Here is a 43933-nt window from a genome sequence, read left to right as displayed (position 1 = left end):
ACAATCCATTGCGTCCTCAACCGCATGGACATTGATCGCCTCGATCCGCATGCTCACACGACGGACAGCAAGGCATTGTCAAGCTTAAAAAACTTTCGAATCGGGCTCTGAAAGCTGGCCGATCGTTGGAAGTATAGTTGATGGCGTCCGGCCCGGCTTGTCGTTTCATAACCACATGATAGCGTAATGCCTGGCCTGAAACCTGAGGGAAAGCAGAATAATGTCGACCAGGCAGGCGCTTTCCGTGAAAGAAAAGATGGCCTACGGCTGTGGTGATGCTGCCTCCAACATGATGTGGGGCATGACGTCATCCTACCTGATGTATTATTATACAGACATATATGGTCTGCCGCTGCTTGCCGTATCGTGGATACTGCTGGTGGCCCGTGTTGTGGATGCCTTCTGCGATCCGGCCATCGGCTATGTGGTTGACCGTATCGGCGGCCTGTTCGTGCCGCGCCTGATACGCTTCCTTGCCATTCCGTTCGGCATAACGGGCTTTCTGTGCTTTCTGGCCCTGCCGCTTTCGCCCACGGGGAAAGTTGTGTGGGCCGGAGCGACCTATATCGTGTTTGGTGCCATCTATTCCTGCATCAATACGCCCTATGGTGCGCTGGCCGTCATGATGAGCCGTTCCGCTACACAGCGCGTTAGCCTGAATGCGTTCCGTATGATGGGCTGTCAGGCCGGATCGCTGCTTGTGGCGCTGCTGACCATTCCCGCCATCACCTGGCTGGGTGGAGGCGAAAGCGCAGCGCAGCATCGGTATGGCATGGCCGTCTATGTGCTGGCTCTGTCGGTTCTGGGCAGCATCCTGTGGCTGTGCGTGGCGCGCGGCTGCACCGTCAGGCATCCGCCAGCACCCGTCCGGCAGGATCTTCTGGTCACGCTGCGCCACCTTCTGGGAAACCGGCGATGGGTGCTGAGCAACCTTCTCGCATTCTTCTATTTCGTGGGGCAGGCGGCCCTGTTCGGGTTTGCCCTGTATTATGCCCGGATCGTTCTTGGTGGCACGGAGCAACTGGGCGCCAATATCATTACCTTCATCACCGTCCTGTTATTTGCGGGCGTGCCCGCCTGCCTGCCGCTTGCCAGACGGCTGGGGACTGTCCGCAGCGGGATCATGTGCCTGATCGCACAAGGAGCAGCCTATCTGGCGATGGCTGTGGCGGGCGCGTCCATGACAGGCTTTTTCCTGTCCATAGCTCTTCTGGCACTGGCTCAGGGCGTGATGTCTCCGTTCTATTACACCTTGCTCGCGGAAGCCGTCGATGATGGCGATCCGAAGACTTCGACCGGATCGGCTGGTCTGGCCTATTCGATCAACACATGGGTCACGAAACTGGCGATGGGGCTGACCGGCTTCGTTCTGGCGCAGTTCCTGTCACAAGGCCATTACGTCGAGGGCGGGGTTACACAGCCACCGGATCTGTCGTTCTGGATTATGGCTGGATTTATCTGGCTACCGCTTGGGGCAGTATGCATGCAGGCCCTCTGCCTTCTGGCATGGCGCGACAGAGAGTGAATATTCTGCCTGGACTGTAATCGAATGGGTCATGCATCTTGCCGGATTTTCGATATTTCCCCCAAAATCCTGCAGATGTCCTGACCTGATTCTGGCTGACTAAGCCCGTCCGGTTATGTTTTCAGATCAACTATGACCGGACCTTCTGCTTCCCCGCCTCACGCTCAGGGCTTATTCCCTGAGATGGAAGAGGAAGCTTGCTGCGATGTGGAGTGCGGACAGGGAGGTATGATCGCAGCTCTTTGAGTTTTGCGACCATGTTTTCGATGAGGTGGCGCTTTTTATAAGGCGGACGGGTCGCCCTGCCCATCACACACGTTGAGTTCAGACCGTGTTTTGTCCGTCCGATATGGCGGGGAAAAGCCCTTTCTTGAGCAGGGAGGCTGCCGTTCTGTGTGCCTTGAGGCGGGTCGCATCAATCATCAGGCGCTTTGAACGGGCCGCCTGTTCTGTCAGCACGACGAAGATCCGGTCAAAGACACCCAGGCGGGTCCACCGGATAAAGCGATTATATAAAGTCCTGTGCAGGCCACAGGCTTTCGGAGCATCTTTCCACTGAAGCCCGTTGCGGATCACATAAACAATCCCGCTCAGAACCCGTCGGTCACCCACACGCGGAACCCCATGCGCCAGAGGAAAAAACGGCCTGATCCGCCCCATCTGACGCTCAGACAGCAAAAATAACTCACTCACAGGCCCACCCTCCATCGGTAAGCCTGTGAATCAGAACACCCCGCTCAGTTCAATAAATTAATACGGCCTGAGCCTAAATTTATTTGCCTTCAAACTCATGGCGGTGCTCACCCCACCAAGAAACGAGATAATCGAGAGCCATCGGGTTTATTTTTTGCTCTTGGCCGGTTAATCGAGTAAAATATCGTCCTGCATATTCTACATTCATTAAATTCTTGTTGTTTTTTATTACATTAACCATAAATTCCAATCGATCCACTTTATGAATATCTTCCCGCTTTGAAATGTACTCTATCAGAGCGGGTTGAATGCTGGAAGGTGTTTCTTGAAATAACGTGGAGAGTTTATCGAAAGAGAGAGAGGATGGATCAATATTATTGCTCCAAGGAACAGTAAAAGTATCATACATAGAACGGCTGTGTGATAAAAATATTTGATTCCACGCAGCATAAGCTCGAGAAGAAAATTTATTACTTTTATCGCCTGCAATTTTCTTTAATTGATCAAACATTTCCCTATCATTGTTCTGCGCACCGATAACTGCCATTGTGAAATCTTCATCTTCTTTTATGCTTTTTAAAAGGACCTGTGCCGAGTTGGTGGCCGCATCCAGGGCTATGAGCTTTTTTTCAGCTTCCATCACCTGTTTTACGACTGTTTCGGAAAGTTCTTTCGCTTTGGTAGCTTCGCTTGCCACCAAATTAATTGTGGCTGTTTGAACTTGCGCCTGTGTTCTTAATTTAGAAACATCGCCCGCATCAGCAACAGCTTGTTCTGTGGCCGCCTGAATGGTGCCAATTGGCGTTTTGAGCGTAGTAATCCTATCTTGGATTATCAGCGCTACGCCAAAAAAGCCTGCCAATCCTCCAGCGGTAAGTATCTTCCCGCCGATACCTTTACGAGACTCTATAGAGCCTCTCTTTATCAGCCACCAGACAGGAAACCCCACGCCAAATAACACAAGAAAAATTCCAAATACTTTAATTACAAAATCCACGATAAGTATTCTCTATGCAACGCCGTTTAATTTGATAAAAATCAATACAAGGCTAATGATTTTATGATGCTATGAGGGAAAGATAAAGTCAATTTTATATAGATATCTGTTGCCGGAAAAAATTTCGACTCCACCAAGTCATGCGTGGCGTAGACGCTTGCGGCAACCCGCGGCGTTTTTGCACTGCACTGTGGTGACTATGTACTGGAGCAAATCTGCTTGCTCATGAAGAACGAAACTAGGTTCAGGACTCATTCTTTAAGATAGAAGATGAAGGTTGCAGCGATATGGATTGTGGACATGAATGTGTGAGCGCAGCGGTCGTATCGTGTTGCGACACGTCGCCAGTCCTTGAGTTTTGCGAACATATTTTCGATGAGATGGCGCCTTTTATACAGATGCCAGTCGTAGGGTGGCTTTGATTTCCGGTTCTTTTTTGGCGGGATACAGGCGGTGATGTTCCGCTCCGCGAGAGACAGTCTGATTTTATTACTGTCGTATCCCCGGTCCCCGAGAACTTCTTCTGTCTCTTCCGGCAGATCTGCCAGCAGAACATCCGCACCGTTGAAGTCGCTGACCTGTCCTGCTTGTCAGATGAAGGCGGACAGGCCTGCCCTGACCGTCACACACGGCATGCAGCTTTGAGTTCAGGCCGTCTTTTGTCCGTCCGATATGGCGGGGAAAAGCCCTTTCTTGAGCAGGGAGGCTGCCGTTCTGTGTGCCTTGAGGCGGGTCGCATCAATCATCAGGCGCTTTGAACGGGCCGCCTGTTCTGTCAGCACGACGAAGATCCGGTCAAAGACACCCAGGCGGGTCCACCGGATAAAGCGATTATATAAAGTCCTGTGCAGGCCACAGGCTTTCGGAGCATCTTTCCACTGAAGCCCGTTGCGGATCACATAAACAATCCCGCTCAGAACCCGTCGGTCACCCACACGCGGAACCCCATGCGTCAGAGGAAAATACGGCCTGATCCGCTCCATCTGACGTTCAGACAGCAAAAATAACTCACTCACAGGCCCACCCTCCATCGGTAAGACTGAGAATCACAACACACCGCTCAGTTCAGGAAACTAACCGGTCCTGAGACCAGAGTTTGCAGATGCATCTTCAGACGTGTTACGCGCTTCGTGTCGGAAAAGGCATGACCTGGTTTGGTAAGCCCAGGTTCTTTCGGTAACGAAAGCTCTGATCTTTGGTCTCATGCGCCAGATCCCCACGACGAACAGCAGGCACTTTCGGGTGTCCGGCCGTTCGTCCGCGTGGGTTTCAGCTTTGGGAAACGCTCCGGTCGAACATCGACAAGGGAGCAGAGATATGCCGAACAGTCTTCCGGATAGTCTTGACGTCATCATTGCGGGCGCTGGCCCCGCTGGTCATTTTGCGGGCATCCCGTTCTTCCACGATCAGATCGACACAACGCGATGGCCGTATCGTCTGTCAGGCTCGATGGGCAGCCTCCCGACCGACATGGCGGCCCTTGAAGCCGTCCTGACACAGCGTGCAACGGCCATGGGCATTACGATCAGGCGTGGTTGTGCGGTCGGGGATTTCGAGCAATCCGGGACGGAAATCCGTGTTCGCACGGAGACCGGAACATATCGCGGGCGCTGGCTTGTGGGCTGCGACGGTGGTCGCAGCACAGTACGGAAAAACGCCGGTATCCGCTTCGGCGGAACGGAGCCGGAATTTACAGGATATTCGGCGCAGGCGGAACTGGCCGATCCGGCTCGTCTGAAACCCGGCCGTCATTACACACCAGCAGGCATGTACACATACGCGCCTTCTGGCATGATCGCGATGGTGGACTTTGATGACGGGGCGTTTCATCGCACACAGCCGATCGACCGCACGCATATCGAAGCGGTGCTGCGCAGACTCTCAGGCATCGATGTCACGATCACCGGCCTCACGCACGCCACCACATGGACCGACCGCGCCTGTCAGGCGATCGACTATCGGAAAGGCCGCGTGTTGCTGGCCGGAGATGCCGCACATGTTCACGCGCCGCTGGGTGACCAGGGACTGAACCCTGGTCTCGGCGATGCGATGAATCTCGGCTGGAAGCTTGCCGCCACGATCCGCGGCACCGCCCCGACCGGGCTTCTCGACAGCTACGCGCAGGAACGATACCCCGCCGGAGAGCAGATCCTCGACTGGTCACGCGCCCAGGTCGCGCTCATGCGGCCGACACGCAGCACGCGCGCGCTTCAGGCCATAATCCGCGATCTGATCGGAACACGTGACGACGCAACCTGTTTCGCCGGGCGCGTGTGGGGCATCGACCTCCGGTATGATTTCCAGGGCACGCATCCGCTGGCTGGCCGCAGCGTTCCTGATTTCGAACTGGCCGACGGCACAAGGCTGAACGAACATCTTCGGAGCGGACGAGGCCTGCTTCTGGATGCTGCCTGCTGCGCGTCACGACGGTCAGCAGCCGAACGGTGCTGCGGCCAGATTGATTATGTCGCAGGCGCCCTGAAAGATTTTCCCGATCTGAATGGGGTCCTGGTGCGCCCGGATGGCGTCATTGCCTGGGCCAGCGATGATATCCCCAACGACAATGAAGACTTAACATAGGCCGCATTGCGCTGGTTTGGGGACGCATGGGAAGAGCCTTCCTTTCCACTCAGTTTTATTCAACAGCCGGCGTCCGCTATCAGGTGGGGTTCTCAGCCGGAAACCGGACCATCCGTTCTGACGTGCCCCCTCCGCCAAAGCGGCCGTCCTCCATAACACCGATGTCCCCTCAAAAACCATTCCACCCCCGAACCAGACTTCTCCGGAACCTTCTGGAATCGTCACCGTCCCCAACTTCGGTCAACGCCCCCACACAAAACAAATTCCCCCACCAGCCCGACAGAGACAGGCCCAATCACAGATCGCCACACAAGGAGCCCGGCCCATATCACCCCGCAGCTACCCTCACCCCAATCCCATCCGCTCCACGCGACCCGGCCTCTGCCAGCCACCCCCGAAACAATCCGTGATCCACACTCAGACACCCCCACCCCTTCTGGAAAACTCCCCCTGATCTGAGCTAACCTGAACGCCACAAGAGGAGAGTCCGCATGACCGCCGCCCCACTGCGCCTCGGCGTCAACATCGACCACGTCGCCACCGTCCGGAATGCCCGCGGTGGCACAAACCCCGACCCCGTTGAAGCCGCTCTCCTCGCCCTCAAAGCCGGAGCCGACGGCATCACCGCCCACCTCCGCGAAGACCGCCGGCATATCCGCGACGAAGACCTCGCCCGCCTCCGCGCCGAAATCCGTGCCCCCCTCAACATGGAAATGGCCGCTACCGACGAAATGGTCGCCATCGCCCGTGACATCCGTCCCCATGCCTGCTGCATCGTCCCCGAGCGCCGCGAGGAAGTCACCACCGAAGGCGGCCTCGACGTCGCCGGCCAGGCCGACTGGCTCGGCCCCGTCGTCCGCGCCCTCAGCAGCAAAGGCATCCGCGTCTCCCTTTTCATCGACCCGGCCCCGCTCCAGATCGAGGCTGCCGCCGCCATCGAAGCTGCCGTCGTCGAACTCCACACAGGCGCTTATGCCGAAGGCATGGACGGCGAACTCGCCCGTCTGAAAGTTGCCGCTGCCCAGGCCGCCGCCCTCGGGCTGGAAGTCCACGCCGGCCACGGCCTCAGCTTCGGCAACGTCGCCCCCGTCGCCGCCATCCCCGAAATCGTCGAACTTAATATCGGTCATTTCCTCATCGGCCAGGCCATATTCGACGGCCTCGCCCCCACCATCCAGGAAATGCGCCGCCTCATGACCGCCGCCCGCAGCGCATAACAACGTCGTATCGACCTGCCGGGAAGAAAAACGGGAGCAACCCGCTTCGCACCCGGGACAGATAAGCTCTGCATGACGTGTTCAGGAGGATGCGTCCGGGTCTGGCGGAAACGCGCGAAAAGCCGATCTGCCGGATAGCATCGTCATATTTTCCCATCAGATCTCTCGCGCCCCTTGCATTTCAGAAAGCACGACGGCATACCCGCATCAGATCTGATAATGAGACCTATTCTCATTATCTCACGCTGTAACGGATCAGCCCGTATCTGCTCAGTCATAAGGATCTGCGTGAGACGCATCCCATTATCCCGACACTCTTCCACCGGTCACAGAAAGCATCATCCCGTGTCCCTGTTCCCGCCCGCTCTCACTCAGGCCGCCTCACGTACAATCCCGGCTCTGGCTCTGCTTCTGGCCTCATGCTGCCTGAACCACGCTTTCGCCGCGACAACCTCCACTGCGACGGGAGACATCAGCGACACTAAGCAGAAACCAGCTGCAACCGGCACAAAACCAGCGGCATCATCCGCCCCTGCCAGATCCATTCCCGGGGCAGGCGTGGAAGCCGGACAGGGTGAAGACATCATTATCAAAGCGGCCCGTCGAAACCGCATGGAAGTCACCAGTGGTGGTCAGCTCGGCGCGCTGGGCAATAAAAAGGGGCTGGATGTGCCCTTCAATATCCGCAGCTATAATTCCAGTCTGATACTCAACCAGCAGTCCCAGACCCTTGGTGAGGTTCTGGAAAATGACCCTTCCGTCCGGACCACCATGGGATACGGGAACTTCGCCGAAATGTTCGTCATCCGTGGCTTTCCGGTTGACGGTGACGACGTTGCCATCAACGGTCTCTACGGCATCACCCCGCGCCAGCTCGTCTCGCCGCAACTCTACGATCAGGTGCAGGTCCTCAACGGAGCCAGCGCATTCCTTAACGGCGCCGCCCCCGGTGGTTCAGCCATCGGCGGCAATATCAACCTGATGTTCAAACATGCGGAGGAGTCGCCGCTGAATCGTCTCACTGCCGATTACACCAGCAGCGGGCAGGGCGGCGGCGCGCTTGATGTCGGTCGTCGTTTCGGCGCTGATAAGGCTTACGGATTCCGCCTCAACGCCGCCGGCATGGACGGCGAAACGTCCATTGATCAGGAGCGGCGCCACGATATCGCCATTGGTGGCGACTTCGACTGGCACGACGACAAAACCCGCATCTCCCTCGATATGAATTATCAGAACCAGGCCGTCGACTGGGGCCGTGGAGGCGTCTTTCTCGCTTCTGACCTCACAGGCGTTCCGCGCCCTGCGGCTCCGTCTCACAATTTTAGTCAGAAATGGACCTATAACAACCTGAACTACCTGTTCGGTATGCTCAACATCGAACATGACTTCGGAAAGCACTTTACTGTTTATGGTGCTTTCGGTGCGCTCAGCGGTGAGGAAAAAGGTAACTACTCCACGCTCACCGTCACCAATGCTCAGACCGGAGATGGCACAGCAGGTGCCATGTACGTCCCCTTCAACCAGATGAATGAAAGCACCCGTGCCGGCGTCCGGGCTCATTTTGACACCGGCCCCGTTCATCATGAGGTCAACGCCGGCGGCTCAGCTTTGTGGGAGGAAGATTATACTGCTTACTCAATGGCCCTCACGTCACTGAGCACCAACCTCTACAAAACCCCGCAATATGCCGCGCCGGAAGAAACCTTCTCCGGCGGCAACCTGCGCAACCCGACACGCTCGAACTGGACTAAACTCTACAGCCTGTTTTTCTCCGATACGATGAGCTTCTGGCATGACCGCATCGCGCTGACCGCCGGCTTCCGGTATCAGAATATTCTGAACAATAGCTACAATTATTACTCAGACGGCCGCATGAACGATCACTACGACAAAGACGCCTTCACACCTGTCGTGGGCCTTGTCATCCATCCGACAAAACACACAGCGATCTATTTCAATCGCATCGAAGGTCTCTCGAAAGGCCCCGAGGCGACCGGGACCAATCTCGTCAATCTCGGCCAGATCTTCGCACCCTATCAGAGTGTGCAATACGAAATCGGCGCCAAATACGATATCGGCCGTTTCACCACGACCCTCGCCTTCTACCAGATCTCACAGCCCAACGCGTATAGCGAACCCTACGGAAATAGTGGCGAACAGATCTACCGGGAGAACGGCCTTCAGCGAAATCGTGGCATGGAACTGTCGGTCAACGGCGAAATCATCCCCGGACTCCGTTTCAATGGCGGTATGACCCTTATTGACGCCTCCCTTCGCAGCACGGACGGCGGAGTCGATAACGGACATACCGCCATTGGAATCCCTAATTACACGGTCAATGGCAATCTCGAATATGATCTGCCTTTCCTGAAAGGCGCGACCGTCACCGGTCGTGTCGTCAACACCGGCAAGCAGTGGGTCAATACTGCCAACACACAGCATCTCCCGGTCTGGACCCGCTTCGACCTTGCTGCGCGCTATACCTTCCCCGTCGCGCGCAAACCTCTTACCCTGCGCTTTGGCGTTGACAACCTCGCTAACTCCCGCTTCTGGACTTCATCTTTTAACGGTTATCTGCTCGAAGGGCTTCCCAGAACCTTCAAATTCTCTGCTACAGTGGATTTCTGAAAAACGCCTGAAGGAATCGCCATAATTTATCTTCTTCGATCTTATGTGAATCTACGGGACAGACCTTTGAAGCCGGGCAGGTTCGTAAGACACTCTTAACCTGCCCCTAACAAACCCTGGCTAAACTTTGTCCTCATGATGGGCCTCAAACCCGCGCACCTTATTCGCCTGCGCGTCTTCGCGACATTTCTGTCAGTGACACTCCCTGGCCTGACAACTCGTGTCATGGCAGCTCGTCCCACTATGGCCGCACCGATGAGCTGCGAACAGGCAGCAACCATTGTCGAGCATGCGCTCGACCTCCCTCAGGGTCTTCTCGCCATCATAGGCCGCGTCGAAAGCGGTAACCATCCACTCGCGGTCGATGTCAGTGGCACCCCCATTCAGTTCGCCCGCCTGGATCTCGCCGTGGACGCCGTAGAGACCATGCTCCATTCCGGCGCTTTCGGAGCGCGGCCTCACCTTGATGTCGGCTGCTTCCAGATTAATCTGGGCTGGCATCCGGATGCCTTTGCTTCGGTCGAGAGTAGTTTCGACCCTCTTATCAACGGCGTCGCCGCAGGCCAGCTTCTTCGCCGCCTGCACGTCATGACCGGTGACTGGCACAAAGCCGTCGCCCGTTATCACGCGGCTTCTCAGGAAGGTGCGCGCTACGCATCGCATGTCTTCCGAAATTATGAAGCTCTGCCCAAAATCCAGCAGTCGCCGATCCCTGTCGCGACTTTAGATCCTGTATCACAATCTGCACCGAAAACCGCATGGCGACGCTATGCAGGTCAGCTCTGGATTGCCACTGCAACCGGACACGGAATCACCGTTTTCGAACCATCATCGGGGCATTGGACTTCAGGTAGACGCACTGTCAGCCGGCCCCGCCGTGCCGCCTGACAGTGCGTCTGGAAACATAGCAGCCATCCGCCGCACATTATGGATGATCGCAACTCTGCGTTAGTCTGTTGAAATACAGTCCTGCCGAGCATGTCACCACATTGTTCTGCTGCATCGTACTCGGAGCGTAGCCATTTCCCACAGGATAAGCCTGCTGCGGATAGGCATTCTGGGGATAATAGGTCTGCGGGTAATAATTCTGCGCTGGCATCGGTTGAGAATAGCCCTGCGTATAGTTGCCATAGGGCTGCTCGTAGCCTCCGGAGCCCTGGTAATAGTCACCACTGTCATAGGACGAACCTACAGCCGCCCCGGCGGCCAGACCGAGCAGTGAACCAAAAGCAAAGGGTGCGCCCCAGCCCCAACCCCATCCCCAGCCGCCATAACCGCCCCAGTAAGGATAACCACCCCAGCCATAATAGCCGGGATAACCGCCCCATCCCCAGCCTGGACCGCCCCAACCCCATCCACGACCACCGCCCCATCCGCCACCCCGGAACCCGCCGCCACCAAATCTACCGCCTGGACCGCCACCCCGGAACCCGCCGCCACCAAATCCACCGCCTGGACCGCCACCCCGGAACCCGCCGCCACCAAATCCACCGCCTGGACCGCCACCCCGGAACCCGCCGCCGCCAAATCCACCACCTGGACCGCCGCCACCGTGACCGCCGCCTCCGCCACCACCGTGCGCAAAGGCAGGCCCGGCGACACCGACAGCCAGCATGACAGCCATAACAGTAGATAACAGTTTGAAACGATTCGTTTTCATGGCGCTTCTCCCGAAGCCGATTCCAGCGGCAGACCTGAAAAACTATCTGCGGCCAGGTGGATCATTATCCGGATGACGCGACAAGATGCCCGTTCGTCGTCACGGATCATCACATCACATCACAAACCCTATATGGTCATAGATCCGGTAATGATCACCCTGCAGATGATTCATCACTCGTTTATGACCAAATCATGCCTGGAAAAGGGCAGTTTGTCCCACCACGTAACAGTGCAAGCCAGACCGGAATGGCTGTCCCGCACAGTATGCAGGGCCACATCATAATACACAGCAATTTTAAAACGGAAATAACCGGGTTTGTCGCCCCTGGTCGGAGTGAGAGGATTCGAACCTCCGGCCCCTGCGACCCGAACACAGTGCTCTACCAGGCTGAGCTACACTCCGATGGGGTGGGCGGCTAATACCGCCCATCTCCGCTCGCCGCAAGAGGGCACGATGGAAAATCCATATTCCCCTTCAATATCTGTGTCCCGTCTCAGAGACGGGCAACTGATTCCGCCTTTTCGGCCGTGCTCCGCGCCGTAGCGCCAATCGTCGTCAGCGCGCACGATACATCCGGCACAACCTGAACCAGCGCGCGCGCCTCCGGAGATGCAAAGCCCTGAGCAACAGCTGCATCCAGCATCGCCAGAGCAGGAGCTGCCCAGTTAGCGACATTAACGATCAGAATCGGTTTGGCATGAAGCTGCAACTGCTTCCATGTGATGATCTCCATCATCTCATCGAACGTGCCGAATCCACCCGGAAGAATCGCAAATGCATCAGCATCGGCAAACATCTGCTGTTTGCGAGTGTGCATTGAGCAGGTGACGATCAGTTCGGTAATTCCCCGATGCATCACTTCCCGCGCTTCAAGAAATTCGGGAATAATGCCCGTTACTGTCCCACCTGCCTCAATTGCCGCATCGGCAACTGCTCCCATCAATCCCACATATCCGCCACCATAAATCAGATGAATCCCGGCCCGGGCCAGACCGCAGCCCATCGCCACCGCCGCTTCGCGATAGGCTGGCAGATTACCGAAACGAGAGCCGCAAAAAACGGCGACAGATGCAATGCAGGCAGACATTGATGAACGGCCTCCTTGAACAGAACACAGGCAAACTCTTCACGACCCGTAATGAGCACAAAATCCGCGTGACGACTTCCGGCCATGATACAGGGACACAACGTTCCGCCAACCCGTAACGTATGATGGAAGTAAGGCCTCATTCCGACATTTTCAAAGATTACTGGTAAAGTAAAATATATGGCCCTGCCAGGATCGAAATTTTCTTCCTTTTCGGGTGCGCAATAAAACGTTCACCAAAGTGCGCGGACCTTTGATGGATCAGGGAAAAGCCCCGAATAATCCCGCCGCTAAACGGGAGCTGAGTCTTTACCTGTGCTCGGGCTGGCAGGGGTGGCATCCGCTAATTTCATGAAAACCGTTTTCCATTTTTTCAGATGCTCTTGCGCTTTGGCTTCAGAGCGAAACTGAGTCCCACACCAACGATTGAAAACAATGCGGCAACCATAAACAGTGTGGAAAACCCCCAGATCGGAATAATCATACCCAGGCCTGGTCCTGAAATCCCGATTGCCAGATCCAGAAACACCGAGAATCCGCCCAGCGCTGCTCCCCGGTTGGCTGGCCCGAGGCGCCCTACCGCTTCGACCCCCAAAGCCGGAAACACCAGAGAAAATCCGATCCCTGTCAGCGCGGCGCCCAGATCGGCCAGTAATGGCGTCTGCCCCCAGGCCAGAATAAATAATCCCAGAGCTTCCATTCCCATCGAGATCGCCGCCACCGAAGCTCCGCCGATCCGCGCGATCATATGCGAACCAAAAAAACGCGTTATTACAAACAGAATACCAAACAGCGCTAGAGCTGTTGCTGCCCCGCTCCAATGTTCTGCGTCGAAATACAGCGCCAGACAGGATGCAATTGCCCCGAAACCAATTGATCCCGCAGCCAGAGCAACTCCGAATGGCATCACGGCCCGGATGACATTCATGAACGATGGCGCTTTCGTCTTTGGCGCGGACTTCGTTGTCTCATGACGAGCGGCAAACGGAACACAGACCAGCATGATCATGCTAGCGAGCAGTCCTACCCCTGTGAGACCACCCAGAGCCCCGCTATAAAAAAAGATCATCGTCGCGATGGGTGCTCCAAGCGCGATACCACCATAGGAACATACGCCGTTCCACGAAATCACCAGAGCTGTACGCTCCGCTCCAGCTCGATAGATGTTCCAGATGATGACCCCAACCGCCACCCAGCTCTCACTGAACCCCAGCAAAAAGCGTCCGGCCAACACAAGGAGCAGAGATAGCAACGGCATGGATATGGTCTGTGCTGCCGCGACCAGCAGCAGGCTTGAAAAGCCGCCAACCAGCAGTCCTGTAACGACAACACCGCGCGCCCCGGTTGTGTCGATCCGATTTCCCGCCCACGTCCGGGTCGCCAGTGTCGCCAGATACTGCGCTGACACCGCGAAACCCGCGAGAACCGTTCCATACCCCAGTGTACGATGCACAAACAGAGGAACCACCGCCATTTCCAGGCCGATGACAATGTAACAGACAAGGTTGAATAGAACGATCGGGAGAATGCGTAACGTGGCGGAAGAAGTTGTTTCAGATATCCGCCTGGATATCTCAGTCATTTGATGCAACTCCCGACGGCATTGAAGCCGAATATAATAGCGTGGTGTTCTGCGCCTGCCGGCCATGGCAGCATATGGAAGAAAACGAAATAAAAAGACGTTCCCTGCCTCTGGTCTCGGCGACTGTTACGTCTCCGCCTGAACCACGGGCCTCGGCAGCCTCTGCCAGGTATGGGAGTGTTTGAAAGTCTCACAATATGTTGCTTCAACACTTAACGTGAACAGGACGAAAGGAAACCATCCCACATGACAGATCAGAATCCACTTAGCTCTGAAATTTTTTCTAATATGTCTGATGATGGTGGTTACATCACTGTATCAACGCGCATTGCCTATGAAAATCCATGGACAAAGCTACGTGAAGACATCATCCGTCGTCCTAATGGCCAGGAAGGCCTCTATGGCATAGTGGAGCGTGGTGAATTTGCCGTTATTCTGCCTCTTGGAGAAAAGGACGGCGAAAAAACCGTCACTTTGATCCGTCAGTTCCGCTATCCCGTTCAACGCCGAATGTGGGAGTTACCTATGGGAATGTGGGAAACCCGCCCCGACGCCATCCCTGATGACGTCGCCGCCGGAGAATTACGGGAGGAGACCGGCCTTATCGCCGCCCGAATGCAGCATATCGGTGTCACCTATCAGGGTGCCGGATACTCAACTCAGCGGGGCCACGTTTATCTTGCGACAGGCCTCACTCAGGGGCCCGACGCTCTCGAAGCCACAGAAGAAGATATTACTTGCCATACTCTGCCTCTCACAGAGGTCAGACGAATGATCCGGGATAATGAAATCACTTGCATGGTGACCCTTGCTGTCTTCGCCATGGTCGAAGCAAAAAGCCTGATTTGAAACACGCATGATCTGCCAGAGATCTGCGTCCGCTAAATATCGTTTTATCCCTCAGTTAAATCGAGGCGGGCAGGAAACCAGAATATCTGGCGTCTGCCGCAACTATCTCTTTCCAGTATTTCCAGAATGTCAGACCTGTTCCAACTGAACGGCAGAGCAGATCTGAATTGACAGCACAAACCAGGGCATCGTGTCTGACTCTATGTCGGGGCAAACGGGACGGCCATGAGGCACGGTGGCACTGTGCCTCTGTCGGATCACAGGGGCGGCGGATGGCAGGCCGGTGAAAAGGGACGGGCGGACATGCAGGACAAAGCAACAAGTTCCCAGACAGAAAGGGCACCCTCTGGCAGTGAACTCCGTAAAAGACCACCACCCTCCGTCCTCGCCACTGACCCGGTCGATGAAGTCGAAGCGGAACGCGAGCAGCAGGTCCGCATGCATGAGGCCGTCCGGCGCACGAGGCTGAGCGTCTCACAGGTCTGCCTGCTCATCCTGACTATTCTCTCCGTTTTCTATACTCTGCGTATAGCCGCCGGGATTGTCCTTCCGATGGTTATGGCTGTCGTAACCAACCTGATGCTCGTTTCTCCCGTCAGGCTGGTCACGCACTGGTTCCGTCTGCCCAAAGCCATCGTCGCTTTGCTGCTTATTCTCACTATATTTGGCGTGTTCGCAGCCATTGGCATGGCCGTCTCAGTTCCCGCCGCGGGCTGGCTTGCCAGTCTCCCGCAGGATCTTGCCGCCGCTCAGGTTAAACTCTCCATCCTGCGCGGTCCCATGCAACTGATTGAGACAACCAATTACCGTGTTCAGAGTCTCCTTAGCGTCGCAGCTGGCGATCACGCTCCCCAGGCCGTCGCTCCGATCACTGCGGGACTGGCTCCTATTGGTTCTTCACTGCTGCTTGGCACACGGGCCTTCATGGGACAGCTTTTCACGTTCTTCATTATGCTGTTCTTTCTCCTTGCTCAGGGAGACAGCCTTCTGCGCCGTTTCGTTGAAATTATGCCCACTTTCAACGACAAACGTCGCGCCGTACAAATTGCATCCCGTATCGAACGGAATATTTCAATCTATCTTGCCACCATCACTATGATGAATGTACTCGTAGGCGTTGCGAATTTCATTCAGTGCTGGCTCGTTGGTGTTCCCAATCCGCTTCTCTGGGGCGTCGCCGCCTTCGCTCTTAACTATATCCCCATCATCGGTCCCTTTACGGGCATCGTACTCTATTTTTTCGTCGGATTGCTTGCCTTCCCTTCTGTCATGCACGCTTTTGCCGCTCCGACAATCTATCTGTGCATCCATCTGCTCGAAGGCGAAACCATTACTCCGATGCTGCTGGCCCGACGTTTTACGTTAAACCCCGTCCTCGTTATGGCTTCCCTGATGTTCTGGGACTGGATGTGGGGCATCACCGGAGCCTTCCTCTCTGTCCCCATGCTCGCAGTACTCAAAATCGTCTGTGACCACGTTGATAGCCTGACGCCCATTGGCCACATCATCGGTGGCCCCGGCCGTCTGCATCTCTCCCCAGACCATCGGCACCCGACTTGGCCAGCGCACGATCACGATCTTTGAGTCGAGTGAGGCTACTCAGGGGTTTCAGCAGTTTGGCGCGAAAGGTGACCCTGATTACATAGCGGATTGATGGAGAGCCTCCGGGTATCGCGCCATTTTTCTGGTTTCACGTTTTGCTGAAGGTGCTTGCAATCGATAGATTTTATCCTTCATAGTGCAGATAAGTTCTCAGGGCGGGGTGCAATTCCCCACCGGCGGTAAATCAGGCATTTGTGTCTGAAAGCCCGCGAGCGGTCTGTCTGAATAGACAGGTTTAGCAGATCCGGCGAAATTCCGGAGCCGACGGTATAGTCCGGATGAAAGAGAACAACGGATGGCTCAGACTCCCTGGAAAGGGAGTCTGAGGTTTTGTCCTTTGGTCTGCCCTGAATCGATGTGTCGTAGTGTCGAACCGGTGGGCAGCAGAATGGCGGAAAGCCTTCATTACAGTCTGATAGGGCAGGCTTTTCGTGCCGCGATTGCCGAAGCCTGTCGTTTTGTCGGTGCCACGGCTCCAAATCCGCCGGTTGGATGTGCCCTGCTAGATGAACAGGGGGCTATTCTGGCTGTTGCTGCTCATCATCGTGCAGGCCGACTGCATGCTGAAGCGCTGGCACTGGAACAGTGTGCGGGATATGGGCTGACGCATCGTATTCATTCCGCAGTTGTGACACTTGAGCCTTGTAATCACACAGGACGGACGCCGCCCTGTGCTGAGGCTCTTCTGGCAACGCCAGTCAGAACTGTCTGGATTGGCTGCCCGGATCCTAACCCGAATGTTGCTGGAGGAGGCGCGGAGCGGCTGAAGGTGTCCGGTCGGGATGTGCGCTGGATTGCCGACGCGGTAAACCTTGTGCCGGACGCGGGGCTGATTTTTAACGAGTGCCGCGGACTGATCGCCCCGTTTCAGAAGTGGAGCAACCAGGGACAGGCCTGGCTCACGATTAAACAGGCAACTGATGCAAGGGGATCAATGATTCCTCCGGTGGGGCAGAAGACATTTACGTCTTCCGCAGCTCTTGAAGTGGCTCATCGACTTCGTCGTAGCACGGACGCAATTGTTACCGGGGCAGGTACAATCCGGTCAGACCTGCCGGGATTTGATGTGCGGCACGTGCGGGATCATCCGGCGCGGCGGCGTTTGTTGATGATTTGTAGTCAGAATAGAGATCTTCCGGAAAGCTGGCTTGATGCCATGAGGCAGAGATTTGATGTCCTGTGCTGTTCCGATATTGGAAGTGTCCCCCGGATCCTTGCGGAAAACGGGGTGCTGTGGGCTCTTGTTGAGGCTGGTCCGTCTCTTCTTGCCGCAATCAGAGAAAGAGAGTTGTGGGATGACTGGCTTCATATTGAAGTGACGCCCGACGGTTCAGAGCGCGTGAGCGTGAGGCAACGACATGCGGCGACGCCGCTTTCGCTATTCCCGGAGTTGGCCGCAACGCAACAGCATGATCGTATCGTTGAGCAGGTAGAATAAGAAATATGTTTTCAGGAATCGTGGAGCATCAGGGTGGTATAGCGTCGGTTGAAACCGGGAATGCATCATGCATTCTTGAGGTTGATACCGGTATGACGGATGTCATGCCCGGGGAAAGCATCGCCGTGAATGGCGTATGCCTCACGGCCACTGAGATTAGTGACAGTGGTCGTGTTCGTTTTTTCATCAGCGCCGAGTCTCTGGATCGAACGGCCCTGGGTCGTCTCCGGAGTGGGGGGACAGTCAATCTCGAGCGGGCTGTCACGCTGGCGACCCGGCTGTCCGGGCATATTGTGCAGGGGCATGTCGACGGCGTCGCAAAACTTGTTTCTGTGGATCTCGCAGGAGACGCCCGACGGGTTGTGTTTAGTGTTCCCGCAGTATTGCGGCAATATATGGTCGAAAAAGGTTCGGTCACGCTTGATGGGATCAGTCTGACTCTTAACGAAGTTGGTTCTCCTGTTCCTGATGGATTCGGTACGGAGAGTTTCCGGATTGCGGTGATGATTATTCCCCACACATGGGATCACACGTCCATAGGCGTACTTTTGCCGGGCGATCCGGTGAATGTTGAAGTCGACGTAATAGCGAAATATGTGGAGAGCGTATGTCAGTATCGGTGAAACACGCGGTGCCCGCTTCGCTCAGGCGCGCGATTGAGGCAATACGGACCGGTCATATGGTCATTATGGTGGATGACGAAGACCGCGAGAATGAAGGCGATCTTGTGATGGCCGCCGAATTCATGACGCCGGAGGCAATGAACTTCATGGTGACACATGGCCGAGGGCTGGTATGTCTTCCTCTCACGTCTGAGCGTGTGGATCAGCTGAAACTCCCGATGATGACGAGAGTCAATACGGCGCCGAGAAGCACTGCTTTTACTGTCTCGATTGAAGCAAAAGAGGGAGTCACCACGGGTATCTCCGCGCATGACCGGGCGCGGACTGTCCTTGCGGCTGTCGCACCAGGCGCGAAGCCGGCTGATCTTGTGTCGCCTGGTCATATTTTTCCACTCCGTGCGGCTCCTGGTGGCGTGCTTGAACGCAATGGCCATACTGAAGGTTCTATTGATCTGGCGTTGCTGGCCGGGTGCCGCGCGGCAGCAGTGATTTGCGAGATTATGAGTAATGACGGGACCATGGCGCGGCGTCCTGAACTGGAGGTATTCGGGCAAAAGTATGGTCTGCCGATTGTGTCGATTTCTGAACTTTCTGACTGGATCAGCCAGAATGGCAATGGTGCAGTTGAACTGTCTGAGGCGGTTTCTGCGACCGGATTGCCGTCTGTGCTTCTGGAAGCCGTGGCTGGCACGCAGCCAGCTGTTACTGCGGAAGTGGCTGAGGCCGCGTTGCCAGGTGTGTTTGGTGGTAATGATCTGATGATCCATGCTTTTCGCGATGGAGATGGTGTTGAGCATGTGGCTTTAGTGAAGGGTAATCCATCAGAGAAGGGGAGCGTTCCTCTTGTGAGGCTTCATTCAGAGTGCCTGACAGGCGATGCGCTGGGGTCGCTGCGTTGTGATTGCGGGACACAACTTCAGACGGCGTTACGGAAAATCAGTCTGGTGGACAGTGGTGTGCTGATTTATCTGCGAGGACATGAGGGGCGTGGAATTGGTCTTGGTAATAAGATCCGCGCTTATGCGCTTCAGGACCAGGGGCTGGATACGATCGATGCTAATCATAGGCTGGGATTTGCGACAGATGCGCGGGACTGGTCCTCTGCGGCGTCGATTCTGAGAGATCTTGGAGTAGTCACTCTGGATCTTATGACGAACAATCCGGAAAAAGTTCGCGCACTTGAAAGCCGGGGATTTACAGTGCGTGAGCGTATTGCTCTGGATATTCCTTCCAATCCGTTCAACAGGGCTTATCTGGACGCCAAACGTCAGCGGATGGGTCATTCGCTGCGTGCTGAATCTGTTCGCGACTGAGTAAAACAGGCAGTTTTTTATAATACATCAACTATTGAAATGCGGATTTTCCGGAGAGGATTGTTATGAGTACCTGTTCACCAGCATCTATTCCTGACCTGAGCCTTTCACCGGCTCCTCGCCTTGCGCTGGTTGTAAGTCGTTTCAATGAAGATATTACAGGCGGTCTGCGTCAGGGGACTATCGAATGGTTGTCAGAACATGGGATAAGTATTGCAGAGGATGACTTTTTTCCGGCTCCGGGTGCGTTTGAACTGCCTTTGCTTGCGCAGACACTTGCCCGCAGTGATCGATACGAAGGCGTGATATGCTTAGGCTGTGTTATTAAGGGTGATACAGCCCATTTCGAGTTTATCAGTCTCGGTGCGACTATTGGCATTATGCAGGCCTCTCTGGCCACAGAAACACCCGTCGCATTTGGTATTCTCACGACGTATACCGAGGCGCAGGCTGTAGAGCGGTCTCGGGAAGACATCCATAACAAGGGACGGGAAGCGGCTGCGGCTTGTGTTGAATCCATAGCATTACTCCGCAGGATTAAAGGCTGAACGATAACTGTCAGAAGGTTTTCTTATTTCGCTCTTTTGCCGGATCTCTGAGTATGATGGATCAGTGGTTACCCTGAGGTGATAATCCCGGACAAGGAATGTGGGGCTGCATGAAACGATTGACCATCCTTGCGGCCGGTTTTGGCGTTGGTCTGACAGTGTGGATGCTGGTCCGGTTTGGGGTCGGTTCGATCCTGGGACTGATTGCCGCTGGTGGATGGGGCATCGTTCTGGCGATCGTTTTTCATGGTTTGCAGGTCTTTTTATCGGCTTCATCATGGTGGGTGATCGGTGGCAGGCAGGTGCAGGATGGAGCCGTCCTGAATCTGTGGGATTATTTTCTTCTCCGCTGCGTGCGTGAAGGGGTGAATAACCTGCTTCCTGTCGCGCAGGTTGGTGGTGAGGTGGTATCGGCACGTCTTCTTGCGCATCGCGGGATGGGTATGCGCCGGGCGGCGGCTGCGACGATCTGTGACCTGACAGTCGAACTGCTGACGCAGGTGATGTTCACTATCGTCGGGCTGGCAGTGCTTTTGTGTCTGGTCAAACGGTCGGCAACCACGGACGAACTTGTTGAAAGCGGGTTCGTTGTTCTGCTGATTGGTGTCGGAATTTTTGGAAGTCAGTGGTTCGGGGTGGTCTCCGTCATTGAAAAACTGCTGGTCAGACTTTCAGCGCATCTTGGATGGACTGGTGTTGACGGAATCCGTGGGCTGCATGAGGAGATCATGTTGCTTTACAGAACATCATCGCGGACAGTGATTGCCGGGGTGGCGCAGTTTGCCGGCTGGTCCCTCGGAGCGGTTGAAGTCTGTATTATCCTGCATTTTCTTGGGCATGATCGCTCGCTTGCGGCCGGGTACGTTATCGAAAGTGTTGGTCAGATTGCCAAATCAGCGGCGTTTGCTGTGCCGGGCGGTCTGGGCGTGTCGGAAGGAGGTTACGTTCTGGTGGGAAGTCTGTTTGGGATGCCTCCGACGGTCTCAATTGCTTTATCCCTTATCAAGCGGCTGCGGGAAATTGCATGGGGTTTGCCTTCACTCGTCACATGGCATTGGCTTGAGAGCAATTGGCGCCCGCATGTCGGGATCAGTTCAACTTCGGGTGCTCATCAGCAATAATTGCGTCTTGATTATACACGTTGTCTTCAGATCCGATGGCAGGAAACAGGTTTGTGGTGCAGTATTATGAAACCCTGACGACCAGTGGTGTCCGGTTGTTCCTGGCGCGGCATGATGCTCTGGTTGTTCGTCTTGGCGGCGAGTCTGGTCAGTGGGATGTGCAGGAAGTCAGTGATGGCAATCTGAATCTTGTTTTTCTTGTGCATGGTCCGGCAGGGTCGGTCTGTGTGAAACAGTCACTGCCACATGTTCGGGTCGATCCGAACTGGCAGATGCCTCTTGATCGTACTGAATTTGAAGCGGCCTGGCTGCGCAGAGTCGCGCAGATCGAGCCGGAACGGGTGCCGGTATTTCTGCTATTTGATTCTGATATGTTTGTGCTTGTCATGGAGTGTCTCGATAACTTTGTGACATTGCGTCAGGCCGTGGGAAACGGTGGTGATGCTGTGGAGCCTTCGCGTGTGATTGCGGAATTTGTCGCACGCACAGCATTTTTTTCGTCATTTCTGGCGCGAAAGCTGGAAGACGTGATGCCAGATCTTTCGTTCTTTGCGAAAAACACGACTTTGACGCGGATTACTTTTGATCTCGTGCTGTCAGATCCCTTTCGTCCGCATTGTCGTAACCACTGGCTGAAGGAACTGGACCGCGACGTTGCCGAGCTTCAGAATGACGAAGCGGTGCTGCTTGCCGTAGCGTATCTGCAACAGCGTTTTCTGGCATCCCCTCAGGCACTTTTACATGGTGATCTGCATAGCGGATCGATCATGGTTCGTGGCGACGATGTCCGTGTCATTGATGGGGAATTTTCTCTTTATGGGCCGATCGGCTTTGATTGTGGTCTGTATCTTGCCCATTTGGTTCTGGCATGGGCTGCTGCTCCATCGGCTCCGAGGAGGGCTCATATTGTCGATGCCATTGACATTTTCTGGGCAGAGTTTCGGAAGGCTTTTCTCGCTTTATGGCAGGCTGAGGTGCCCGGAGGGGATCTGTGCTCCCGGGCGACATTTTCTGTTTATCCGTCCCTGTTGCGTTTGGAGCAGGAACAATATCTCGATAGTGTCTTTTCTGACATGGTCGGGTTTGCTGCAGCAGAGATTATCCGGCGTATTATCGGATATGCACAGGTTACTGATTTCGACTGGTTGCAGACAACATCCGAAAAAGCAGAGAGGCAGCGGGATGCTCTTGTTTTTGCCGCAAACCTCCTGAGGAAGGCACCGCAATCGCCGGAAGAGGTTTCTGCGCGATTGCGTATCTGATCAGGTAATACATTTCAGGGTTGGAATAAAAAACTGTCTGCATCCGGGAAATTATATCTCGCTCACAGGAGTCAGGTGCGCTGAAGCGCGAATTTCACCTATGAGGATATCGTTCCAGTTCCGAAGTTCTTTTCGGGTAAGGTCGTTCAGGACTGGATTTGTTGCAAAATCACTGCCTCCGAAACGACGGAGGAGAGCGGCCATGGCGGCTTCAGCGCCACGCAGAGCTCCGTCCTGGCACTTGATTGCGATGCCCAGCCCTGTCTGTGGCAGACTTGCGATCAGCACACCTTCTGCGCCGATTTTAGTAAAAGCTTTTGTGCCGAGTTCCTGCATGACGCGCGTGTCGAAACCGCCTGTGCCACTGATCATGAAGGGCGCTGCGGCAACGGCTTTGCGCAGGCGGCTGGCACTGGTGGCGCGGTCGGAGGAAAGAGTTTTTCCTGTTCCGAATCTGGCGAAGGCGAGAGCCAGGGCCCGGAGCGGGATAGCGTAGGTCGGGATGGAGCAGCCATCGATGCCGCGGTTGGCGGCAGTATGCGGAATGCCAGTTATTTCGGCCAGAGTCCGGGTGACGCGCTGCATGATCGGGTGTTCGGGGGAGATATAGCCTGTCGGGTCGATGTTTTCGGCACAGGCAGTGCAGATGAAACCAGCGTGTTTGCCTGAGCAGTTGTTATGGAGTGCGCAGGGGGCGATGCCAGTGGCAGCGAGAGCGCGGGTTGCCGCGGCGTTTGTTGGCCAGTGGACTCCGCATTCCAGAGAAGCCTCGTCGCGACCCGCACGTTCGAGCATCTGGCGTGCGGTTGCGGCATGTTCGGGCTCGCCACGGTGGGAGGCGCAGGCGAGCGCGAGTTCCTGGTCGGTGAGGTTGTAATGATCAGCAGCGCCTGATTCCACGAGGGAAAGTGCCTGGAGAGCCTTGGTTGTTGAGCGGGGATAGACAGGGGTTTCGATGTCACCGAGAGACAGGAGGATGCTTCCACTGTCGTCGACGACAGCGACTGAGCCGAAATGGATGGATTCAACGCGTCCTCCTCGCAGGACTTCGGCGAGAGGGACGGCTGTTCTGATTGCAGATGGTGTTTCAGTCACTCAGCCTGTCTCCTGTGAGCAGATAATGTCTTTTGCCTGGCTGCTGCGGTGCATCCGGATCGGTTTCAATGACGCTTCTGACGAGGCTGCGTCTGAGGCGGAAGATGGTCGGTTCACCTGCTTCCATGTCATCGTCTGGTCCGTCTTCGTCGAAATGAGCCAGCCATGAGGTGACAGCGCCGGCTTCGCGCAGAATGGGAGGTTCGTCGGCGTTCGGGATAAGACCGTTTGCATGAGCTTCGCGGGCTCCCCCGGTGTCGTCAGTGCAGTAATATAGCCAGTGGTCGAGTGTGTTGCTGCTTGCTGTAGCAATAAATTGCCTGATCCGGACCGGGGAGAGGACAAAGTAAACGGGCTCGGTGGTTTTGTGCTCCGGTAAGTTCGGTTCAGGCGGACCGGCGGGCAGTATGGGGGCTGAGGGGGGAGCTGAAAACAGATCGGGGTGGTCAGGTTGGGATATCGGGCCTCCGGGGAGGAGCGGCTTCCCTGCTGATCGCGGCTCTGCCGGTCTGATTTCTGTTTCGATGAGATCAAACACGCCTTGCAAGGGGCTCCGGTGCCGGGCCATCAGCGGGATGTCCGCCGGCTTTCTTTACTCTGATCCGGGCCTGCTGCTGGCGGTGTTGCGCTGCAGGAAGCGCAGACGCCCTCGATTTCGATAGTGGATTGTCGCACTCTGAAGCCGACATTTTGTGAAGCTTCGAGAATGGCTGAGAGAATAGTCGGCTCTTCCAGTTCGGTGACATGAGAGCACAGGCCGCAGATCAGGAACTGGGTTGCGTGGATGCCGTTGCTGTCATGGCTGTGATCATGATCGAGTGTGTGCGTGCAGGGCACGAAAGAGGATAAACGCTCAATTTTGTGGATCAGCCCGGTTTCGAGAAGAAAATCGAGAGTTCGGTAAACGGTCGGCGGTGCGGCGCCCGGGTGACTGGTTTGCAGACGATCAAGCAGGTCGTAGGCACCAAGTGGCTGATCCGAGGTGAGCATGATGCCGAGAATCTGGCGGCGCAGTGCCGTAAGTTTGACGTTTTTTGCGGCACACAGGCGGTCGGCACGGTCGAGGAGTCTCTCCGTGCGGTCGGAAAAACGGTCCAGGGCTGGAATGGGCGTTTTCGTCATGCTGTCTGGTATTGTAGGGCATGTTGGAAGCGCTGCCCATCCCTGCCGTCCGGATGGCTGTTTTGAGTTGATATAATATAACATTCTCTCTACAGGCTCGTGCCCATGTGGCTGTCCCGGTTTGTGGTCCGATCCCTGTTTTTTTGTGTTGTCATGCAGGCGCCTGTCGTTGCGCGTGCAGAGGGCGTGATGCCGGTGGTTGCCGCGGAGAATGTCTGGGGCGACGTGGCTGCGCAGATCGGTGGTCGGGATGTTTCTGTAACCAGTATTATCAGTTCGCCGGACATTGATCCTCATCTTTTTGAGCCGACGCCAGGGACGGCGAGGGCGATTGCCGGGGCGGCGATCGTCATTGCCAATGGTGCCGGGTTTGATCCGTGGGTGGACCGGCTGGTTCTGGCGCGTCCTCAGGATCAGGGCACGCGGTTTATTCGTGTAGCTGACGTGGTGGGCTGGCGCGACGGCGACAATCAGCATTTGTGGTTCGATCCGGACAATGTGGCGAAGGTTGCGGTTGCTTTCGCGGCGGCGTTGCATGGCGCCGGATCCGGGTCTGGTGTCGATGAACGCGTTTCCTCGCTGGGTCATGATGTGGTGGCGCTGGATGAGCGGATAGCGACGATGCGGCGCCGGTTTGCCGGGATGCGGGTTTCCGCGACGGAGCCACTTCTGGGCCATCTGGCTTCGGCCCTGGGACTGGTGATGGAGGATGATGCTTTCCAGCTTGCTGTGATGAATGATGTCGAGCCTGGACCTGCGGAGGTGGCGCGGTTTGAGAGTGGTCTGCGTGGGGGGCGGCTGCGGGTTCTCATTTATAACGAGCAGACGGTGACACCGTCTGCATCGCGGCTTCTGGGGATTGCTCATCAGGTTGGGGTGCCCTGCGTTGCTGTTACGGAGACTTTGCCGCCCGGACTGCACTGGCAGGGATGGATGACGCATATCCTTGATTCGCTTGAAAAGGCACTGGAACAGCCAGTTGGGGCTGGCAGAGCGCAGTGATAAAAGCACCGGGGAGGCGCGGGAGTGCGGTTTGCTGTCGTGGAGTGACGCTTGATGTGGGCAGCCACGCGATTTTGTCGGATATCAGTCTGACCGTTGAGGCCGGAAGTTTTGTAGGGCTGTTTGGTCCGAACGGGGCGGGGAAGACGACATTTCTGCGGGCGTTGCTTGGTCTGGTACAGGTTGAGAGTGGCGACATCATGCTGTTTGGCGATGCTGTGACACGGGGAAGCCGCAGCATCGGGTATATGCCGCAGAGCCGGACGCCGAACGGGGCGACGCTGACCGGACGTGATTTGCTCGCGTCCGGATTTGATGGCGGAAAATGGGGCGTGCCGTGGGTTTCGCGTGCCGGTTATGCAGAAATCGAGGCGGTGCTGGAAGCGGTGGATGCCGTGTCGCTGGCGGACCGGCGGCTTGGGTCGCTCTCGGGCGGGGAGCGGCAGCGGTTGCTGATTGCGCAGGCGTTGCTGGGGTCGCCGCGTCTGCTGTTGCTGGATGAGCCGCTGGCCAGTCTGGATCCGGCGCGGATGCGGGAGATGGCGCTTCTGCTGCGGGATGTGGCGCGGAAGCGGGAGATGACGGTGATCTGCTCGGCGCATGACATCAATCCGTTGATGGGGGTGATGGATACCGTGCTGTGTCTGGCGCGTGGTCAGGCGCGGATCGGGCCGGTGGATGAGGTGGTGACGAGTGAGGTGTTGTCGGCCTTGTACGGGGCGCCGGTGGAGGTGTGTCATGCACCGTCGGGCCGGGTTCTGGTGAGTGCGGACGGGCTCTGATGCTGGCTTATGACTTCATGCGCATGGCGTTCGCAGCTTCGGCCTGTGTGGCATTGCTGGCTGGCCCGGTGGGCTGGTTTCTGGTGCTTCGGGGGCAGAGTTTCGCGGGGCATGCGCTGTCTCATATTGCCTTTGCCGGAGCGGCAGGGGCGGCGCTGGCCGGGATCTCGCCGCTGGCGGGGCTGCTTGGAGCAGCGGTTGTGGCTGGCGGGGCGATGGGGCTGACAGGTCGCGACACGGGAGAGCGGGATGTGGCGATCGGGATGGTGTTGTCGCTGGCCATGGGTTTCGGGGTGTTGTTTCTGCATTTGCTGACGCGGTCTGCGGCTACGGCGACGGCGCTGCTGTTTGGTAATGTGCTGGGGGTGAGCGGGGGGATGCTGGCCTCGCTGGCGGCTTCGGCGGTGGCGGGGCTGGTGGTTCTGGGGCTGTTGTCGCGGCCGCTGCTGTTTGCCAGTTTGCAGCCGGAACTGGCGGAGGCGCGGGGTGTCAGTCTGCGGCTGGTCTCGACGCTGTTTCTGATGCTTGTGGGGGCGGCGACAGCGGAGTGTGCCCAGATTACCGGCGTGCTGCTCGTCTTTACGCTGATGGTGGGACCAGGGGCGGCGGCGCAGCGGATGGGGCTGGCGCCGCCAGTCGGCATTCTGTGTGCGACCGGGCTGGCGCTGGGCGAGGCCTGGGGTGGGCTGACGCTGTCATGGTGGACGGACTGGCCGGTTTCTTTCTGGATTGCCGTGCTTAGCGTGGTGGTCTTTTTACTGGCGGGGCTGCGCCGCTTGTGACAGTGCAGTTCTGACATGAGGTTTGTGACGGGGTGGTTTGTTGCCTGTCCGGCGAAAACCGGGTGAGAATGATCTGTGATGTCTGGCGACTGGCTGAGAAGGATGGGACAGTGAGACGCAAATTGCTGTGGCGTGGATGTGGTGCGGCGCTTCTGGTCTGTCTGATGGCCGGGCCGGTTCTGGCTCAGCCGCCGGGTGGTGGCGGAGACGGCGGTGGCGGTGGTGGCGAAGGGGGCGACGACGACAAATCGGGGCCGGACATGCATGCGATGGCATCGCGCATCAATGCGACGCGGGTGCGGAAGGATTACAGCTATATCAGCCGTCCGGCGGGAGATCGGATTCAGGAACAGCCTGATCTGGACCGGCTGCTGTTCTGGTCGAAGGACGGCAAGCCTGACGGGTATGCGCAGCGGCGTGGAGACAGTGTGATCTATTACGACTCTGCCGGTCGTGCGTCCCGGGTGCAGCATCTGGCTCCTGGCCAGGGTGACTGATTTCGGGGACTTCTGTTCGGCTGGTTTTCCGGAACGGGCAGGGGGTTCGGTGGCGGGTGTAATGGGGGCTGTTGTGACATTCCTGGCACGTTTATTTATTTCGGAATGAGTGTGTTGCGGGCTGGCTCCTGGTGATGCTGCGGAGGTGACGGGCATTGTGGCCTCTGGTGTGGTGGGTCTGACAGGGTTTCTGACGCAAACGAGAAAGCAGAGATGTCCCCGCCCTGGTGCGGGGATTTTTGTTTGTTGCCGGGCGTATGAAACTGTTTGGGATGTTGCCGGGACGTTTGGATACGGGGGTGAAAAGTCCGGAGTTTTATGGACTTTTTTGTTTCGGATCTGAATCGGTGATGGCGAGGCTGACGGGCTGTCCGGTGCGGATGCCCGGGCGGTGTGGGTGACGCTTTATGGATGCGGGCCGGAGTGTGTTGCCTGAAAGTGTCTGACATGGTGCTTACAGAATGGTTGTTGTCGCTTTGCGAGGCGGTCAGGGGGAAACGAAAATGTTGCTTCATATTCCGGATGTGCTGACGAAAGAGGAACTGGCGCGCTGTTGTTCTGTTCTGGAGGCTGCATCCTGGGGCGATGGAAAGGTGACGGCGGGACAGCAATCGGCTCGGGCGAAGAATAATCTTCAGTTGCCTCTGAATCATCCTGAGCATCGGGAACTGGCGGAACTTATTTTGCGGGCATTGGGGCGGAATGTGTTGTTTAACAGCGCAGTGATTCCGCTGCGTGTCGTGCCGCCGCTTTTCAATCGTTATGATGTGGGCATGGAGTTTCGGGCTCATGTGGACAATGCGGTGCGTCCGGTCCCGGACTCCGGCGGATTGCGGATCAGGACGGATGTGTCATCGACACTGTTTCTGACCGATCCTGACGAATATGATGGTGGGGAACTGGTGATTTACGATGAGTCCGGGACGCGGGAGGTGAAACTGCCCGCGGGAGACATGATTGTTTATGACACGACGGTCCTGCATTCTGTGCAGCCGGTAACGCGGGGGAGCCGCTGGGCGTCTTTTTTCTGGACGCAGTCGATGGTGCGTGAGGACAGTCAGCGGCGTCTTCTGTTCGATTTTGATCAGAGGATTATGGATTTGCGGTCACGGCTGCCGGATGATGATGTGGCAGTCTTGGGGCTGGTGAATGTTTATCATAACCTGATGCGGCAGTGGTGCGATCTTTAAGGGGTTTTCGGGCAGGTGTTTCCTGCTCTGACGCTGTTTCGGGCTGATGCGTCTGTCATCGGGACCGGAAAGACGGGATGTATCGTGAAGGCTGGTATGCTGACGGTTCAGACCGGAAATGGTTACGGGGTATCAGGGTGACGGAAAAAACGAATTCTGAACGGATTTTTCAGACTGGCAGGAGGTCAGTCTGCGCGATGTTTGCCGGGGTACTGGCTGGTTTTGAAAAAGCGAGCGCCAGAGGGCCTGCGTCTGAGGCTGTTGCTGTTGTCACACCGCCGGATGTTGTGAGTGCGCCGCCCCGGATGTGGGGGGACGGGGCGCCGGTGGGATATGCGCCTGATCCGGATATTATTGTCGAAGATCCGTCTTTTCGTGATCTGCTCTATGGGAATGCGTTGTTGACGCAGGCCTGGCGGGGGGATGTGAAATGGCTGGAGGGGCCGGCCTGGTGTGTTGAGGGGCGGTTTCTGCTGGTCAGTGATGTGATTGGCAGTGTGCAGTATCGGTATTCCGACAATGAGCGCACGATGGCGGTGTTTCGGAAGGAAAGTTATCATTCAAACGGGAATACGTTTGATGCGGACGGTCGGCTGATAAGCTGCGAGCACGGATTGAGGCGGGTCATCCGGTGGGAACATGACGGGCGGTGCCAGGTGCTGGCGGATGCCTGTGAGGGGAAGCATCTGAATTCTCCGAATGATGTGGTGGTTCATCCTGATGGGGGCGTGTGGTTTACCGATCCGCCATTTGGCGACCGGTTGTGGGAAGGGCATCCTGATGCGCCGGCTGGTCCCGGCGGCGGGACGGTGCGGTGGGATCTGGATGCCGAAGTTCTGACGGAGATGGGGGGCAGGGTTTCGCAGCCGGGGCGGGTTTATCGGGTTGATCCGAAAACGGGTGAGGTCGCGGCGGTTCTTTCCGAAGGGCAGCTGTTCGGGCCGAACGGTCTTTGTTTTTCGCCTGACGGGAAGACGCTTTATGTGGTGTCGAGCGGGCGGAAGGGGGGCGGGGCGAATGAGGCTTTTCCCATTTATGCATTTGATGTTTCGGCCGGGATGTTGTCGGGGCAGCGTGTGTTCTGTGACATGATGGTGGGTGGTCGGGCGCTGATCGCTGACGGGGTTCGGGCGGATGTGGCGGGGAATATCTGGGTGGGGACGAGTGGTCCGGTCGGGCTTTGCGGGGTGCTGGTTTTTAATCCGGCGGGAAAACGGATCGGGCGGTTGCGTCTGCCGCGCGGGATTTCCAATCTGACGTTTGGCGGGACGCAGCGGGACCGGTTGTTTATGTGTGCTCAGGATGCGATTTTTACGCTGGATGTCGCGACGCAGGGCGCGGGATTTTCCTGAGGCCAGTTGGTCTGACAAACGTGGATCAAAGGGTCTGCGACCCTTTACGGGTTCGGGCAGAGCCCAGGCTTTTGGTGTGAAACATTCCCGATTTTCTGTGGTTGTCCTGCTTCAGGGCGTTGCCCTGGGACCCGGCAGAGGCTCTGTTATCGTTCCGTGTTGATCTGTGATTTTTCAAAGGGTTAGCAGAATCCGGGCTCTGCCCGGATGCTCTCATCGACAGGTCAGTCTTCACAACCTCTGGTATTACCTGCCGGAACTTTATTCCGGAATCGGAGATGGTGATCGAAGCTCTGCCGGAAGGCCGGGATGTTGTGCTCCGGGGCAATAATTTCGATACAACTCTGACGGCAGACGCGGTTCCGGGTCTTTCGCCCTGCATCATCAGCTTTACTGAAGCTGGTTTGCGGGAGAATGCGGAGAAATTCGTGCACATGGATATGGTGAGTCAGCCGTTCAGACCTTTGGGATCTGCGGTTATTGGGTGACTCCGGAAGGTGCCCGGACTTTCATCAGGACCTGTGTTCCGATCAGGGAGGTGAGTTATGTCCACTTTGGGATCAACCGGGAGGTTTCGAATGGTGGGATCGATCATATTATGTCCTGTCATTGCAGGGACATGGACTCTTGTGTGAGTTTTCCTCATCTGTGCATCACGAAGAACGATAAGGCAGTTTCAGCGATTTCGCCTGTTCGCTGATGTGCGTGGTGTCAGGGCGGAGGAGAGTCTGTCGCTTGCCTGGGCAGAGTTGAGATGATAATGCGATTGTCTCGCAATAACATCTGGCAGGCTGTTTCATGTTTTCCGCCCTGCGTCGTTCCGCGCGGCCTCGGGTCGGGCGGGGGCCGCTTCCTGAGCATATTGAGGCGATCCGGATCGGGGCGCTGAAGGGTGATCCTCTGGCGCAGGTTCAGTGGGGTCAGGCGCTGCTTGATTGTGAGTATATGGCCAGCGATCCGAAGGCGGCGATGGGCTGGTTTTCCATTGCGGCGGATGCGGGGTTCGGGCCGGCGCATAATATGCTGGGGCGGTGTCATCATTTCGGGCGGGGGTGCGGGAAGGACCTGGCGCTGGCGGCGGTGCATTACGGGCGGGCTGCCGCGCTTGGGGATGAGTGGGGGCGGTATAATCTTGGCATTCTGACGTTACGCGGGCTGGGGATGCCGGCGGACCGGGCGCGGGCTTTTGCGCTGTTCAGCGAGGCGGCGGGGAAGGGTCATGCGAAATCCATGAACATTCTGGGCCGGTTTCTTGAGGAGGGCTGGGAGACGGAGCGGAACCCGGCGGCGGCGCTGGAATGGTATCGGCGCTCGGCTGAGGGTGGGGATTATCGCGGGCAGCATAATTATGCGACGGCGCTGGCGGAAGCGGGGCTGGTTGACGAGGCTCTGGGCTGGTGGCGGAAAGCGGTTGTGGATGCGACGTCTGACATTCTGCTGGCGATGGACCGGTCGCTGGAGCAACTGGGGGCGGACGGAGATGATGTGTTGCGGGCGCGGGTCCGGGAGCGGCTGATGGAAATGGGGATTGATGTGCCGGGTGATGCGGCTGGCGGGGACTCACGGACCGCTGGCTGATGACCGGGGTTTGCCGGTCGGGGCTGTGGGGGGGGGGGGGGGATACAGTCTTATGCGAGCTTTCTCCCCTGTGCATCACGAAGAACGACAAGACTGTTTCGACGATTTCGCCCGTTTACTGAGTGCTGACCGGGGGCTCAGGGCTGACGAGGTCAGGCCCTGAGATGATGGAGGCTGTAAGGGCCTGTTTCGGGGGAGTGTCAGAGGTTCAGGGTGCGTTTGAGGGCGGCGCAGTAGGAATCCATGAAGCGTTCTGAGAGTTCGGCCCCGGGCACGAACATATCGAACACATGGTAGGCGCCGGGGACGACGGAGACTTCGGTCGGGACGCTGGCGGCCATCAGACGGGTGGCATAGTCCAGATCCTCGCACAGGAAGAGATCCATTGAGCCGACGCCGATGAAGGTGGGGGGCAGGCCTGTGAGGTCTGTCGCGCGGGCGGCGGAGGCGTAAGCGGGTGTTTTATCGCCGCCGGCGGCGTCACCAAGATAGGCCTGCCAGGCGAATTTGTTCGCGGAACGGGTCCAGACATATTCACCGAAAGCCGGGGGCGGATTCTGCTTTGTCGCTGTGCGGTCATCAAGCATCGGGTAGATCAGCACCTGATACGCGAGTTTGTATTCGCCTTTGTCGCGGGCCATCAGAGAGAGAGCGGCGCTGAGGCCGCCGCCGGCGCTTTCACCGGCGACCACGACCTTGTCGCGGTTGATGCCGAGGCGGGCGGCGTTGTCATGGACCCATTTCAGCACGGCGTAACAGTCTTCGATGGCGCCGGGATATTTCACTTCCGGGGCCAGGCGATAATCGACCGAGAAGATGTGCATGCCGAGGCGGCTGGCGAGGATCTGGCATTTGGGATCATCGACTTCCGGGTGTCCGGAGACGAGACCGCCGCCGTGGATATAGACCATGGCGGGCGCATCGGGGGTGGTTTTGCGAGGGCTCCAGGACAGAACGCGGACATCAGGGGCGTTGTTGAGGCCTGGAATATAGTTTTCCGTGCTCTCGACGTCAGGTGAGGGCCTGCCCTCTATGAGGCGGACGGCGGTGAGGAAAATTTCACGCACTTCTGGGAGTGAGCGCTCCGAGAGGCCATCGAAAGACGGCATTTTCGCCAGAACGGGAAGAAATTCCGGATTTACGACATTCTTTGGCATAATCGTGTGATTTCCATTTTGTGGATTTTGCGGACCGGAGACTGATCCGTCTGGGCGATCATCGGTGTGGTGGATTTGGGAGGCTATGATGTATGTCACTGAACAGACAGACATAGTGAATGTAATTTATTCATCGTGTATAATATATGCCTTATAAATATCATCTGTTATTCGAATAAAATTCAGTTTTGTAACGATTTTACCTGCTGTAATTCTGGTTTTTTAATGGATTTTCTGGTGTGGTGTATCCTTTTTTACGGGGAGATTGTGGTTTGCCGGGGATCAGCCGAAGCGGAACCCGGAGATGGATTTTCCCGGGGCGTGGCCATGGAAATCCACGATGCCCGGTTCACCGGTCGCGGCACCTGCGGCGACCATGAGCGGCAGGAGATGATCCTCATGCGGGTGTGCATCGCGCGCCGATCGTTGACGCCCGTTCCACCAGAGCGGCGTCACGACGGGCCGGATCAGGCATGACCGCCCGCAGTCAGGCGTCGAACGCTTCAGCGTCAGGGTCCGATGCGCGTCCGAAAAAGCCATTCATGTTGTGGTAGCTCTGGCCACTGCTGATGATCAGCACGCCTTCGCGGCGCAGCGGGGTCAGGCCACGATCAGGAGCCAGATGAAATGCCGGATCAGGGTTCGTTGCATGACAGTTGCACAACAGGCACGTCCGCGTCGGGCATCATGACTTTGAAAGGGCTGGCGGAATCCGGGCTCTGCCCGGACCCGGCAGGGACCGCGGGCCCCTGCACTCCTCTTGATTAATAATAAAATGGTTTCCAAAGGCTCTGTTGTCGTTAAGTGTTGGTTCCTTCCCAGGGCTTTGCCCTGGAACTGACCAAAGGTCACAGACCTTTGGAAATATGCTTATTTATCAACAGATTGGGGTGAAGGGGTCCGCGACCCCTTCCGGGTTCGGGCAGAGCCCGATCTTTTTCTAACCCTTTGAAAAATCACAGATCAACACTTAACGACAACAGAGCCTTTGCAAAGGTCTGTGACCTTTGTCCGGGTTTGGGGCGGGGATCAGATGCTGCTGATCACGCCGCCATCGACGCGGACGGCGGCGCCGGTTGTGGCGGAGGCCTGGGGTGAGCAGAGATAGACGACCATATTTGCGACTTCTTCCACCGTTGCGGCGCGGCGGATGATGGAGGAGGGGCGGTGTTCCATGACGAACTCCGCCGCGACTTCCGTGATTGGTTTACCGGATTTTTCCTGAGCTGGTTTCAGCATCTGTTCGAGGCCTTCGGAGAGGGTCGGGCCGGGGAGGACGGAGTTTACGGTGACTCCGGTTCCGACCAGAGTTTCGGCGAGACCGCGGGCGATGGAGACCTGGGCGGTTTTGCTGAAGCCGTAATGGACCATCTCGACGGGAATGTTGAAGGCGGATTCAGATGAGATGAAGACGATGCGGCCCTGGTTCCTTGTTTTCATAGCCGGGGCGTAGGCGCGGGAGAGGCGGACACCGGACATGATGTTGATTTCGAAGAAGCGGGTCCAGTCTTCGTCGGGAATGTCGAAGAATTCTTTGGGTTCGAAAATGCCGAGATTATTGATGAGAATGTCACAGGTCGGGTGGGCTTTGATGAGGGCCGCGCATCCTTCGGCGGTGCCGAGATCGCCGGTGTAGCCGATGGCGGGGGCGGTGCCTGCGTCTGAGACGGCCTGGACGGCGCGTTCGACGGCATCGGCGCGGCGACCGTTGACCACGACCCGGGCACCGGCTGCGGCGAGGCCTTTCGCGATGGCGAGGCCGATGCCGCCGGTGGAGCCGGTGACGATGGCTGTGCGTCCTTTGAGATCGATCAGCATGTGTTTTCTCCAGTGAGGGTCCGGGTGGGTGGGGAGGGTACACGAAACGGGAGGATGTGACAGGGGGTTGGCCGGGTGCGTGCCCCGGGTGTCGTGTCCGGAGTGTCGTGTGTGGATGTTGTCGGCTGGTGTCAGGGCGGACGCTGTCAGGACCTGGCGGGGACTGCGGTTTTGTGCGTCCCGGTTTCGTTGCGTGAGAGGGTTTGCGGAGGTGTGCGCCATCTGGTGAGGCCGGGGCAGCCGGGCGGGGTGGCAGCGGCTCCGACATGGCCGGCGGCGCCGGGGACGAACTTACAGGATGGTTTCCTTCTGAGGCCGTGGGCTGGGATGATGGCAGGGGCTGGTTTCGCGGGCCGGCCGGTGTGCTTTTCCGGCGCGGTTTTTGTATCAGGGGTCTGGTGCCGGAAAGGGGTGTGCGGGGATGCGTGTCGGGGTGCGGGTGGTGGAGTTGGGCTGGGTTGAGCCCGGTGCTGCTTTGTCTGCGTTTGCGGGTGAGCCGTGGATAGCGTTTGCGGATAGTGGTGGGGATGCGGCCGGGGAGCGGGCGCGGTGGTCGTTTTTGTGTCCGTGGCCGGTAGAGACGCTGCTGTGTCGGGATGGCGGGGTATGGCGAAACGGGGAGGTGGTTTCGGGGGATGTGCGGGAGCATCTCCGGGAGATGCGGGCGCGGATTTGTGGTGATGACATCTCGGGATTGCCGTTTTCGGGTGGGGTGATCGGACTGGCGTCCTATGAGGCGGGGATGCGGCTGGAGGGTGTTGTATCGCGGCATCGGGCCGCGGGTGACCTGACCGCGCCTGAGCTTGTGGCGGCCTCTTATGAGGAGGCCTTGGTGTTTGACCGGCTGGAGCGGAGGGTCTGGTGGGTGAGCGGGCGGGGGAGGGGGGCGCCGGATTTGCGGGTGGTGGCCGGGGGTTTCGGCGCGGTTCCGTGGTTGTCGTTTCGGGCGGATATGGGGCGGGACGCGTGGCTTGAGGCGGTTCGGGAGGTTGTTCGGTTTATTGGCGCGGGGGATATTTTTCAGGCCAATCTGACGATGCGGTGGCAGGCGGAGGTGCCGGTCGGGTTTGATGACATGGCGGCTTATCTGGCGTTGCGGGAGGGGTCTCCGGCGCCGTTCGGGGCGTATTTGCGGACGCCGGGGTTTTCGCTGCTGAGTGCGTCGGTGGAGCGGTTTGTGTCGATGGCGGCGGACGGGGGAATTGAGACGCGGCCGATCAAGGGGACGGCGCCGTCGGGTGCGAGTGAGGCGGAGGCTGCGGGGTTTGCGGCAGCGCTGGCAGCTGATGAGAAAGAGAATGCTGAGAACCTGATGATTACGGATCTGATGCGCAACGACATTGGTCGGGTGTGTGAGATCGGGTCGGTGTCTGTGCCGCAATTATGCGGGGTGGAGCGGTTCAGGCATCTGCATCATCTGGTGTCGTGTGTGCGGGGGCGTTTGCGGGGTGGTCTGGATGCGGTGGATCTGTTGCGGGCGACGTTGCCGCCTGGGTCGGTGACGGGGGCTCCGAAGCGGCGGGCGATGGAGATTATTGACGCGCTCGAGGGATCGGCGCGGGGGGCGTATTGCGGGAGTGTGTTCCGGATCGGGCGGGACGGGGCGCTGGACAGTTCCGTTGTGATTCGCAGCATTTCACTGGTGGGGAGGCGGCTTTTGGTCGGGGCTGGCGGCGGGATTACCTGGTTATCTGATCCTGAGCGGGAGTATGAGGAGATGATGCTGAAGGTGGCGCCGTTGCTGGATGTGTTTTCCGGCGGGTGTTGACAGGTCGGACAGTCTGCCTGTGATGATCTTTGGGGGGCGGCCTGTTTGTCGGCTGACTGGTGTGCCGGATTTTGAGTTCCGGAGACGGAGGGCGACATGAGTCTCGTATGGCTGAACGGGCGGCTGCTGCCGGTTTCGGAAGCGCGGATTGATCCTTCGGACCGGGGGTTTCTTCTGGGGGACGGGCTGTTTGAGACGATGTGGCTGGTGGACGGGGTTGTGCCCCGGCTGGAGCGGCATCTGTCGCGGCTGGCGGACGGGTGTTCGGTTCTGATGCTGTCCTGTCCGGAGCCGGGGGTTTTGCGCGGTGCGATTGCGGATCTTGTGGATGCTCTCAGGGTTCGGAACGGGTCGCTACGGCTGACAGTGACGCGGGGGTGCGGGCCGCGCGGGGTGATGCCGCCCGGGGATGTTCGTCCGACGGTGTTGCTGACCTGGGCGCCGCCTGTATCGGGCGGGGCTGCGCGGACGATCCGGCTGGGGGTGAGCCGGTATGTGCGGGACGGGGCGTCGCCGCTGGCGCGGGTGAAGTCGCTGAATTATCTGCCTTCGGTGATGACGCGGATGGAGGCGGCGGCGGCGGGGTTTGACGATGCGCTGCTGCCGGGCGTCGGAGGCGTTGTGGCGGAGGCGAGTGCGGCGAATGTGGTGTTTCTGCTGGACGGGATGGTGGTGACGCCGCCGGTTGCGGACGGGGCGTTACCGGGGACGTCACGGGGGCGGTTGCTGGAGACGGGGTTTTGTTTTGAGGGATCGGTGCCTCTGGGGCGGCTGAAGGATGTGCGGGCGGCGTGGCTGGTTTCGGCGTTGTCGGTGGTTCCGGTCGGGGCGATCGGGGGGCGGGCGCTGGCGGGTGATGCGGGTCTGGAGATGGTAATACGGGCCTTGCTGTTTGGGTGATGCGGGTTTTAGTGTGATGATGGATTCGGTGTGGCAACATTCTGGAGCCGGGCGTTTGTGTCGGGTTATGGTGGCTGAAGAGAGTGACTGAATGAAAAAGTGTTTGCCGGGACTGGCTTTTGTTGTCTGTCTGTTTTCTGTCGGTGTGGTTCGGGCGGAGGAGAGTAATGTGGCGAAAGTCTTTCGTATTACGCCGGTCAGACCTGTAGCCGAACTGATGCGGGAGGCATTGCATGCTGAGGCGCCTGTGCCGGCGCCGGGCATGAGGGCGCCTGATCTGGTTGATCTTTCCGGGATTGCATCGGGTTTTCGTTTTGATGTTCGGTATGCCACGTCACGGAATTTTCTTGGGACGCCGGTTTATTCCTCGTCTCATGCTTTTATGGAGCGTCCGGCGGCGGAAGCTTTGGTGCGTGTTCTGGCGGTGCTTCGGTTGCAGGGATATGGGCTGCTGATTTTTGATGCTTACAGACCGTGGTATGTGACGAAGCTGTTCTGGGATGCGACGCCTCCGGACAAGCATAATTTTGTTGCGAACCCGGAGCCTGGCTCGATGCATAACCGGGGGTGTGCGGTTGATCTGACGTTGTATGACCTTCGCACCGGTCAGCCGGTTTCGATGCCGAGCGGGTATGATGAGATGACGGAACGGGCTTTTTCCGACTATCCGGGTGGAACGGCTGAGGAGCGGGCTTCGCGCGAAATTTTACGGAAAGCCATGGTGCAGGAAGGGTTTTTTCCGCTTCATGATGAGTGGTGGCATTTCGATTATAAGGACTGGAGTTTGTATCCGGTTCAGAATGTCCGGTTTGAGGATATTGGAAAATCCAGGCGCTGAGATGGGTCGGGTGATTGTTTTTCTGAAGAGATGAGGCTGGAGAGGCCGATATCGGGGTGAGATCCGCCGCCTGCGAGGCCGGGTTTCATGCTCCACTGATCGGGCGGCCCCTGCACCCCGGTTTGCTGATCATAAAACGGTTTGCAAAGGCGGGCCTTTGCCGGGTTCCAGGGCAGAGCCCTGCCACTCCCGCACCAGCCAGTCTCACACAGGTCAAAGGCCAGACCCTCTGGTATAATGTGTTGGCTCCTTCCCAGGGCTTTGCCCTGGAACCCACCAAAGGTCGCAGACCTTTGGAAACCATTTTATTGTCAACAGATCGGGGTGAAGGGGTCCGCGACTCCTTCCGGGTTCGGGCGGAGCCCGTGCTGCTACCGGACCTTTGAAAAATCACATGTGAAAACGTCATGATAACAGATCCCCTGTTTCAAAAAGCGGGAGTTGGGCAGAGGGCTGGGTGTTCCTGGAACATGTCTTTCAGATCACAGGTATGTTTCGTTTTCAGGGCTCTGCTCCGCTCCCCGGCAGGAGGGGCGGTTTATGGCCTGGTCCGGGGCGTCAGAGGGAGATTTCCGGAAGGTGGGGGAGGAGTTTGTCGGGGGTGATGGGGAAGTTGCGGATGCGGATGCCGGTGGCGTTGAAGATGGCGTTGCCGATGGCGGCCGGGGCGCCGCAGATGCCGACTTCGCCGATGCCTTTGATGTGCAGGGGGTTTGAGACGGGTTCATCTTCGGGGAGGAAGGTGGCGTCAATATGCGGGGCGTCGGCGTGGCTGGCGACGTGGTAATTTGCGAGATCACGGGCTGTGAACTGGCCGGATCGCGGATCGACGGGGTTGGCTTCGAACAGGGCAGCTGAAATTCCCCAGATCATGCCGCCGATGGCCTGGGAGCGGGCGGTGCGGGCGTTGAGGATGCGGCCGCAGGCGAAGACGCCGGTCATGCGGCGGACGCGGGTTTCGCCAGTGACAGCGCTGACGGCAACTTCGGCGAAATGGGCGCCGAAGGAAGCCTGTGACCAGTCTTTCGCCTCGTTGCCGGGTTTGATGCTGCCCTGGGTGGTGAGGCCGTCGCGGGGGACGAGTTGAGTGAGGGGGATGGTTTTTGTGCCGTTCGTGAGGCTGGCGTTTGAGAAGGAGAGTGTGCTGAGCGGGATGTTTGCGAGGGGACCATTCTCGGTGGTGGCGGTCCGGGCGAGGCGCAGGCGGAGGGTTTCGCAGGCGTTGTAGAGGGCGGAGCCGGCGCTTTCGGCCCCGAAGGAGCCGCCGGAGCCTGCGGCGGGCGGGAAATCGGTGTCGCCGATGGTGACGGTGATGCGATCGGGTGGGATGCCTGTGGCTTCGGAGGCAATCCGGGCGAGGATGGTGATGGTGCCGGTTCCCGGGTCGGTCATGGCCATGCGGACAGTGAGATGTCCTGTCTGGCTCAGGATGATTTCGGCCTGGGAGGGACGGACGAGGTTGTAGCGCATCGCTGACGCCATGCCGGTGCCGATGAGCCATTCGCCTTCGCGGTGCTGGCCAGGTGTGGGGTTGCGGGCGGACCAGTTGAAGCGGGTGGCGCCGGTGCGGAGACATTCGGCGAGTTTGCGGCTGCTGAAGGGGCGTTTCGCGGTCGGGTCGGTTTGTGTGTCGTTGGCGAGGCGGAGGGCGACGGGGTCCATTCCGAGAGTGTGGGCGATTTCGTCGAGACCACATTCGAGGGCGATCATGCCGACGGCGTCGCCGGGGGCGCGCATGGAGTCCGAGCGGGGGAGGTCGAGCTTGTTGAGCAGCGCTGAGGTGGTGATGGCATCGGCACCGTAGAGGCCGCGTGTGATGGTTGTTGTGTCTTCCACGAAGTTGTCGAAGGAGGCGCAGTGGGAGAGGGCGTCGTGGGCGATGGCGCGGAGGTGACCGTCACGCGCCGCGCCGATGCGGATGCGCTGGCGTGTGGCGGTGCGGTGGGTGGTGGCGGTGAACATCTGCTGCCGGGTCATGGCGACGCGGACGGGGCATTTCAGCATGCGGGCGGCGATGGCGGCGAGGAGGGCGTCATCGAACCAGGGGAGTTTGCCGCCGAAGCCACCGCCGACATAGAGGCCGACGATGCGGACCTGTTCGGGTTTCAGTTGCAGGGTGCTGGCGATGCCTTTCTGCGCGGAGTTGAGGATCTGGTTCGAGGTCCACAGGGTGACGTGTTCGCCGTTTGCGTCCCACAGGGCGGTGGTTGCGTGGGGTTCCATCTGGGCGTGGCTCTGGTGGGGGGTTTCGTAGGTGACGTCGAGTTTCGCGGCTGATGCCGCATAGCTGTTTCTGAAATCCCCGATACTGGTGCGGGTGGGTTTGAAGCCGTTCAGGGTTGGCGGGATGATGGCGGTTTTTTCGTCGAGTGTGACGGCGGGTGTTTCGGGTTCGTATGTCGCGCTGATGGTTTGCGCGGCGGCGCGGGCGGTTTCGAGCGTATCGGCGACGACGAGGGCGACGGGCTGTCCGAAGAAGCGGATGCGGTCATCGTGCAGGGCGGGCTGGGAGCGGGCGAAGCGGTCTCTGGCGACGAGAGGCCCCCAGTCGTTCTGGGGCGGGGCGTTGTCGCGGGTGAGGACGAGGCGGACGCCGGGGCTGGTTCGGGCCGCGGTTGTGTCGAGGCTGACGAGGCGGCCTTTCGCGATGGTGGAGAGCACCATGAAGCCGACAAGGGGGTGTGTCGGGCTGCCGATGCGGCGGGCAGTGTGTTCGTTGGCGTAGGGGGCGGTTCCGGTGACTTTGAGGGGGCCTTCGACGCGGTCGATGCCGGGGCCGAAGGGGGTGTCGAGCGGGGCTTTGGGGAGGGTGTCGGTCATCGGGCGGGACTCGCTGTCGGGGTTTGTGAGGAAGGCTCGGGGGCCGCCGGAGTGTGGGGGCTCCGGGTGTCATTATGTTTTACAAACCGGAGGGCGGGGGCCTCTGGTCCCTGCCGGGTTTGTGTGGAGCCCGGGGGATGGTTTGCCGGTGGGGTTGTCTGTCTGATGCGGCCGGGACGCTGCCCAGAGCCCGCCGGAGTTCCGGACACCGGACCGGAGTTGCATGGCTCAGGTTGCTCCGGACGGATCCATGGGGATGGGATTGCGGGCGGTGTGGGCGATGACGTGGGTGAGGGTCCGGCGGGCGAGGGGGATTTTGAAGTCGTTTTCGCCGTGGCCGCTGGCGCCGGCGAGGGTGAGGTCGGCGGCGCGGTTCAGGGCGTCGCGGGTGAGAGGCTGGTCGGCGAGGGCGGCTTCGGCGGCGGGGATGCGCCACGGTTTTGTGGCGATGCCGCCAAGGGCGAAGCGTGCGGAGCGGATATGGGGTGAGGCGTCGGGTGTCGGGTCGGCGTCGATGATCGCGGCGACAGAGACCAGCGCGAAGGCATAGGAGGCGCGGTCCCGGACCTTTCGGTAAACCTGGCGTCCGGGAGGCGGTGGCGGAAGGGTGAGGCCGGTGATGATGTCGCCGCGTTCGAGCCGTGTTTCGTGATCAGGGGTGTTGCCGGGCAGGAGATGGAAGTCGGCGATGGGGATGGTTCGGGTGGTGCCTGCGGCAGTGGTGACGTGGATGGTGGCGTCGAGCACGCGCAGGGCGACGGCCATGTCGGAGGGGTTGACGGCGATGCAGGAGGGGCTGCCGCCGAGGATGGCGTTCATGCGGTTGGGGCCATGCAGGGCGTCGCATCCGGCGCCGGGAGTGCGTTTGTTGCAGCGGGCGGCGGGGTCATAGAACGGGATGCAGCGGGTGCGTTGCAGGAGGTTGCCGCCGGTGGTGGCCATGTTGCGGATCTGGGGAGAGGCGCCGGAGAGGATGGCGCGGGAGAGCACCGGATAGTGCTGGCGGATGAGGGGGTGGGCGGCGAGATCGGCATTGGGGACGAGGGCGCCGATATGGACGGTGCCGTCGCTGGTTCGGGTCACGGTGTTCAGGTCAGGGAGGCGGGTGATGTCGATGATCTGGTCGGGGTTTATGAGCTCGGGTTTGGCGAGGTCGAGCAGATTTGTGCCGCCGGCGATTGGCATGGCCCCGGCCGGGGTGGCGCGTTTCGCGGCTTCGGCGACGGTGCTGGCGCGGGTGTAGGTGAAGGTTTTCATGCGGACTGTTCCGCGACGGTGCGGATGGCGTCGGCGATGTTGGGGTAGGCGCTGCAGCGGCAGAGATTGCCGGACATGCGCTCGCGCAGTTCGTCGTCGGTGAGTCCGGGGTGCGGATTGTCCGGGCTGGTGTGGAGGCTGGGGCTGCCGTTACGCCATTCGGCAAGCATGCCGGCGGCGGAGCAGATCTGGCCGGGGGTGCAGTAGCCGCACTGGAAGCCGTCGTGGTGAAGAAAGGCGGCCTGGAGCGGGTGGAGGTTGCCGGGCTGGCCGAGGCCTTCGATGGTGGTGATGCTGTCGCCTTCATGTCGGAGGGCGAGGGTGAGGCAGGAGAGGGTCCGGCGGCCGTTGACGAGGACGGTGCAGGCGCCGCACTGGCCGTGATCGCAGCCTTTTTTCGCACCGGTGAGTTCGAGGCGTTCGCGCAGCAGGTCGAGCAGGGTGGTGCGGTTGTCGACGGCGAGGCTGTAGCGGGTGGTGTTGATCGTCAGGCTGACGGCGGTGGTGGGGACGCCTGGTGGCGGGGGTGGTGTGGGGCCGGTTTCCGGGTGGGTGACGGGCCGGGTTTCGGCGCGGGTGCAGGCCAGCACGGTGGTGGCGGCACTGCCCTGGAGGATGGTGCGGCGGGGGATTCCGGAAGCGGTGCTGGTCATGGTTCGGGCGGGCCTTTCCGGGCGTGACGCGACGGGGGTGTAACGGGGGTTTTCGTCAGGAGCGTTGCCGGGGATGCATCCGGTGACGGGCTTCGGTTTGTTACGTGTGTGAGAGGAGCGGGTTGCCGTGTGGGCGGGCGGCTCACGCGGGTGTGAAGTTTTGTTTCTTTGTTCTGTATTCTTGTGAATATGGTGTTGCGGATGAGTCTGTGTTCGATCCGGGTGGGTGTGTGGAGAGGCTGACAACGATGTGACGGATGCCGGGGAGAGATCGTGCGTTGCTGGTGGTCGGTTTTCTGGCGGTGATTGTGTTGTCGTTTCTTTTGAGTGTGAGCCAGGTGTTTTCCGGCTGTTGAAGTTCATGGTGTATTATCCGGCGTATCGACGTGTCATGAAGGAGACTGGTTCGCCGGGGCATTGGCACGGGCGCTGGAATGTGACGCCGCAGGGTGGCTGTGGGCTGCCTGATGGACTTCTTTTCTCTTAGTGTCTGACCGAAAATGAGTTGAGTGATTTCAGCGGGTTATGATTCATGGGTTTGCGATAACCTGATGAGATCAAGATGGCCTGGACTGAAATCACCCGAGCGCAGTA

At 58.4% G+C, this 43933-nt stretch carries 38 protein-coding genes, 1 tRNA gene, 3 pseudogenes and 1 riboswitch; of the genes and pseudogenes, 25 read left to right on the top strand and 17 right to left on the bottom strand.

All coding sequences use genetic code 11. The features are described from left to right. Both GOB85_RS13390 and GOB85_RS13385 read left to right on the top strand, forming a co-directional pair. A pseudogene (locus GOB85_RS13390) lies at positions 1–88 on the top strand (IS5/IS1182 family transposase); the annotation flags it as partial. 132 nt (positions 89–220) lie between these two features. Beyond that, on the top strand, positions 221–1525 hold the full coding sequence (locus GOB85_RS13385) for an MFS transporter (protein WP_173577956.1): 1305 nt from the start codon (positions 221–223) through the stop codon (positions 1523–1525). Between the two features lie 319 nt (positions 1526–1844). Here GOB85_RS13385 and GOB85_RS13380 read toward each other — a convergent pair. The 3 genes and pseudogenes from GOB85_RS13380 to GOB85_RS13370 all read right to left on the bottom strand — a co-directional run. Further along, positions 1845–2218 (bottom strand): annotated as a pseudogene (locus GOB85_RS13380) (transposase); the annotation flags it as partial. Between the two features lie 79 nt (positions 2219–2297). Further along, on the bottom strand, positions 2298–3215 hold the full coding sequence (locus GOB85_RS13375) for a hypothetical protein (RefSeq protein ID WP_173577957.1): 918 nt from the start codon (positions 3213–3215) through the stop codon (positions 2298–2300). Positions 3216–3466: 251 nt separating this feature from the next. After that, positions 3467–4231 (bottom strand): annotated as a pseudogene (locus GOB85_RS13370) (IS5 family transposase). Between the two features lie 301 nt (positions 4232–4532). Between GOB85_RS13370 and GOB85_RS13365 the strand changes: the two are divergent. From GOB85_RS13365 to GOB85_RS13350, 4 genes are all read left to right on the top strand, one after another. Next, positions 4533–5795, top strand: a complete 1263-nt coding sequence (locus GOB85_RS13365; protein ID WP_242011502.1) for an FAD-dependent monooxygenase — start codon at positions 4533–4535, stop codon at positions 5793–5795. 491 nt (positions 5796–6286) lie between these two features. Continuing rightward, entirely contained in the window at positions 6287–7012 is a 726-nt protein-coding gene (locus tag GOB85_RS13360; RefSeq protein ID WP_173577959.1) for a pyridoxine 5'-phosphate synthase, read from the top strand. A 345-nt stretch (positions 7013–7357) separates the two neighbouring features. Beyond that, the gene (locus GOB85_RS13355) at positions 7358–9640 is read left to right on the top strand and encodes a TonB-dependent receptor (RefSeq protein WP_338421733.1); all 2283 of its coding nucleotides are present in this window, start codon (positions 7358–7360) and stop codon (positions 9638–9640) included. 135 nt (positions 9641–9775) lie between these two features. Continuing rightward, positions 9776–10528, top strand: coding sequence for a transglycosylase SLT domain-containing protein (locus GOB85_RS13350; protein ID WP_242011501.1), 753 nt, complete (start codon positions 9776–9778; stop codon positions 10526–10528). A gap of 37 nt (positions 10529–10565) precedes the next feature. Here the strand turns inward: GOB85_RS13350 and GOB85_RS13345 are convergent, their stop codons facing one another. From GOB85_RS13345 to GOB85_RS13330, 4 genes are all read right to left on the bottom strand, one after another. Further along, positions 10566–11300 (bottom strand): hypothetical protein, encoded by a 735-nt coding sequence (locus GOB85_RS13345; RefSeq protein ID WP_173577960.1) that lies wholly within the window; start codon positions 11298–11300, stop codon positions 10566–10568. A 328-nt stretch (positions 11301–11628) separates the two neighbouring features. Next, a tRNA-Pro gene (locus tag GOB85_RS13340) sits at positions 11629–11705 on the bottom strand. 91 nt (positions 11706–11796) lie between these two features. Beyond that, complete coding sequence (locus tag GOB85_RS13335) at positions 11797–12390, bottom strand: LOG family protein (protein WP_173577961.1); 594 nt, start codon at positions 12388–12390, stop codon at positions 11797–11799. 373 nt (positions 12391–12763) lie between these two features. Further along, complete coding sequence (locus tag GOB85_RS13330; protein ID WP_173577962.1) at positions 12764–13972, bottom strand: MFS transporter; 1209 nt, start codon at positions 13970–13972, stop codon at positions 12764–12766. 246 nt (positions 13973–14218) lie between these two features. On the opposite strand from GOB85_RS13330, the gene GOB85_RS13325 reads away from it, so the two are divergent. The 8 genes from GOB85_RS13325 to mtnK all read left to right on the top strand — a co-directional run bounded on the left by GOB85_RS13325 (position 14219) and on the right by mtnK (position 22728). Continuing rightward, positions 14219–14821, top strand: coding sequence for an NUDIX domain-containing protein (locus GOB85_RS13325; RefSeq protein WP_173577963.1), 603 nt, complete (start codon positions 14219–14221; stop codon positions 14819–14821). Between the two features lie 303 nt (positions 14822–15124). Further along, positions 15125–16405 carry an AI-2E family transporter gene (locus GOB85_RS13320; protein ID WP_173577964.1) on the top strand — a complete coding sequence of 427 codons (1281 nt, stop codon included), beginning with the start codon at positions 15125–15127 and terminating at the stop codon, positions 16403–16405. Between the two features lie 160 nt (positions 16406–16565). Further along, a riboswitch (FMN riboswitch) is annotated at positions 16566–16717 on the top strand. A 94-nt stretch (positions 16718–16811) separates the two neighbouring features. After that, positions 16812–17861: a bifunctional diaminohydroxyphosphoribosylaminopyrimidine deaminase/5-amino-6-(5-phosphoribosylamino)uracil reductase RibD gene (locus GOB85_RS13315; RefSeq protein ID WP_173577965.1), complete on the top strand. Its 1050-nt coding sequence runs from the start codon at positions 16812–16814 to the stop codon at positions 17859–17861. Between the two features lie 5 nt (positions 17862–17866). Beyond that, a complete protein-coding gene (locus GOB85_RS13310) occupies positions 17867–18484 on the top strand; it encodes a riboflavin synthase (protein ID WP_173577966.1) in 618 nt (205 codons plus the stop codon). Then, positions 18469–19797, top strand: a complete 1329-nt coding sequence (ribB, locus tag GOB85_RS13305) for a 3,4-dihydroxy-2-butanone-4-phosphate synthase (protein WP_173577967.1) — start codon at positions 18469–18471, stop codon at positions 19795–19797. The genes GOB85_RS13310 and ribB overlap by 16 nt, the downstream gene beginning before the upstream one ends. 65 nt (positions 19798–19862) lie before the next feature. Then, positions 19863–20345, top strand: coding sequence for a 6,7-dimethyl-8-ribityllumazine synthase (gene ribH, locus GOB85_RS13300; RefSeq protein WP_173577968.1), 483 nt, complete (start codon positions 19863–19865; stop codon positions 20343–20345). Between the two features lie 110 nt (positions 20346–20455). Beyond that, positions 20456–21466: a flippase-like domain-containing protein gene (locus GOB85_RS13295; RefSeq protein WP_173577969.1), complete on the top strand. Its 1011-nt coding sequence runs from the start codon at positions 20456–20458 to the stop codon at positions 21464–21466. Positions 21467–21519: 53 nt separating this feature from the next. Continuing rightward, on the top strand, positions 21520–22728 hold the full coding sequence (gene mtnK, locus GOB85_RS13290) for an S-methyl-5-thioribose kinase (protein ID WP_173577970.1): 1209 nt from the start codon (positions 21520–21522) through the stop codon (positions 22726–22728). Positions 22729–22779: 51 nt separating this feature from the next. Here mtnK and GOB85_RS13285 read toward each other — a convergent pair whose 3' ends face one another. Genes GOB85_RS13285 through GOB85_RS13275 form a run of 3 tightly spaced genes read right to left on the bottom strand, consistent with a single transcriptional unit; the run spans position 22780 to position 24945 of the window. After that, entirely contained in the window at positions 22780–23823 is a 1044-nt protein-coding gene (locus GOB85_RS13285; protein ID WP_338421735.1) for an asparaginase, read from the bottom strand. Then, positions 23816–24361: a hypothetical protein gene (locus GOB85_RS13280; RefSeq protein ID WP_173577971.1), complete on the bottom strand. Its 546-nt coding sequence runs from the start codon at positions 24359–24361 to the stop codon at positions 23816–23818. Before GOB85_RS13280 ends, GOB85_RS13285 begins: the two co-directional genes overlap by 8 nt. Before the next feature lie 29 nt (positions 24362–24390). Continuing rightward, positions 24391–24945 carry a transcriptional repressor gene (locus GOB85_RS13275; RefSeq protein ID WP_173577972.1) on the bottom strand — a complete coding sequence of 185 codons (555 nt, stop codon included), beginning with the start codon at positions 24943–24945 and terminating at the stop codon, positions 24391–24393. Between the two features lie 105 nt (positions 24946–25050). On the opposite strand from GOB85_RS13275, the gene GOB85_RS13270 reads away from it, so the two are divergent. The 8 genes from GOB85_RS13270 to GOB85_RS13235 all read left to right on the top strand — a co-directional run bounded on the left by GOB85_RS13270 (position 25051) and on the right by GOB85_RS13235 (position 32128). Further along, positions 25051–25947 carry a metal ABC transporter solute-binding protein, Zn/Mn family gene (locus GOB85_RS13270; RefSeq protein ID WP_173577973.1) on the top strand — a complete coding sequence of 299 codons (897 nt, stop codon included), beginning with the start codon at positions 25051–25053 and terminating at the stop codon, positions 25945–25947. 44 nt (positions 25948–25991) lie between these two features. Beyond that, the gene (locus tag GOB85_RS13265) at positions 25992–26729 is read left to right on the top strand and encodes an ATP-binding cassette domain-containing protein (protein WP_173577974.1); all 738 of its coding nucleotides are present in this window, start codon (positions 25992–25994) and stop codon (positions 26727–26729) included. Further along, positions 26729–27511, top strand: a complete 783-nt coding sequence (locus tag GOB85_RS13260; RefSeq protein ID WP_173577975.1) for a metal ABC transporter permease — start codon at positions 26729–26731, stop codon at positions 27509–27511. Before GOB85_RS13265 ends, GOB85_RS13260 begins: the two co-directional genes overlap by 1 nt. Before the next feature lie 110 nt (positions 27512–27621). Beyond that, positions 27622–28008 carry a hypothetical protein gene (locus GOB85_RS13255; RefSeq protein WP_338421737.1) on the top strand — a complete coding sequence of 129 codons (387 nt, stop codon included), beginning with the start codon at positions 27622–27624 and terminating at the stop codon, positions 28006–28008. Positions 28009–28511: 503 nt separating this feature from the next. Then, positions 28512–29198, top strand: coding sequence for a Fe2+-dependent dioxygenase (locus GOB85_RS13250; protein ID WP_173577976.1), 687 nt, complete (start codon positions 28512–28514; stop codon positions 29196–29198). Between the two features lie 197 nt (positions 29199–29395). Next, positions 29396–30550, top strand: a complete 1155-nt coding sequence (locus GOB85_RS13245) for an SMP-30/gluconolactonase/LRE family protein (protein ID WP_173577977.1) — start codon at positions 29396–29398, stop codon at positions 30548–30550. A 278-nt stretch (positions 30551–30828) separates the two neighbouring features. Next, a complete protein-coding gene (locus tag GOB85_RS13240) occupies positions 30829–31038 on the top strand; it encodes a hypothetical protein (protein WP_173577978.1) in 210 nt (69 codons plus the stop codon). A gap of 310 nt (positions 31039–31348) precedes the next feature. Further along, positions 31349–32128 (top strand): tetratricopeptide repeat protein, encoded by a 780-nt coding sequence (locus tag GOB85_RS13235; protein ID WP_173577979.1) that lies wholly within the window; start codon positions 31349–31351, stop codon positions 32126–32128. Between the two features lie 200 nt (positions 32129–32328). On the opposite strand, the gene GOB85_RS13230 is transcribed toward GOB85_RS13235, so the two are convergent. The 4 genes from GOB85_RS13230 to GOB85_RS13215 form a co-directional block, all read right to left on the bottom strand. Beyond that, complete coding sequence (locus tag GOB85_RS13230; RefSeq protein ID WP_173577980.1) at positions 32329–33285, bottom strand: alpha/beta hydrolase; 957 nt, start codon at positions 33283–33285, stop codon at positions 32329–32331. A gap of 282 nt (positions 33286–33567) precedes the next feature. Next, a complete protein-coding gene (locus GOB85_RS13225; protein ID WP_173577981.1) occupies positions 33568–33825 on the bottom strand; it encodes a hypothetical protein in 258 nt (85 codons plus the stop codon). Continuing rightward, positions 33773–33949, bottom strand: coding sequence for a hypothetical protein (locus GOB85_RS13220; RefSeq protein WP_173578999.1), 177 nt, complete (start codon positions 33947–33949; stop codon positions 33773–33775). Before GOB85_RS13220 ends, GOB85_RS13225 begins: the two co-directional genes overlap by 53 nt. Before the next feature lie 365 nt (positions 33950–34314). Beyond that, the gene (locus GOB85_RS13215; RefSeq protein ID WP_173577982.1) at positions 34315–35103 is read right to left on the bottom strand and encodes an SDR family NAD(P)-dependent oxidoreductase; all 789 of its coding nucleotides are present in this window, start codon (positions 35101–35103) and stop codon (positions 34315–34317) included. Between the two features lie 421 nt (positions 35104–35524). On the opposite strand from GOB85_RS13215, the gene GOB85_RS13210 reads away from it, so the two are divergent. The 3 genes from GOB85_RS13210 to GOB85_RS13200 all read left to right on the top strand — a co-directional run bounded on the left by GOB85_RS13210 (position 35525) and on the right by GOB85_RS13200 (position 38609). Further along, a complete protein-coding gene (locus tag GOB85_RS13210) occupies positions 35525–36871 on the top strand; it encodes an anthranilate synthase component I family protein (protein ID WP_173577983.1) in 1347 nt (448 codons plus the stop codon). A gap of 96 nt (positions 36872–36967) precedes the next feature. Continuing rightward, complete coding sequence (locus GOB85_RS13205) at positions 36968–37771, top strand: aminotransferase class IV (RefSeq protein WP_173577984.1); 804 nt, start codon at positions 36968–36970, stop codon at positions 37769–37771. Positions 37772–37862: 91 nt separating this feature from the next. Further along, positions 37863–38609, top strand: coding sequence for a M15 family metallopeptidase (locus tag GOB85_RS13200; RefSeq protein ID WP_173577985.1), 747 nt, complete (start codon positions 37863–37865; stop codon positions 38607–38609). A 558-nt stretch (positions 38610–39167) separates the two neighbouring features. Here GOB85_RS13200 and GOB85_RS13195 read toward each other — a convergent pair. From GOB85_RS13195 to GOB85_RS19700, 3 genes are all read right to left on the bottom strand, one after another. After that, on the bottom strand, positions 39168–41429 hold the full coding sequence (locus GOB85_RS13195) for a xanthine dehydrogenase family protein molybdopterin-binding subunit (RefSeq protein WP_173577986.1): 2262 nt from the start codon (positions 41427–41429) through the stop codon (positions 39168–39170). Between the two features lie 228 nt (positions 41430–41657). Beyond that, complete coding sequence (locus GOB85_RS13190) at positions 41658–42686, bottom strand: FAD binding domain-containing protein (RefSeq protein ID WP_173577987.1); 1029 nt, start codon at positions 42684–42686, stop codon at positions 41658–41660. Next, positions 42683–43702, bottom strand: coding sequence for a 2Fe-2S iron-sulfur cluster-binding protein (locus tag GOB85_RS19700; RefSeq protein WP_338421738.1), 1020 nt, complete (start codon positions 43700–43702; stop codon positions 42683–42685). Before GOB85_RS19700 ends, GOB85_RS13190 begins: the two co-directional genes overlap by 4 nt. Between the last annotated feature and the right edge of the window lie 231 nt (positions 43703–43933).

The sequence above is a fragment of the Acetobacter fallax genome, assembly GCF_011516735.1.
In the GTDB taxonomy this organism is placed as follows: Bacteria; Pseudomonadota; Alphaproteobacteria; order Acetobacterales; family Acetobacteraceae; genus Acetobacter; species Acetobacter fallax.
This window is presented reverse-complemented; position numbering and strand designations above follow the sequence as displayed.

Coding starts and splice junctions, on each gene's coding strand:
- GOB85_RS13385 (WP_173577956.1), top strand. CDS start 221: ATGTCGACCAGGCAGGCGCTTTCCGTGAAAGAAAAGATGGCCTACGGC.
- ribB (WP_173577967.1), top strand. CDS start 18,469: ATGTCAGTATCGGTGAAACACGCGGTGCCCGCTTCGCTCAGGCGCGCG.
- GOB85_RS19700 (WP_338421738.1), bottom strand. CDS start 43,702: ATGAACTTCAACAGCCGGAAAACACCTGGCTCACACTCAAAAGAAACG.
- GOB85_RS13260 (WP_173577975.1), top strand. CDS start 26,729: ATGCTGGCTTATGACTTCATGCGCATGGCGTTCGCAGCTTCGGCCTGT.
- GOB85_RS13360 (WP_173577959.1), top strand. CDS start 6,287: ATGACCGCCGCCCCACTGCGCCTCGGCGTCAACATCGACCACGTCGCC.
- GOB85_RS13275 (WP_173577972.1), bottom strand. CDS start 24,945: ATGACGAAAACGCCCATTCCAGCCCTGGACCGTTTTTCCGACCGCACG.
- GOB85_RS13365 (WP_242011502.1), top strand. CDS start 4,533: ATGCCGAACAGTCTTCCGGATAGTCTTGACGTCATCATTGCGGGCGCT.
- GOB85_RS13245 (WP_173577977.1), top strand. CDS start 29,396: ATGTTTGCCGGGGTACTGGCTGGTTTTGAAAAAGCGAGCGCCAGAGGG.
- GOB85_RS13330 (WP_173577962.1), bottom strand. CDS start 13,972: ATGACTGAGATATCCAGGCGGATATCTGAAACAACTTCTTCCGCCACG.
- ribH (WP_173577968.1), top strand. CDS start 19,863: ATGAGTACCTGTTCACCAGCATCTATTCCTGACCTGAGCCTTTCACCG.
- GOB85_RS13230 (WP_173577980.1), bottom strand. CDS start 33,285: ATGCCAAAGAATGTCGTAAATCCGGAATTTCTTCCCGTTCTGGCGAAA.
- GOB85_RS13295 (WP_173577969.1), top strand. CDS start 20,456: ATGAAACGATTGACCATCCTTGCGGCCGGTTTTGGCGTTGGTCTGACA.
- GOB85_RS13190 (WP_173577987.1), bottom strand. CDS start 42,686: ATGAAAACCTTCACCTACACCCGCGCCAGCACCGTCGCCGAAGCCGCG.
- GOB85_RS13325 (WP_173577963.1), top strand. CDS start 14,219: ATGACAGATCAGAATCCACTTAGCTCTGAAATTTTTTCTAATATGTCT.
- GOB85_RS13235 (WP_173577979.1), top strand. CDS start 31,349: ATGTTTTCCGCCCTGCGTCGTTCCGCGCGGCCTCGGGTCGGGCGGGGG.
- GOB85_RS13225 (WP_173577981.1), bottom strand. CDS start 33,825: ATGGCTTTTTCGGACGCGCATCGGACCCTGACGCTGAAGCGTTCGACG.
- GOB85_RS13270 (WP_173577973.1), top strand. CDS start 25,051: ATGTGGCTGTCCCGGTTTGTGGTCCGATCCCTGTTTTTTTGTGTTGTC.
- GOB85_RS13335 (WP_173577961.1), bottom strand. CDS start 12,390: ATGTCTGCCTGCATTGCATCTGTCGCCGTTTTTTGCGGCTCTCGTTTC.
- GOB85_RS13310 (WP_173577966.1), top strand. CDS start 17,867: ATGTTTTCAGGAATCGTGGAGCATCAGGGTGGTATAGCGTCGGTTGAA.
- GOB85_RS13240 (WP_173577978.1), top strand. CDS start 30,829: ATGGTGATCGAAGCTCTGCCGGAAGGCCGGGATGTTGTGCTCCGGGGC.
- GOB85_RS13195 (WP_173577986.1), bottom strand. CDS start 41,429: ATGACCGACACCCTCCCCAAAGCCCCGCTCGACACCCCCTTCGGCCCC.
- GOB85_RS13215 (WP_173577982.1), bottom strand. CDS start 35,103: ATGCTGATCGATCTCAAAGGACGCACAGCCATCGTCACCGGCTCCACC.
- GOB85_RS13200 (WP_173577985.1), top strand. CDS start 37,863: ATGAAAAAGTGTTTGCCGGGACTGGCTTTTGTTGTCTGTCTGTTTTCT.
- GOB85_RS13350 (WP_242011501.1), top strand. CDS start 9,776: ATGATGGGCCTCAAACCCGCGCACCTTATTCGCCTGCGCGTCTTCGCG.
- GOB85_RS13250 (WP_173577976.1), top strand. CDS start 28,512: ATGTTGCTTCATATTCCGGATGTGCTGACGAAAGAGGAACTGGCGCGC.
- GOB85_RS13205 (WP_173577984.1), top strand. CDS start 36,968: ATGAGTCTCGTATGGCTGAACGGGCGGCTGCTGCCGGTTTCGGAAGCG.
- GOB85_RS13320 (WP_173577964.1), top strand. CDS start 15,125: ATGCAGGACAAAGCAACAAGTTCCCAGACAGAAAGGGCACCCTCTGGC.
- GOB85_RS13315 (WP_173577965.1), top strand. CDS start 16,812: ATGGCGGAAAGCCTTCATTACAGTCTGATAGGGCAGGCTTTTCGTGCC.
- GOB85_RS13210 (WP_173577983.1), top strand. CDS start 35,525: ATGCGTGTCGGGGTGCGGGTGGTGGAGTTGGGCTGGGTTGAGCCCGGT.
- GOB85_RS13345 (WP_173577960.1), bottom strand. CDS start 11,300: ATGAAAACGAATCGTTTCAAACTGTTATCTACTGTTATGGCTGTCATG.